General features: G+C 72.9%; 44 protein-coding genes, 1 other RNA gene and 1 pseudogene. 34 read left to right on the forward strand and 12 right to left on the reverse strand.

What is annotated here, in order from left to right:
* Positions 1 to 163: 163 nt before the first annotated feature.
* On the reverse strand, positions 164 to 835 hold the full coding sequence (locus tag MCBG_RS27765; protein ID WP_043329250.1) for a bifunctional DNA primase/polymerase: 672 nt from the start codon (positions 833 to 835) through the stop codon (positions 164 to 166).
* Positions 836 to 1,052: 217 nt separating this feature from the next.
* Between MCBG_RS27765 and MCBG_RS27770 the strand changes: the two genes are divergently transcribed.
* The 7 genes from MCBG_RS27770 to mctP all read left to right on the forward strand — a co-directional run bounded on the left by MCBG_RS27770 (position 1,053) and on the right by mctP (position 7,710).
* A complete protein-coding gene (locus MCBG_RS27770; RefSeq protein ID WP_043329251.1) occupies positions 1,053 to 2,282 on the forward strand; it encodes a helix-turn-helix domain-containing protein in 1,230 nt (409 codons plus the stop codon).
* Entirely contained in the window at positions 2,279 to 2,860 is a 582-nt protein-coding gene (locus MCBG_RS27775; RefSeq protein WP_043329252.1) for a flavoprotein, read from the forward strand. Before MCBG_RS27770 ends, MCBG_RS27775 begins: the two co-directional genes overlap by 4 nt.
* Before the next feature lie 89 nt (positions 2,861 to 2,949).
* Positions 2,950 to 3,807: a Nif3-like dinuclear metal center hexameric protein gene (locus MCBG_RS27780; protein WP_043329253.1), complete on the forward strand. Its 858-nt coding sequence runs from the start codon at positions 2,950 to 2,952 to the stop codon at positions 3,805 to 3,807.
* Positions 3,797 to 4,534 carry a zinc ribbon domain-containing protein gene (locus MCBG_RS27785; protein ID WP_043329254.1) on the forward strand — a complete coding sequence of 246 codons (738 nt, stop codon included), beginning with the start codon at positions 3,797 to 3,799 and terminating at the stop codon, positions 4,532 to 4,534. The genes MCBG_RS27780 and MCBG_RS27785 overlap by 11 nt, the downstream gene beginning before the upstream one ends.
* 5 nt (positions 4,535 to 4,539) lie before the next feature.
* Positions 4,540 to 5,685, forward strand: a complete 1,146-nt coding sequence (locus tag MCBG_RS27790) for a bifunctional RNase H/acid phosphatase (protein WP_043329255.1) — start codon at positions 4,540 to 4,542, stop codon at positions 5,683 to 5,685.
* A gap of 127 nt (positions 5,686 to 5,812) precedes the next feature.
* Positions 5,813 to 6,055, forward strand: coding sequence for a DUF3311 domain-containing protein (locus MCBG_RS27795; protein ID WP_043329258.1), 243 nt, complete (start codon positions 5,813 to 5,815; stop codon positions 6,053 to 6,055).
* Positions 6,055 to 7,710 (forward strand): monocarboxylate uptake permease MctP, encoded by a 1,656-nt coding sequence (mctP, locus tag MCBG_RS27800; protein WP_043329259.1) that lies wholly within the window; start codon positions 6,055 to 6,057, stop codon positions 7,708 to 7,710. Before MCBG_RS27795 ends, mctP begins: the two co-directional genes overlap by 1 nt.
* Before the next feature lie 41 nt (positions 7,711 to 7,751).
* On the opposite strand, the gene MCBG_RS27805 is transcribed toward mctP, so the two are convergent.
* On the reverse strand, positions 7,752 to 8,219 hold the full coding sequence (locus tag MCBG_RS27805) for a MarR family winged helix-turn-helix transcriptional regulator (RefSeq protein WP_043329261.1): 468 nt from the start codon (positions 8,217 to 8,219) through the stop codon (positions 7,752 to 7,754).
* A 56-nt stretch (positions 8,220 to 8,275) separates the two neighbouring features.
* Here MCBG_RS27805 and MCBG_RS27810 point away from each other — a divergent pair, with 56 nt between their 5' ends.
* A complete protein-coding gene (locus MCBG_RS27810; RefSeq protein ID WP_043329263.1) occupies positions 8,276 to 9,499 on the forward strand; it encodes an MFS transporter in 1,224 nt (407 codons plus the stop codon).
* A 24-nt stretch (positions 9,500 to 9,523) separates the two neighbouring features.
* Here MCBG_RS27810 and MCBG_RS27815 read toward each other — a convergent pair whose 3' ends face one another.
* A complete protein-coding gene (locus MCBG_RS27815; protein ID WP_043329264.1) occupies positions 9,524 to 10,285 on the reverse strand; it encodes a sulfite exporter TauE/SafE family protein in 762 nt (253 codons plus the stop codon).
* A 155-nt stretch (positions 10,286 to 10,440) separates the two neighbouring features.
* Between MCBG_RS27815 and rnpB the strand changes: the two genes are divergently transcribed.
* From rnpB to MCBG_RS27830, 4 genes are all read left to right on the forward strand, one after another.
* An RNA gene (gene rnpB / locus MCBG_RS31375) (RNase P RNA component class A) lies at positions 10,441 to 10,849 on the forward strand.
* A 124-nt stretch (positions 10,850 to 10,973) separates the two neighbouring features.
* The gene (locus tag MCBG_RS27820) at positions 10,974 to 11,255 is read left to right on the forward strand and encodes a hypothetical protein (RefSeq protein WP_043329266.1); all 282 of its coding nucleotides are present in this window, start codon (positions 10,974 to 10,976) and stop codon (positions 11,253 to 11,255) included.
* Positions 11,256 to 11,821: 566 nt separating this feature from the next.
* A complete protein-coding gene (locus MCBG_RS27825) occupies positions 11,822 to 12,394 on the forward strand; it encodes a hypothetical protein (RefSeq protein ID WP_043329267.1) in 573 nt (190 codons plus the stop codon).
* Between the two features lie 119 nt (positions 12,395 to 12,513).
* Complete coding sequence (locus MCBG_RS27830; protein ID WP_140946371.1) at positions 12,514 to 12,948, forward strand: hypothetical protein; 435 nt, start codon at positions 12,514 to 12,516, stop codon at positions 12,946 to 12,948.
* Positions 12,949 to 13,012: 64 nt separating this feature from the next.
* On the opposite strand, the gene MCBG_RS27835 is transcribed toward MCBG_RS27830, so the two are convergent.
* Positions 13,013 to 13,480 carry a DUF3592 domain-containing protein gene (locus MCBG_RS27835; RefSeq protein ID WP_043329270.1) on the reverse strand — a complete coding sequence of 156 codons (468 nt, stop codon included), beginning with the start codon at positions 13,478 to 13,480 and terminating at the stop codon, positions 13,013 to 13,015.
* A 111-nt stretch (positions 13,481 to 13,591) separates the two neighbouring features.
* Here MCBG_RS27835 and MCBG_RS27840 point away from each other — a divergent pair, with 111 nt between their 5' ends.
* Together MCBG_RS27840 and MCBG_RS27845 are read left to right on the forward strand one after the other, a co-directional pair.
* Complete coding sequence (locus tag MCBG_RS27840) at positions 13,592 to 13,987, forward strand: VOC family protein (protein ID WP_043329273.1); 396 nt, start codon at positions 13,592 to 13,594, stop codon at positions 13,985 to 13,987.
* A 208-nt stretch (positions 13,988 to 14,195) separates the two neighbouring features.
* Positions 14,196 to 15,152, forward strand: a complete 957-nt coding sequence (locus MCBG_RS27845) for a threonine/serine dehydratase (protein WP_043331052.1) — start codon at positions 14,196 to 14,198, stop codon at positions 15,150 to 15,152.
* A gap of 131 nt (positions 15,153 to 15,283) precedes the next feature.
* Here the strand turns inward: MCBG_RS27845 and MCBG_RS27850 are convergent, their stop codons facing one another.
* Together MCBG_RS27850 and MCBG_RS27855 are read right to left on the reverse strand one after the other, a co-directional pair.
* Entirely contained in the window at positions 15,284 to 15,769 is a 486-nt protein-coding gene (locus tag MCBG_RS27850; protein ID WP_043329275.1) for a roadblock/LC7 domain-containing protein, read from the reverse strand.
* Positions 15,766 to 16,137 (reverse strand): hypothetical protein, encoded by a 372-nt coding sequence (locus MCBG_RS27855; RefSeq protein ID WP_013287772.1) that lies wholly within the window; start codon positions 16,135 to 16,137, stop codon positions 15,766 to 15,768. The genes MCBG_RS27850 and MCBG_RS27855 overlap by 4 nt, the downstream gene beginning before the upstream one ends.
* 234 nt (positions 16,138 to 16,371) lie before the next feature.
* On the opposite strand from MCBG_RS27855, the gene MCBG_RS27860 reads away from it, so the two are divergent.
* From MCBG_RS27860 to MCBG_RS34445, 3 genes are all read left to right on the forward strand, one after another.
* The gene (locus MCBG_RS27860) at positions 16,372 to 16,683 is read left to right on the forward strand and encodes a PadR family transcriptional regulator (RefSeq protein WP_043329277.1); all 312 of its coding nucleotides are present in this window, start codon (positions 16,372 to 16,374) and stop codon (positions 16,681 to 16,683) included.
* The gene (locus tag MCBG_RS34440; RefSeq protein ID WP_043329279.1) at positions 16,677 to 17,015 is read left to right on the forward strand and encodes a hypothetical protein; all 339 of its coding nucleotides are present in this window, start codon (positions 16,677 to 16,679) and stop codon (positions 17,013 to 17,015) included. The genes MCBG_RS27860 and MCBG_RS34440 overlap by 7 nt, the downstream gene beginning before the upstream one ends.
* A gap of 569 nt (positions 17,016 to 17,584) precedes the next feature.
* Positions 17,585 to 17,827: a hypothetical protein gene (locus tag MCBG_RS34445; RefSeq protein ID WP_223201357.1), complete on the forward strand. Its 243-nt coding sequence runs from the start codon at positions 17,585 to 17,587 to the stop codon at positions 17,825 to 17,827.
* 4 nt (positions 17,828 to 17,831) lie between these two features.
* Here the strand turns inward: MCBG_RS34445 and MCBG_RS27875 are convergent, their stop codons facing one another.
* The gene (locus tag MCBG_RS27875) at positions 17,832 to 19,097 is read right to left on the reverse strand and encodes a M48 family metallopeptidase (protein WP_043331054.1); all 1,266 of its coding nucleotides are present in this window, start codon (positions 19,095 to 19,097) and stop codon (positions 17,832 to 17,834) included.
* A 178-nt stretch (positions 19,098 to 19,275) separates the two neighbouring features.
* Between MCBG_RS27875 and MCBG_RS27880 the strand changes: the two genes are divergently transcribed.
* From MCBG_RS27880 to MCBG_RS27900, 5 genes are all read left to right on the forward strand, one after another.
* Positions 19,276 to 19,479, forward strand: a complete 204-nt coding sequence (locus MCBG_RS27880; RefSeq protein ID WP_018787041.1) for a hypothetical protein — start codon at positions 19,276 to 19,278, stop codon at positions 19,477 to 19,479.
* 78 nt (positions 19,480 to 19,557) lie between these two features.
* Positions 19,558 to 20,328, forward strand: a complete 771-nt coding sequence (locus MCBG_RS32105) for a histone (protein WP_084789639.1) — start codon at positions 19,558 to 19,560, stop codon at positions 20,326 to 20,328.
* A gap of 87 nt (positions 20,329 to 20,415) precedes the next feature.
* Complete coding sequence (locus MCBG_RS27890) at positions 20,416 to 21,852, forward strand: RNB domain-containing ribonuclease (RefSeq protein WP_043329281.1); 1,437 nt, start codon at positions 20,416 to 20,418, stop codon at positions 21,850 to 21,852.
* Between the two features lie 64 nt (positions 21,853 to 21,916).
* Positions 21,917 to 22,615, forward strand: coding sequence for an NADPH-dependent F420 reductase (gene npdG, locus MCBG_RS27895; protein WP_043329283.1), 699 nt, complete (start codon positions 21,917 to 21,919; stop codon positions 22,613 to 22,615).
* A gap of 173 nt (positions 22,616 to 22,788) precedes the next feature.
* Positions 22,789 to 23,697 (forward strand): IS5 family transposase, encoded by a 909-nt coding sequence (locus tag MCBG_RS27900; RefSeq protein ID WP_198033294.1) that lies wholly within the window; start codon positions 22,789 to 22,791, stop codon positions 23,695 to 23,697.
* Between the two features lie 46 nt (positions 23,698 to 23,743).
* On the opposite strand, the gene panB is transcribed toward MCBG_RS27900, so the two are convergent.
* Both panB and MCBG_RS27910 read right to left on the reverse strand, forming a co-directional pair.
* Positions 23,744 to 24,589, reverse strand: coding sequence for a 3-methyl-2-oxobutanoate hydroxymethyltransferase (panB, locus tag MCBG_RS27905; RefSeq protein WP_043329285.1), 846 nt, complete (start codon positions 24,587 to 24,589; stop codon positions 23,744 to 23,746).
* Positions 24,590 to 24,706: 117 nt separating this feature from the next.
* Positions 24,707 to 26,467: an NAD+ synthase gene (locus tag MCBG_RS27910; protein ID WP_043329288.1), complete on the reverse strand. Its 1,761-nt coding sequence runs from the start codon at positions 26,465 to 26,467 to the stop codon at positions 24,707 to 24,709.
* Positions 26,468 to 26,673: 206 nt separating this feature from the next.
* Between MCBG_RS27910 and glnA the strand changes: the two genes are divergently transcribed.
* The 5 genes from glnA (at position 26,674) to MCBG_RS27935 (ending at position 31,327) form a co-directional block, all read left to right on the forward strand.
* Positions 26,674 to 28,023: a type I glutamate--ammonia ligase gene (gene glnA, locus MCBG_RS27915; protein WP_036344036.1), complete on the forward strand. Its 1,350-nt coding sequence runs from the start codon at positions 26,674 to 26,676 to the stop codon at positions 28,021 to 28,023.
* 80 nt (positions 28,024 to 28,103) lie between these two features.
* The gene (locus MCBG_RS27920; protein WP_043329290.1) at positions 28,104 to 28,529 is read left to right on the forward strand and encodes a DUF350 domain-containing protein; all 426 of its coding nucleotides are present in this window, start codon (positions 28,104 to 28,106) and stop codon (positions 28,527 to 28,529) included.
* 32 nt (positions 28,530 to 28,561) lie between these two features.
* On the forward strand, positions 28,562 to 29,254 hold the full coding sequence (locus tag MCBG_RS27925) for a helix-turn-helix transcriptional regulator (protein WP_043329292.1): 693 nt from the start codon (positions 28,562 to 28,564) through the stop codon (positions 29,252 to 29,254).
* A 97-nt stretch (positions 29,255 to 29,351) separates the two neighbouring features.
* Entirely contained in the window at positions 29,352 to 29,717 is a 366-nt protein-coding gene (locus MCBG_RS27930) for a VOC family protein (RefSeq protein WP_043329294.1), read from the forward strand.
* Between the two features lie 182 nt (positions 29,718 to 29,899).
* Positions 29,900 to 31,327, forward strand: coding sequence for a M28 family peptidase (locus MCBG_RS27935; protein WP_051611414.1), 1,428 nt, complete (start codon positions 29,900 to 29,902; stop codon positions 31,325 to 31,327).
* A 171-nt stretch (positions 31,328 to 31,498) separates the two neighbouring features.
* On the opposite strand, the gene MCBG_RS27940 is transcribed toward MCBG_RS27935, so the two are convergent.
* Positions 31,499 to 31,990, reverse strand: a complete 492-nt coding sequence (locus MCBG_RS27940; protein WP_043329298.1) for a hypothetical protein — start codon at positions 31,988 to 31,990, stop codon at positions 31,499 to 31,501.
* Between the two features lie 181 nt (positions 31,991 to 32,171).
* Here MCBG_RS27940 and MCBG_RS27945 point away from each other — a divergent pair, with 181 nt between their 5' ends.
* Positions 32,172 to 33,077: a Vgb family protein gene (locus MCBG_RS27945; RefSeq protein WP_043329300.1), complete on the forward strand. Its 906-nt coding sequence runs from the start codon at positions 32,172 to 32,174 to the stop codon at positions 33,075 to 33,077.
* Positions 33,078 to 33,173: 96 nt separating this feature from the next.
* Here MCBG_RS27945 and MCBG_RS27950 read toward each other — a convergent pair whose 3' ends face one another.
* Entirely contained in the window at positions 33,174 to 34,049 is an 876-nt protein-coding gene (locus MCBG_RS27950) for a S66 peptidase family protein (protein WP_282596306.1), read from the reverse strand.
* Between the two features lie 113 nt (positions 34,050 to 34,162).
* Between MCBG_RS27950 and MCBG_RS27955 the strand changes: the two genes are divergently transcribed.
* The 4 genes from MCBG_RS27955 to MCBG_RS35365 are packed head-to-tail and all read left to right on the forward strand — an operon-like array spanning position 34,163 to position 37,957.
* The gene (locus MCBG_RS27955; RefSeq protein ID WP_030504183.1) at positions 34,163 to 34,930 is read left to right on the forward strand and encodes a type 1 glutamine amidotransferase; all 768 of its coding nucleotides are present in this window, start codon (positions 34,163 to 34,165) and stop codon (positions 34,928 to 34,930) included.
* A 2-nt stretch (positions 34,931 to 34,932) separates the two neighbouring features.
* On the forward strand, positions 34,933 to 37,113 hold the full coding sequence (locus MCBG_RS27960) for a bifunctional [glutamine synthetase] adenylyltransferase/[glutamine synthetase]-adenylyl-L-tyrosine phosphorylase (protein ID WP_369799336.1): 2,181 nt from the start codon (positions 34,933 to 34,935) through the stop codon (positions 37,111 to 37,113).
* The gene (locus MCBG_RS35360) at positions 37,110 to 37,460 is read left to right on the forward strand and encodes a hypothetical protein (protein WP_369799337.1); all 351 of its coding nucleotides are present in this window, start codon (positions 37,110 to 37,112) and stop codon (positions 37,458 to 37,460) included. The genes MCBG_RS27960 and MCBG_RS35360 overlap by 4 nt, the downstream gene beginning before the upstream one ends.
* Positions 37,382 to 37,957 carry a [protein-PII] uridylyltransferase family protein gene (locus MCBG_RS35365; protein WP_369799338.1) on the forward strand — a complete coding sequence of 192 codons (576 nt, stop codon included), beginning with the start codon at positions 37,382 to 37,384 and terminating at the stop codon, positions 37,955 to 37,957. The genes MCBG_RS35360 and MCBG_RS35365 overlap by 79 nt, the downstream gene beginning before the upstream one ends.
* Positions 37,958 to 38,816: 859 nt before the next feature.
* Here the strand turns inward: MCBG_RS35365 and MCBG_RS35370 are convergent.
* Positions 38,817 to 39,755 (reverse strand): annotated as a pseudogene (locus MCBG_RS35370) (hypothetical protein); the annotation flags it as partial.
* A 45-nt stretch (positions 39,756 to 39,800) separates the two neighbouring features.
* Between MCBG_RS35370 and mptB (MCBG_RS27970) the strand changes: the two are divergent.
* Both mptB (MCBG_RS27970) and mptB (MCBG_RS27975) read left to right on the forward strand, forming a co-directional pair.
* Positions 39,801 to 41,204, forward strand: a complete 1,404-nt coding sequence (gene mptB, locus MCBG_RS27970; RefSeq protein ID WP_181373801.1) for a polyprenol phosphomannose-dependent alpha 1,6 mannosyltransferase MptB — start codon at positions 39,801 to 39,803, stop codon at positions 41,202 to 41,204.
* An 11-nt stretch (positions 41,205 to 41,215) separates the two neighbouring features.
* The coding region (gene mptB, locus MCBG_RS27975) for a polyprenol phosphomannose-dependent alpha 1,6 mannosyltransferase MptB (protein WP_043329308.1) at positions 41,216 to 42,641 on the forward strand (1,426 nt) is incomplete at its 3' end.

Below are 42,641 nucleotides of genomic sequence, written 5' to 3' on the forward strand. Positions count from 1 at the left end.
CGGCGGCGGGGCCGCGCCGGCTCGGTGCCGCCGGTGTGGCGGGCCGCGTCGTCCCTGGACATCCTCAAACCCCCGCTCCGGCGCGCACGCGCCCTCGCCAGGTTCAACGATTCCGGTGCCGGGGAGGTCGCTGTCGGCCACCCGTCCGGGGCGGACGGGTAGGTCAGCGGCCGCGCCGGGGCAACGGGAGGTGGCCGGGGAACAGGTCCGCGCCGAGCGTCACACCGGCCGCGCGTAACGCGGCGATCAGCGCGTTCTGCACCAGGTACGAGTCGGGCAGTTGCCAGCGGGCCTGCTCCGGGGCGACCACCCAGCGCACCGTCCCCTCGGGCAGGCGGGTCGGCGGGGCCGGGATCCACGAGCCGGGCCCGTGGCGCACCACGTGGAAACAGTGCTCCAGTTCCGGGCGCAGCGGGTCGCCGGGACGGACCAGGAACATCCAGCGGCCGGTCGGGGTGACCAGCGCCGGGCCGCGTACGCCGGGCCCGGCGGGATGGGTGGCGACCGCGTCCAGCACCTGCCGGCCCAGGTGGGCGGCGACCTCGAGCACGTCGAACGCGCGGCCGGTGGGCAGCAGGACGCCGTGCGGGCGGCTGCGCCACCAGGTGGCCACCCGGGCCGGGTCGCTGCTGGCGGCGTGCTCCCAGTCCTCCAGCGCGGGGTGGCAGCCGACTGTGGGGCAGCCGGCCCGCCCGCAGACGAAGCGGCTGTTCGCCAGGCAGGCGCCGGGGGTGACCGGCCAGTCGTGCAGCGCGTACCGCACCGCGACGCGGCGCAGCCGGACCCGTTCCAGCGGGGACAGATGAGCGACGCGCGGCCGGACATTCCTCCACATGTCTGACATCCCCTCTCGTTCCGCGAAACCGTCCACATGCCACACGTCGAAAGCCGTCACTGCCGTAACTCACGCTCGTTGTGGTGACTAACGGTCGGTGCAACTTGCACGAAAACTACGAGAACTGGCTGGTCGGTGGACGCACAACCTGTGCGATCGGGGCAAGCCTGGGAGACGTGGGGGGACCGGCCGGCGCCGTGAGGGGGAGGGAGCAGGGATGGACGAACTACCCATAGGCCGGCGGGTGGCGTACTGGCGGAGCCGGCGCAAGATGTCCCAGCAGGTCTTCGCCGACCGGCTCGGCAAATCCAAGAGCTGGGTGGACAAGGTGGAGCGTGGCGTCCGCCGGCTGGACAAGTTCTCCGTCCTCTACGAGATCGCCGACATCCTCCAGATCGACGTGCAGCTGCTGCACGGCAAGGACCCGGAGCGGCGTACCGACGCGCTCAACTGCATCGACCAGGTCGAGGTGGAGGAGATCCGCACCGCCCTGGAGCGGTACGACTCGATGAGCGCCTACTTCGACGCGGCGCCCTTCCCTCCGCCGCTGGCCGACATGCGCAAGGCCGTCAACCACGCCTGGCTGACCTACCAGTACGGCCGGTACGGCATGCTCACCCGCGCGCTGCCGAAGCTGCTGCGCGACGCCCAGGCGGCGGACGCCGGCTACGCCGCCGACGACCAGGTACGCGAGGCCGCCCACCTGCTCGGGCAGGTCTACCAGATCGCCTCCTCGGTGTTGCGCAAGCTCGGCGAGTGCGACCTCGCCTGGCTGGCCGCCGACCGGTCGATGGCGGTGGCCCAGCGGGCCGACGACCCGCTGCTGGCCGGGATCGCCACCACGAGGGTCTGCAACGCGCTGGTCGCGATGGGCCGCCCCCGCCCCGCGCTGGAGCTCAACGTGCGCATCGCGGGCCGGCTCGCGCCCGGCGGCGACAACGACGTCCGGCCCGAACGTCTCTCCGTCTACGGCATGCTGCTGCTGCAGGGCGCGATGGCGGCCGCCCGGATCGGCGACTCGGCGACAGTGGACGACCTGCTCGCCGGTGCGGCCGAGGCGGCGTCGATGCTCGGCGGCGACCACAACCACTACTGGACCTCCTTCGGGCCGACCAATCTGGAGCTGCACCGGGCCGCCGCCGCCGTCGAACTGGGTGACGGCGGCCGGGCGGTGGAGACGCACCTGCGGCTGTCCGAGCCCGCGTTCAACGCGCTGCTGCCGGAACGCCGCGCGCACCACCTGCTCGACCTGGCCCGGGGCTACTCGCAGATCGGCGACGTCGCCAACGCGGGGGACATGTTGCTGCGCGGCGACCGGCTCGCGCCGTCCGAGATCCGGTGCCGGCCGATAGCGCACGAATTGATGTCCGAGATTCTCCGTCGCACACGTGGTGCGCCGCCTCCGCCGATCGCGGAGTTGGCTGAGCACATGGGAGTCGGAGTATGAGCGGTCCGGAGACCGCCAGCGAGCACCGGCGGGTGCTCTACGTCATCGCCTGCGGTTCGCCGCTGGCCCGTCACGTCGGCCGGCTGGTCGACCTCGCTCAACGGGAGGAGTGGACGGTCTGCGTGGTCACCACGCCGGACGGCGCGAAGTTCGTCGACCGGGCGGCCCTGGCCCGGCAGACCGGCCACCCGGTCCGTACGCACTACAAGAACCCGGGTGACCTGGACGTGCTGCCACCGGCGGACGCCATGCTGGTGTGCCCGGCGACCGTCAACACGATCAACAAGTGGGCGGTGGGCATCACCGACACCCTCGCGCTCGGCCTGCTGGTCGAGGCGCAGGGGATGGGGGTGCCGATCGCGGCCGTCCCGTACACGAACGTGGCGATGGCCGGGCACCCGGCGTTCCGGGCCAGCCTCGACCGGCTGGCCGGGTGGGGCGTCCGGGTGGTCTTCGGCGACCACGTCGTACGCCTGCATCCGCCCGGCACGGGGGAACGGCGCGCGGACGCCTTCCCCTGGGACGCCGGCCTGGCCGCCCTGCGCGGCGCGGACCGGCCGGTCGCCCCGGTCGGCTGACAGCGCGGGCGTGGTTCCCGGCGCGCCCGGGAGCCACGCCCGACGGCGGTCGGCGTGTAGCGGCCCGGACGCCGGTAAGCTGGCCGCCCGTGAGCACAACCGTCGCCGACGTGGTGGCCGCCCTGGACCGCCGTTATCCGCCCGCCTGGGCCGAGGAGTGGGACCGGGTCGGCCTGGTGGTGGGTGAGCCCGACCACCCGGTACGCCGGATCGCCTGCGTGGTGGACGTGGTCCCGGAGACCGTGGACGAGGCCCTCGACGCCGGCGCGGACATGATCGTCGCGCACCACCCGCTGCTGCTGCGGGGCGTCTCCTCGGTGGCCGCCACCACGTACAAGGGCCGGATCGTGCACCGGTTGATCAAGGCGGACGTCGCGTTGTACGTGGCGCACACGAACGCCGACGTGGCCGATCCCGGCGTGTCCGACGCGCTCGCCGCCCGGTTCGGGCTGACCGGGCTGCGCCCGCTGCACCCGCCCCGCCCCGGCTCGCCCGCCGCCGGGCCCGGCCGGGGCATCGGCCGCATCGGCGAGCTGCCCACCCCGATGACGCTCGCCGAGCTGACCCGGCTGGCCGCCGCCGTGCTCCCGGTCACCGCCTGGGGAGTTCGCGCCGCCGGGGATCCCGGGCGTATGGTTCGTACCCTCGCCGTCAGCGGCGGCTCGGGGGACGGCTTCCTCGCCGAGGCGACCGCGGCCGGGGTGGACGCGTTCCTCACCGCGGACCTGCGTCACCACCCGGCCGGGGAACACCTCGCCGCGGGCGGCCCGGCGCTGCTGGACGCCGCCCACTGGGCGACGGAGCGACCCTGGCTGGACGACCTGGCCGCCCACCTGGCCGGCGCGCTGGGCGTCGAGACCGTGGTGTCCGACCTGGACACCGACCCGTGGACCGTGCACGCCGCCGCGCCCCGGCCGGACGACAAGGAGCCCCGACGTGAAGGCTGACCCGAAGGTGCAGCGCCGCCTGCTCGACCTCCAGGCGATCGACACCGCGCTGGCGCAGCTCGCGCACCGCCGCCGCAGCCTGCCGGAACGCGCCGAGCTGGAGGCGCTGGCGCGTGAGCTGTCCGCGCTGGAGGACGAGCGGGTCCGCGCCCAGGTGGCGGTCGACGACTTGGACCGGGACATCGCCCGGATCGAGAAGGACGTCGACCAGGTACGGGCGCGCAAGAGCAAGGACGAGGCCCGGCTGGCCTCTGGCAGCGGCCCGGCCCGTGAGCTGGAGGCGATCCAGCACGAGCTGGTCTCGCTGAACCGGCGGCAGAGCGATCTGGAGGACGCCGAGCTGGAGCTGATGGAGCAGCGGGAGACCGCGCAGGGCGTGCTCGACGGCATCGAGAGCCGGCTCGCCGAGGCCCGGGACCGCCGCGCCGCGACCGAGCAGCGCCGCGACGAGGCCCTGGCGGAGATCGCCAAGGAGGAGGAGTTCAAGCGCACCGCCCGGCAGCCGCTCGCCGGTGACCTGCCGTCGGACCTGGTCGGGCTCTACGACAAGATCCGCGAGGACACCGGGCTGGGTGCCGCGCTGCTGACCGGGGGCCGCTGCGGCGGCTGCCGGCTGGACCTGTCCGGCGCCGACCTGGCCCGCATCCGCAAGGCTGACCCGGACGACGTGGTCCGCTGCGAGGACTGCCGGCGGATCATGGTCCGGACCAACGAGTCGGGACTGTAGCCGCCGTGGCGGTGCGCGCGGTAGTGGTAGAGGCCGACGGCGGTTCCCGGGGCAACCCCGGCCCGGCCGGCTACGGCGCCGTGGTCCGGGATCCGGAGACCGGCGAGGTGCTGGCCGAGCGGTCGGAGTCGATCGGCACTGCCACGAACAACGTGGCCGAGTACCGGGGTCTGATCGCCGGGCTGGAGGCCGCCGCCGAACTGGGCGCGGCCGAGGTCGAGGCGCGGATGGACTCGAAGCTGGTGGTCGAGCAGATGTGCGGCCGCTGGCAGATCAAGCACCCGGGGCTGCGACCGCTCGCCGCCCAGGCCGCCGGGCTGGTCGGCCGGTTCACCGCCGTACGCTTCACCTGGATCCCCCGGGAGCGCAACCGGCACGCCGACGCGCTTGCCAACGCGGCGATGGACGCCGCCGCGTCCGGCGCCGCGCCGGAGGCGGCGGCCGAGGCGCGGGAGGCGGCCGTCGTCCGCGCCACCGGCACCGACCCGGCCACCACGCCCGCCTCCTGGGAGCCGCGCCCGACCGAGGAGGCCACCCGGCTGATCCTGGTCCGGCACGGCGAAACCGAGCGCACCGTGCGGAAGCACTACTCCGGCCGGGGCGACGTGCCGCTGACCGAGCGGGGCCGGGCCCAGGCCCGGGCCACCGCCGCCCGGGTGGCCGCGCTGGCCCCGTCCGTCGCGGCGGTGGTCAGTTCCCCGCTGTCGAGGTGTACGGCCACCGCCGAGGCGATCGCCGCGCAGGTCGGCAACCCGCCGGTACGCACCGACGACGACCTGATCGAGTGCGACTTCGGCGTCTGGGAGGGGCGCACGTTCGCCGAGGTACGCGAGCGCTGGGCGGCGGAACTGGACGCCTGGCTCGCCTCCACCCGGGTCGCCCCGCCGAAGGGCGAGTCGTTCGTGACCGTCGCCGAGCGGACCGGGCGGGCCGTCGACCGGCTGCGGTCGGCGTACCCGGGGGAGACGGTCGTGGTGGTCTCCCACGTCTCGCCGATCAAGCTGGTGCTGCGCGACGCGCTCGCCGCCGGCGACGCGTTCCTGCACCGGCTCTACCTGGACACGGCGGGTATCTCGGTGCTGGACCTGTACCCGGACGGCGGCGTCGCGGTCCGCTCGGTGAACGACACCTCGCACCTCACGGACGTCTGACGGCCGTTCGGCGCATGCCTGCGGCCGTTCGGCGCATCGACGTCACCCGATCGGACGTGACCCCCGTCACAGGGTCGTAGCCTCCGGCCGTCACATGGCCCGCTACGAATGCCCGGAGGGGTGTCACATGTCCGAACCGGAACCGGAGGCGCTCGACACGGCGCGATCCAGGGCGAAGGACAAGAGTCCCTGGAACTGGTTGCTCTTCATCCCGATCGTGGTGCCGCTGATCCCGGCACTGTTCAACGCCGACTCGCCCCGGCTGTTCGGCTTCCCGCGCTTCTACTGGCTGCAGCTGGCCTGGATCCTGCTGGGCGTCGGCACCACCACGCTGGTCTACCAGATGACCAAGAAGCGGGGTGACCACTGATGTGGCGGGACCACCTCACCGAGATCATCGTCTTCACGCTGTTGTTCCTGCTGGTCAGCGCCATGGGCTTCGTGGCGGCCCGGTGGCGCAGACCGACGGACATGGCCCACCTGGACGAGTGGGGGCTGGGCGGGCGCAGCTTCGGCGGCTGGATCACCTGGTTCCTGGTCGGCGGTGACCTCTACACCGCGTACACGTTCGTGGCCGTCCCCGCGCTGATCTTCGGGGCCGGCGCGGCGGGGTTCTTCGCGGTGCCGTACACGATCGTCATCTACCCGCTGGTGTTCCTGGTGCTGTGCCGGCTCTGGTCGGTCTCGCACCGGCACGGCTTCGTCACCCCCGCCGACTTCGTCCGCAACCGGTTCGGCTCGCCGATCCTGGCGCTGCTGGTCGCGATCACCGGCATCGTCGCCACCATGCCGTACATCGCGCTGCAACTGGTGGGCATCGAGGCGGTGCTCAAGACCATGGGCGTGACCGGGGACAGCGCGCTGGCCCGGCACCTGCCGATCATCATCGCGTTCGCGATCCTGGCCGCGTACACGTACCAGTCGGGGCTGCGCGCGCCGGCGCTGATCGCGTTCGTCAAGGACTCGCTGATCTACATCGTGATCCTGGTCGCGGTGATCTGGCTGCCGTACAAGCTCGGCGGCTGGGGTGCCATCTTCGACGCCGCCGACGCGAAGTTCCAGGCCTCACCCGCGCCCGGCGACGGCATCCTGCTCAACCAGAACAACCAGATCCAGTACGTGACGCTGGCGTTCGGCTCGGCGCTGGCGCTGTTCCTCTACCCGCACAGCATCACCGGTGTCCTGGCCAGCCGGAACCGCGACGTGATCAAGCGGAACATGTCCGCGCTGCCCGCGTACAGCCTGCTGCTGGGGTTGATCGCGCTGCTCGGCTACATGGCCATCGCGGCCAACGTGAAGCCGCTGCCCGGCGCGAAGGAGGGCACCACCGACGGCAACACGGTGGTGCCGCTGCTGTTCGACCAGCAGTTCCCGGACTGGTTCGCCGGGGTCGCGTACGCCGCCATCGGCATCGGCGCGCTCGTGCCCGCGGCGATCATGTCGATCGCGGCGGCGAACCTGTTCACCCGCAACATCTACAAGGAGTACCTGAAGCGGGACGCCACCCCGGCGCAGGAGGCGAACGTCTCGAAGATCACCTCGCTGGTGGTGAAGGTCGGCGCGGTGGCCTGCATCGTCTTCCTCGACCCGCAGTTCTCCATCGACCTGCAGCTCATCGGCGGCGTGATCATCCTCCAGACGCTGCCGGCGGTGGCGCTGGGTCTCTACACCCGCTGGTTCCACCGGGGTGCGCTGATCGCCGGCTGGGCGGCCGGCATGGGCCTCGGCATGTGGATGCTGTACCAGATCGGCAACCCGGCGACCGGGAAGAAGCACTTCGCCGGTTCGGCGTTCCCGCTGGAGAAGTTCGGCTTCGACACCGCCAAGACGATCTATGTCGGCATCGTCGCGGTGCTGGTGAACCTGGTGGTGGCTGCGCTGCTCACGCTGGTGCTGCGGGCCGCGAAGGTGGCCGACGGTCCCGACCACACCACGCCGGACGACTACTTCGCCGACGAGGGCGACCCGCGCGTCACGCCCGGCGCGGACCGCGACGCGGACTCCGCGCGCGAGCCGGTGGCGTAGGAGGGCGGGCCCCCGTCCGCCGGGCGGGGGCCCGCCGCGCCTCAGCGGCGGCGGGTGCGCGCGTCGAGCGCCTCGTTGAGGCGGTGCAACATGTCCGCCAGCGTCTCCCGATCCGCCTCGGGCCAGGCGGCGAGGATGTCGCCGTACAGCCGGGTGCGGGCCGCCCGGACGGCGGCCATCCGCTGGAGCCCGGCCGCCGTCGCGGAGATCACCGTGCCGCGCCCGTCGGCCGGGTCGGGGGTACGTGAGATCAGGCCGTCGCGCTGGAGCGCGGAGACCTGCCGGGTGACTGTGGAGCCGTCCAGGCTCAGCCGCGCGGCGAGCGCCGAGACGTTCTGCGGGCCGGCCGCGTCCAGGTGGCGCAGGATCACGTACGCGGCGCGGTCGAGCAGCCGGTGCTCCATCGTGCCGGTGCCCCGGCGGGTGGCCTCGCCGAGCCGCATCAGCAACGCGACTTCGGTTTCGATCCGGCCGAGGGTGGCTTCTGCGGCGTGGACGTCCTCGCTCATGGCTGTATGATACAAGAAAAATACCTGTACGATACAGCTATCTGGGAGGTTGCGGAGTGGATCGCCGATCCGAGCCCAACCGCAGTGCCATCTACGCCACCACGCTCGTCGCGTTCCTCGCCATCGCCGGCATCGCCGTCGTCGACCCGATCCTGCCCGCCATCGGCGAGGCGATCGGCGTCACCGCCTGGCAGGTGGAGCTGCTCTTCACCGCGTACATCGCGGTCATGGCCGTCGGCATGATCCCGGCGACGCTCGCCAGCGGGCGGTTCGGTTTCAAGCCGGTGCTCGTCACCGGCGTCTCCGTCGTCGGCCTCGCCGCGATCGGAGCCTCGTTCAGCAACGACATCGTGCAGCTCTCCGTGCTGCGCGGCGTCTGGGGCCTGGGCAACGCGATGTTCTTCGCCACCGCCATGGTGGTGCTGGTCAACCTCGCCAACGACAGGGAATGGGTGGTCGGCCTGTTCGAGACCGCCCTCGGGCTCGGCTTCGCCGTCGGCCCGCTCATCGGCGGCCTGCTCGGCGAGGTGAGCTGGCGGCTGCCGTTCTTCGTCTGCGGCGTGTTCATGGTGCTCGCGCTCGGCGTCGCCGCCCGCAAGCTGCGCGAACCGGCACACAAGCAACCACCGGTACGCGTCGGCCAGATCTTCGCCACCTACCGCAGACCCGCGTTCGTGACGCTCTGCGTGGTCACCGCCGCGTACAACTTCGTCTTCTTCGTCGTACTCGGCTACACGCCGCTGTTCCTGCGCCTCGACGTCATCCCGCTGGGCCTGGCGTTCACCGGCTGGGGCCTCGGCCTGGCCGCCGGCATCCTGCTGATCGGGCACCGGCTCGCCCACCGCATCGGCGCGGTGCAGACCGTCGGCGTCGCCCTGCTCGGCCTGCTGGCCTGCATGGTCCTGTTCGCCACCTCCACCGGCACCGCCATGTCGCTCGTCGTCCTCGTCGTCGCCGGCCTGTTCATGGGCCTCGCCAACGCCAACCTGACCGACCTGGCGCTCGGGCTCGGCTCCGCCGACCGGCGCGTGGCCACCGGCGCGTTCAACCTGGTCCGCTGGGGCGCCGCCGCGCCCGCGCCGATCATCTCCGGCAAGCTGGCCGAACACGGCCTGGCGCTGCCGTTCTGGGTCGGCTTCGCGGTGCTCGCCGCGGGTGTGCTCGCCTACCTGGCGTTCGGTCACCTGATGGCGGCCGGCTACGGCGAACGGGTCATCTGGAACCGGGCCGCCCGCCGCGCCGAGCACGCCCCGGAGGAGCCGGTGGGGGAGGCGTACTGACGGGTCCGGTTTCGCCAGCCGACGTCAGGTCAGCGCCCGCCACAGCAGGTAGCACCCGATGACCGTGCCGAACACCACGATCACCGTCTTCAGCACCACCTGCGGAAGCCGGCGAGCCAGCCGCGCGCCCACGTACCCACCGAACAGGGTGGCCGGCGCGACCACCGCGACCGCCGCCCAGTTCACCGGGCCGAACAGGGCGAACACGATGAGCGTGGTCAGCCCCACCACCGCGGAGAGCAGGTTCTTCACCGCCGACACCCGGGCCAGTGTCGCGTCCAGCACCAGCGCCAGCCCCGCCACCAGCATCACCCCGAGGGCCGCGCCGAAGTAGCCTCCGTACACAGTGCCGAGCGCGACCATGGTCTGCACCGTGACGGTACGGCGGCGCGCGCCCAGCAGTTCCGGATGGCCGACGAGCCGGCGCAGCGGACCCTGGAACGCGAGTACGGCGGTTGCACCGAGCACGAGGAACGGCACCACCAGCTCGAACGCGCGCGCCGGGGTCGCCAGCAGCAGCGCGCACCCGGCGATCGTGCCGAGCACGGCGGTCGGCAGCAGCGACCACAGCTGCCGCCCGCGCGGCAGGTCCATCCGGCTGCCCGCCACGCTTGCCACGTACCCGGGAAAGACCGACACCGAGTTGGAGACGTTCGCCGCCACCGGCGGCAGACCGGTGGCGATCATCGCCGGGAACGTGATCAGCGAGCCACCTCCGGCCACCGCGTTGACTGTGCCCGCGGCGAGACCGGCGGCGAGCAGGAGCGCGGCGTCGGAGAGATCCATGGTCCCCCGAGGCTAGTCGGTCGGGCGGGCGAACGCGCATCGCGCCGGTTCGGGGAGGTGGCTGTATCGAGAGCCGGTTGATGCCGGCACCTCCCCGAGGTGGTGGGCGGGAAATGGGCGCGGCGGGTGCGTCGTTAGGATGAGAGCGCGACGGACGAGTCGACCGGGCGGTCGCGTCGACGGGCTCCGGCCCGTCGCCGAGGAACGTCCGGACTCCACAGGGCAGGGTGGTTGCTAACGGCAACCCGGGGTGACCCGCGGGACAGTGCCACAGAAAACAGACCGCCGGCCCGTAACGGGACGGTAAGGGTGAAACGGTGGGGTAAGAGCCCACCAGCACCCCGGGTGACCGGGGTGGCTCGGTAAACCCCACCCGGAGCAAGGCCAAGAAAGGGCCGTCACCGCAAGATGACGACCCGCGCAGACGCTTGAGGGCTGCCCGCCCGATGTCTGCGGGTAGGCCGCTGGAGCCTGCCGGCAACGGCAGGCCGAGATGGATGGCCGCCGCCGGTGCGCCTACGGGCGTACCGGGCACAGAATCCGGCGTACAGGTCGACTCGTCCGTCGCCCACCAGGTGAGCCGCCCGCTCTTGGTCGGCGTTCGACGCCCCTGTGACGGCCCCGACGGCCCAACGACGGCCCAACCACGGCCCAGGAGGGTGGCGGCACTGCCCGCTATCGTCCTCGCATGTTCGTCGAGATCATCGGAGATCAGCCACTACCTGACGCAGTCGACCGGGACGACGTGGAAGACCTCCTGGAGCAGGCCATCGGCGACGAGGGCAGCGTCACGGGTGCCGGCACAGGCGACGGGCGTTGGCACCTGGACGTCGAAGTGGACACCGCCGGACGGCAGGCACAGCTACTCGTGCGGCGGCTCGCACAAGCACTCGTCGACGCTGAGCTCGGCTGGGTGCGCGTCCGACCTGAGGCAGAAGACACGGGATTGCCTGCCTCGGCACTCGTCTGAGCCGTACCGTCGCCGAAGCGCGACGCACGACCTCTTCCTCCCGAAAGACTTTGTCATCCCACCAGCTGGTTGAGTCGCGCACGAGCTATTCGGGTAGCGAGCCCTGGCCCGGCAAGGAGTATGACGAGCATGCCGGCCCCGATCAGCGGGAACGGGGCGAGTGTTTGCACACTGCTGGTCACGTAGCCATCCCTGGTCGCGACGAACTGTGGGTCAGTCTCCGACACATAGATGGTGACGCTTTCGCCTCGCGAGTAGCCGGGCCCATTACCCCAGGCGCTCTCCAAGGGAACGCTCCAGGTTCGGCCACGAGCCACGTACGTGGCATGATCGCCGAACTTGAACCCCTCCATCACTGCTTGGACCGGTTCGCCGGTCGCCACGAGTTGGCGGATGCGAACTTCAGTACGGCGCGGCTGAAGGATTCCCCCGGCGACAGACAGGCACCGACCAGATAGCACAGAACGATGCGCAGCCAGGACCGAGCTATCCAATCGAACAGCGGCACAGGACTGTGAGGCTGGTGTGAAGAGACCTAGGCTGACGTCCATGCCGCGGAGCATGCAGTGATCGACCTGGACGACCACGATCACCAGTCGGCGGGGTCGGGTACCACCGTCCATGACCGTCTCCTGGCCAGACAGAAGATGATCCTGCGGCTCGTCGCCGCTTTCGTGGTCGGCGTTGTGCTTGGCGGCTTCGGTGTCAGCCAACTGCGGGACTCGCGTGATCAGCGGGAGCGGAACGCCGTGGTCGCATTCGTGGCCTTCCCTCAATCGGCCGACTCTGGAAGCGCGGCCTCCGCGGGACCCGTCCGACTGTCCGGGTATTTGGCGTTGGCCAACGCCGGCCCCGGGCCGATCACCGTTCGTCGGGTTCACGCAAAGAGGCCGGGCGTCGTGATACACAGCATCGGATCGCCCCGGTTGTTACCGCCTGGCAGCACCGGTCAGCTCGCGGTCGAGCTGTGGTTCGATTGCTCGGTCGCACGCCTCCAGCGAGAGCCGCTGCCGCTAGGGTTATCGGTCGAGACCGATGACAAGCAAGGCAGAAGGGTCAGCCACCCCGTCGCTCTCGTAGGAAGCGACTGGGAGCGCGAGGCTCTGAGCAAGTGTTCACGCATAGGCACGATGGGCTGACGCGTAACGAACCAAGGCCAAGCGCTGAAGCGGATCTCTGCGCGGCTGCCCCTCGTGCCCGCTGCGCACTCCGCTACTGCCCCTCACCGCCCCTGAAGTTCTCGCCTACAGTGCCGGCTGTGGATCTCGCTGACTGCGTGGGGCGTGTGCTCGAACTGCGGACGCTCGACCTCGCAACGCAACCTCCACCCAGTCCCGGGCCCGCTGCTCTACCCGTGGTGGGATACGACTTCCTGGCTCTGTATCTGAGTGTCACCGAAGAGTTCGACGACAACGTGCAGGTTCTTGAGGTCCTGGAGCGCTTCGAACAGGACTGCGCCTCTCTCGAAGAGGCGTTGAGCCGGCTGTGGGGACCAGCCGAGAGCGTGGACCTACGGCCGTACATGGATCTCATGGTGCGGGGAGAGACCGTTCCGGAACTTCCCGGGTTCCTTCTCGGCGTCATGTCGGATGTGGCTGTGTGGCGCTTTGCCGATCGGAGCATCTGTGTCGGCGTCGGGGTGTCGGACACCCACGGCCCGATGGTCCTGGTAGCCGCAGCGGGCGAGCTGTAGCGGGAGCGTGCTTCGGGGCGTTTGTGCTGGTAGTAGTTCCGGTTCCGCCCATCGGGATCCGTGCTCAGCGAGGATATTCGTGGGGTGGGGGATCTCTTCTGAGCAGCGCGAGCGAGATCGCGATCACGGCGAGGCCCAGGCCTGCCAGCACGGTCGGCGCCTGCAGGAGAAGATCCTCCGTCGCGTACCCGTCAGGCGTGGCAGCCCTGGTCGGATCCGTCCGGTCGACGCGTACATCGAGTACGTCCCCGACGTGGAACTCACTCTCGTCGAGTTCGCTGGAGAACCGCTTCCGGTGCCGTATGCCGTCGAACGTGTAGTCCACAGTCAGCCTCGTGGCGGCGAACGATCGGCTGATCTTGAACCGTTCGACGTGAACCACCTGGCCGGTCGTCTCGGCGCCGGCGAGTACCCGCTCGTCGATCGCCGTGCTCAGCCGATCGTGGAGCAGCATCCCGCCGCCGACCAGAAGGGTGCCCAGGACAACCGCCAGGACCAACTTGAGTTCCCGTCGGCCGAACGGGCTCGCCATTGCCGGTCCTCCCAGCATCCTCGGGATGAGTGCGTTGTAGCACGTCCTCGCTCGTCGCCAACCGCCATGGCCGCCGGCGCTGCAACCCGTGCCACTCTGCGATGATCAGGTGTGACCTCCTACGTGTCCCACACCACCGTGGACTGTGCCGACGCCTATGCCCTGTCCCGCTGGTGGGCATCGGTTCTGGACTACCGCGAGGACCCGGACGACCCGAACGAGCCGGGCCACGAGGAGTGCATGATCTACTCGCGGGGCGGGCGGCACCGCCTGCTGTTCATCGAGGTGCCGGACGCGAAGCAGGTCAAGAACCGCATCCACCTCGACCTGCGCCCGGTCGATGGGACGCGCGACGAGGAACTGGCCCGGCTGACCGGGCTGGGTGCGGCGGTGGTGGCCGACCGGCGGGAGACCGACGGCACCGGCTGGGTGGTGCTCGCCGACCCGGAGGGCAACGAGTTCTGCATCCTGCGCAGCGACGCCGAGGTGGCCGCCACCCGCCCGTGACAGTGATCGAGCCCAGGTGCTCGACCTGGCTCCCACCGATCTTGGAGTTGTGGCGCCCACAACGCCCCGTTTCGCGAAGTTCGGCAGGCACCACAACTCCAAGATCGACGGGGAGAGCGAGAGGTGGGGGGACGGGGAGGGCGGGGAGAGCGGGCGGGGAGAGCGGGCGGGGGGAAAGCCGGCGGGTTGCTTGTGGCACGCTGCGGTGGTGATCGAGCTTGCGGACATCCAGGCGGCCGCCGACCGGATCGCCGACGTCGTGGTGCACACGCCGACCCTGCCCAGCCCGGGACTGACCGAGCTGCTCGGCGTACCTGTGACCGCCAAGCTGGAGCTGCTGCAACGTACCGGATCGTTCAAGGCCCGGGGCGCGGCGGCCAAGCTGCTCGCGCTCGACGACGCCGAACGGGCGGCCGGAGTGGTGGCGGTCAGCGGCGGCAACCACGGCATCGCGGTCGCGGTGATGGCCGGCGCCCTCGGGGTGGCGGCGACAGTGGTGATGCCGCGCAGCGCGCCCGCCCGCGCGGTCGAGGTTGCCCGCGCGGCCGGGGCGGACGTGCGGCTGACCGAGGACATGGCCGGCGCGTTCGCGCTGATGAACCGGCTGCGGGACGAGGGTGTGACGCTGCTGCACCCGTTCGACGACCCGATCGTGCTGGCCGGGCAGGGCACTGTCGGGCTGGAGCTGGCCGAGGATGCCAGTGAGCTGACCGACGTGCTGGTCAGCATCGGCGGGGGCGCGCTGATCTCGGGCGTGGCGGCGGCGCTGCGGGCGCGCCGGCCGGGGGTACGCGTCTGGGGCGTGGAGACCGAGGGCGCGCAGGCGATGTCGCAGGCGATCGCGAAGGGTGGCCCGGTCGAGGTGCCGTTGTCGTCGATCGTCACCACCCTCAGCGCGCCCAGCGTCTCGCAGCTCACCTACGATCACGTGACCGCGCTGGTCAGCGACGTCCTCGTGGTCTCCGACGCCGAGGCGGTGCGGGGCACGCTGGAGTTGGCCGAGCACGCCAAGGTATGGGCCGAGCCGGCCGCCGGTTGTCTGCTTCCTGCCGCCCGCCGGGTGGTCGAGCGGGTGGGCGGTGACGCCCGGCTGGGCCTGGTGGTCTGCGGCGGCAACGCCACGGTGGCCGACGTGACCACGTGGGCCGGCCGCTTCGGCGTCTGACCCGCCGAGCACGGGACGGCCGCGCACGGGACGGCCGCGCCGGAGCGGGCGACCGCCGCGCACAAGCTACCGAACCTGGGGTACGCCGGCCGGCTCGGTTCGGACGGGTGGGACCGAGCGGCCGGCGTACGTCAGGACGTGGTCGGACTGACCCCGTCGAGCAGCTCGGCGAGCTTGGCCGCGGTGGTCGGGGCGTGCAGGTGCAGGCGCGCCACGTTGATGCTGTCCGTGCCGACCACGGCGAGCAGGGCCTGGCCGTTGATCGCGTACACGCTGAGGTAGCCGCCCGCGTTGCGGACCGTGGACTGCTGGAAGTCGCCCTGTCCGAGCCGGAGCCCGACCTGGCGGCCGAGCCCGTACGTGGTGGCGGCGAGCGCGGCCAGGTCGTCCGGGTCGGCGCCGTTCTGCAGGTTGTGCGTGACGAGCAGGCCGTCGACGCCGCCGAGGACGCACCCGTGCACGCCGGGGATCTGCAACCGCAGCGCGGACAGTTCCTGGGCGATGGCCGGGTACGGCAGGGTCGGGTTGCCGGCCAGCGAGGGCGGAAGCGCGCGTGGTGGCGGCAGGGTGCCGGTCTGGGGGCGCGTACGGCGGGGGAGGTCGTCCACCCGGCTCACAGTTCCAGGCTCTCCTCGATCGTGCGCAGTTGGTGCCGCGCCATCGCGAGGTTGGCCCGGCTCTTGCTGACCATCAGGTAGAGGAACAGGCCCTTGCCGGTGCGGTTGCTCAGCGGCCGGATCAGGTGGTACTGGCTGCCGAGCGTGATCAGGATGTCCTCGATCTCGTCGTCGAGCTTGAGCATCTCGATGGTGCGCAGCTTGGCGCGTACGACGTCGGTGTTGCCGGCGGCGGCGACGGTCAGGTCGATCTCGCCGGTGCCACCGGCGACGCCGAGGGTCATGCCACTGGTGTAGTCGACGAGCGCGGCGCCGATCGCGCCGTCGATGTTCATCGCGTTCTTCAGCGCGATGTCAAGGTTGCCCACGATTTCTCTCCCCAACTCGGGCCGCTGTCCGCTGGAAGCGCGACAGCGGATTCGTCCGTCGAGGCTCGCATATGGAGGCGCGAGGTGCACACGGACCACCGGTGATCCACCTGAGCGGGCCCTCCGGACGGGCCACCGGTCCCGCGGGAGGGACCACGCCGTCCATCGCCGATCGCCGTCCGTCCCGGCAAGACGGTGCATCCATGCTATGTAGAGTTCCGATAGAGTGCCGCTGTGCGACTGACCATCCCGGTGGCGAAGGTGCTCTCGGCGCTGCTCGCCGAACCCGAGGCGCCGCGCTACGGCCTCGACCTGATGCGGCTCACCGGCCTGCCCAGCGGGACGCTCTACCCGGTGCTGCACCGCCTCCAGGCGGCCGGCTGGCTCACCGCCGACTGGGAGGCCGTCGACCCGGTCGCCGCCGGCCGCCCGGCCCGCCGCTACTACCGCCTCACCGGGGAGGGCATCCGCTCGGCCCGGCTGGCGCTGGCCGAGCTGCGTGCCCTCGTACCCGCCGAACGTGCCGGCGCGGACCCGGCGTGGTGACCCGGCGGGTGGCGCGTACCGCCGGGGTGTTGCTGTTCGCGCCGCCGGCCTGCCTCGCGGTCCTCGTGGCCGCGGCCGCGGCGATGGCCCTGGCGCACGGGTGGCTGGAGATGCGCGCCGCCGCGCAAACTGCCGGCCTGTCGGCGCTCACCGCGCTGCTCGGCGTGCCGCTCGCGCTCGTCGTCGCCCCGGGGCCGGCGTCCGCGCTTTCTTCACTGATAGTTTGTAACGAGTGTCTGCGAACCATAGTTGCTGCCCCGGAGCTAACTTGCTGGAGCACCTTGGCTATCGCCAGAATCTGTACCGCAACCCAATTGTTCACGCCCCCATAGGATAGAAGCCTCCTATGTAGATTCAAGATGGGGCGCCGTGTTTAGAAATAGATCCTCATCGCTCGCGTTCCGACGGCGGATAAGCGGTGCAATTCCATCTCGCCTTAAGGCCTCTATCTCTTGGGTTGTACATGCGGCTAAACTCATCGTGCGATCAGTTTCTGTAACGTCGTGCCTAGCTAGGCCTCTGAGTTATTCACAGTAAACTCTAATGGATCCTACCTAGGATTCTCCTCCACGTCTTACTTTCGTGAGTGCTCAAACCAGTATCACATCGGACTTAGTGCCTAGTAGAGGTCTGGTTTGACACGAAGGTATAATGTTAACTTGGCCCCATCCTGTTGCCCCACCTTCTACATATCCAGGCGGGTGGGGGGAGAAGGCGCCCGGGGTGCTGCTCTGGCTGGCGCTGCTGGTCGCGGCGCTGTGGGTCGCCGGGGCCGCTGGCACCGCCGGGGCCGGGGTCCGGGGCCGCGTTGGCCTGGCCCGGGCTGCTTCGGCGCGCTGGTGGCGGGCCGACGCGGCGGTGGTGCTCGCGGTGGTCACCTCGATCCCCGGCCGGCGCGCCCGTGGCGGACGGCCTGCCGCCGGACTCGGTGGACCGGATCTCCGCGCCGCTGTGGCTGTTCACCTGCTGGACCGACTCGTCGTTCGGGCTGCCCCGGCCGACCGGCTGGGAACGGTTCCTCATCACCGACCGGGTGCTCGTCGAGCCGATGTTCTACCTGGCGTGCACGCCCTACGTCCTGGCGTACGCGATCGCGGCGGCCCGGCCGGCGGCGGCCGCCGCGCCCGTCCCGGCTCTCGCCTGAAGGGTCAGGAGTTCCAGCTCAACGCCCGGCCCGCCCGCTCGTAGTGCCGTGCCAGCTCGGCGTCGATCCGCGCGGCCCGTTCCTCGGTGAGCGTCACGGCCGGATCCTGCCAGGGCCGCGCGCCGAGCATCCGGTGCCGCAGGCCGTTCGGCGGGTGGGTGGCGAACAGCGAGGTGTCCTCCCGGACGGTGAGCTGGCGTTCCAGCGACAGCCGTTCGGTAGCGGCGTCCAGCGCGCGCCCCGTCTCCACCCGCCAGGTGTCCGGCCCGTGTCCGCCGCGTACCGCGTTGCGCACCACGGTGGCCACCGTGTCGGTACGCAGCAGCGTGTCCAGCAGGCGGGTCGCGCCAGCGGTGCCACCGGCGCGGGCGGCCATCTCGTCGGCCAGGTACTCGGCCCGCTGGCTCTCCCGCAGCGCGGTGGCGGCCAGCACGACGTGCCCGGCGAACAGCAGCCGGGACAGCGTCCAGGACGCCAGGCGCCCGAGCCATTCGCCGACCATCACCAGCAGCCCGCCGCCGTCGGAGCCGCCCCGGGGCCGGAACAGGTCGGCGGCGTTGCCCAGCATGGTCAGCGCCGGCTGGGTGACCGGCCCGCGCCGTACGTCGCCGTTGACGAAATGGCCCAGCTCGTGCCCCAACAGCGCCACCCGCGCGGGCCCGTCCAGGGCGCCCCACAACGGCAGCCCGAGGCCGAGCACGCGCCGCCGGCGCAGCCCGACCGCTGTCGCGTACGCGTTGATGCCGCCGTCGACGCCGATCACGTGCGGCATCGGCGCGCCCACCGCGGACGCCACCTCGCGGACCAGGGCGTGCAGCTCCGGCGCCTCCTGCGTGGTGAGCACGTCCAGGTCGCCGTCGACCCGGCCGAAGCGCGGGCGCAGCGCCACCGCCAGCGCGATCAGCGCCACGCCGCCGACCACGGCGAGGTTCGGGAAGGGGTACGCGAACAGCAGCCACACGCCGGCCGCCGCGAGCCCGGCCACACCGAGCAGGAGCAGCACCGAGATGCCGGTGACGAGGAGGCCGGCGAACCCCGGCCCGGTCGACTTCAGCGACCGGGCGACCAGGGCGGCGTACTGCTGACGGGTGAGCCGTGCGGCGAGCCGGTGGGTCCGCCGGTCGACAGGCGACCAGCCGAACTCGGGCGCCTGGCGGCGCGCGTCGTAGGTGTCGAGGTTCCAGTCGCATCCGGGGCACCACGGCAACGCCCCGTCCAGCGACACCGGCGTCGTGCCGCAGCGCGGACAGGCCCCCGTGCCCGTCGTCATGGTGATCACGAGCGCCGATCCTGTCCGGTTCGCACCACTGGCGGTACCCGCCGTTCGGACGAGGACGGGCTTGCGCGGTTCCCCACCGCAACCGTCCCGACCAGGTCTAATGTGGAGAAGCGTGACTATTTGGGCCGTTCCGGTGGCGGACGGGCGGTTACCAGTGCACAGTGATCGCATGAGCGACGACGGAAGTGGTGGGCACTACTACTGGTGCACGCGACACCACCGGGTCGAGACCGATGCCGACGTGTGTCCCGCACGGCACGTTCTCGGACCGTACGCCTCAGCCGCCGACGCGGACAACGCCCTGCAGACGGTGCGGGAGCGGAACGACGCGTGGGACGCCGAGGACGCCCGTTGGGCCGGGGAGGGCCGCTAGACGGCGCGGGAGGGCCCGCGTCGAGGTGATCCGTGCTCCCGCGAGGGCGGGAGCACGTCCCCAGGAAAGGGAACCGAGATGGCCGAAGCACAGCAGGCCACCCGCCCGGCCGCGAAACGGACGACCGCGAAGAGGACCGCCGCGGGCAGGTCGACGACGGTCACCAAGGCGTCGCCGAACGCCTCGGGCGCCGGCGCCGGACGGACGCCGGCGAAGAAGGCGGTGGCGAAGAAGGCGGCCGCCAAGAAGGTCGTGTCGGCGGTCCGCGGGGCGCCGGCCACGAAGGCCACCACCAGGACGACCGCCAAGAAGACGGCCGCGAAGAAGGCTGGTACCCGGACGGCGCCGGCTGGCCGGGCCACCGCCAAGAGCGCGCCCGCCAAGAAGGCCACCGCGAAGAAGACGACGGCGAAGAAGACCACCGCGGCGAAGAAGACGACGGCCGCGAAGAAGACCACCGCCGCCCGGAAGACCACGGCGGCGAAGTCGACTGTCACCGCGCGCAAGAGCACCACCGCGAAGAAGGCGCCGGCCCGCAGGACGACCGCGAAGAAGACGGCGGCGGCGACGAAGGCGACCGGAGCGCGGAAGGTCACCGCGGCGGCGAAGAAGACCACCGCCGCCAAGAAGACCACAGCGGCGAAGAAGGCTCCGGCGAAGAAGGCCACCGCCTCGACCCGCCCCACGGCGCGCAAGGCGGCGGCGAAGAAGGCGCCCGCGCGCAAGACCACCACCGCGCGCAAGACCACCACCACGGCGAAGAAGACCACGGCGGCCAAGAAGGCGCCCGCCCGCAAGACCACCACCGCCAAGAGCACCGCCCGGAAGGCGCCGGCCCGCCGCGCCTGACCCCCGCCGCCCTCCCGCGGGGCGCCGCACGGACACGGCGCTCGCCCCGAAGGGCGGAACGAGCGGGGCGCTGTCAGGATTGACCACGTGGTGATCCGACGCGTACTGGCGCCCCGTATCGACTTCGGCGCGCTGCGCCGCGAGCTGGGACTGCCCGAGAGCTTCCCGGTCGCGGCGCAGCGCGAGGCCGACGCGGCCGCAGCCGCGCCGCCACCGGCCGTCGCCGACCGGACCGACGTCCCGTTCGTCACCGTCGACCCGGCGACCTCGCGCGACCTCGACCAGGCCATGCACCTCGCCCGCCGTCCCGGCGGCGGCTACCGCGTCCGGTACGCGATCGCGGACGTGCTGACCCACGTACGCCTCGGCGGTGACCTGGAGGCCGAGACGTGGCGCCGGGGGCAGACGGTCTACCTGCCCGACGGCAACGTGCCGCTGCACCCGCACACGCTCAGCGAAGGGGCGGCCAGCCTGCTGCCCGACGCCGACCGGGCCGCGGTGCTCTGGACCGTCGACCTGGACGCCGACGGCGCCACCGTCGCGGTCACGCTGGAGCGGGCGCTGGTGCGCAGCCGGGCCAAGCTCGACTACGGCGGCGTGCAGCGCGACGCCGACGCCGGCCGGCTGCCCGAGCCGATCGCCCTGCTGCCCGAGATCGGGGCGCTGCTCACCGCCCGTGGCCTGAGCCGGGGCGCGATCAACCTGCCGCTGCCGGAGCAGGACGTCGAGCCCGACGGCGACGGGTGGCGGCTGGTGCTGCGCGGCCCCGGCCCGATGGAGGAGCACAACGCCCAGATCTCGCTGCTGACCGGGATGGCGGCGGCCGACATCATGCTGGCCGGCCGGATCGGGCTGCTGCGCACCATGCCGCGTCCCCGCGCGGAGGCGGTCGAGCGGCTGCGGCTGGCCGCCGGACCGCTCGGCGTGCCCTGGCCGGACGGCACCCCCGTCGGTCAGGTGCTCGACGGGCTGGACACCTCCCAGCCCCGGGTGGCCGCCTTCGTCGACCAGGCCGCCGAGCTGATGCGCGGCGCCGCGTACACCGCGTTCGACGGTGAGCTGCCCGAGCAGCCCGAGCACGGCGGGGTGGCGGCCGCGTACGCGCACGTCACGGCGCCGCTGCGGCGGCTGGCCGACCGCTACGCCACCGAGGTCTGCCTGGCGCTGCACGAGGGCCGGGAGGTGCCCGAGCAGGTGCGGGCCGCGCTGCCGAAGCTGCCCGAGGTGATGGCCACGACCGACCGGACCGCCGGCGCGGCCAGCCGCGGCGCCGTGGAACTGGCCGAGGCGGTGCTGCTCGCGCACCGGGTGGGGGAGACGTTCGAGGCGGCCGTGCTCGACGTCGACGAGCCGCGCCCGGCGGGCAACGGCCGGCCCGGCCGACCGCCCGGCGGCACGATCGCGCTGGACGAGCCGCCGGTCCGCGCCCGCTGCACCGGCGAGCTGCCGCTGGGCGAGCGCGTCCGGGTACGCCTCACCGTCGCCGACCCGGCCCAGCGCCGGGTCGCCTTCGAACGGGCCTGACCAGCGGCCATTGTCACAGCATCGGGATGCACCGCACGCCGCCTCGCTTTGCGAGGATGAGCGCATGGCTTACGACGCGACCACGCTGCCCGACGTCTCCGGGATGACCGTCGGCATCATCGGTGGCACCGGCGACCAGGGACGAGGTCTCGCCTACCGGTTCGCCCGCGCCGGGCAGAGCGTGCTGATCGGCTCCCGCACCGCGGAGCGGGCCTCCCAGGCCGCCGCCGAGATCGCCGCCCTGCCCGGGGTGCCCGACGGCGCCATCGTCTCCGGCGGCGACAACGAGGACGTGGCCCGGCGCAGCGACGTGGTGATCGTGGCGGTGCCGTGGGACGGGCACGCGGCCACCGTCGCCGCGCTCGCCGAGCCGCTGGCCGGCAAGATCGTGGTGGACTGCGTCAACCCGCTCGGCTTCGACAAGCAGGGCCCGTACGCACTCGACGTACCCGAGGGCAGCGCGGTGCAGCAGGCCGCCGGGCTGCTGCCCGAGTCCCGGGTGTGCGCCGCGTTCAACCACGTCAGCGCGCCGCTGCTGGCCGACCCGCAGATCGACCGGATCGACCTCGACGTGCTGATCTGCACCGAGGACCGGGAGGTGGCCGGCGTGGTCGCCGCGCTGGCCGCGCGGATCCCCGGCATGCGGGGCATCTACGCTGGCCGGCTGCGCAACGCCCACCAGATCGAGGCGTTCACCGCCAACCTGATCGCGATCAACAAGCGCTACAAGGCGCACGCCGGCATCCGCGTCACCGACCTCTGAACCGCCGCGCGCCGCGCGCCGCGCGCGTGTTAAGAAGGGGCCCCTCCTCTACGCCAGGCGTTAAGTGAGTGTTTGAGATTTGGGGTGCGGCGGCGTGTCGGGTTGAGGTGAGGGAAGGCCCTCGGTAGGTCCGGTGGTGTCGAGCCAACCGTTTCCATACCGAGGGCCTTCTGATGACGTTGTACCCGATCACTGTCACGCCGTCCGCGTCGCCCCGCCGTTATCCGTCGCAGCGGGTGCGGCGGGAACGGGAACGGGCGGTGCGGCGGCGGTATCCCAGTGATCTGACCGATGCGCAGTGGGCGTTGATCGCGCCGCTGGTCACGCCGGTGTCGGTCGGTCGGCGGGGGCGGCCGCCGTCGCATCCGATGCGGGCAATCGTCACGGCGATCCTGTATGTGGCCTGCACCGGTTGTCCGTGGCGGGCCCTGCCGCGGGAGTTCCCGCCCCCGGGGACGGTGTACTGGTGGTTCGCTCGATGGCGCGATGACCACACGTTGATGCGTCTGCACGACCGGTTGCGGGAGCAGTGCCGTACCGCCGCCGGACGGCACGCGCATCCCAGCGCCGGAGCGATCGATTCTCAGTCGGTGCGCGCCGCGGACACCGTGCCCCGACACAGCCGCGGTTTCGACGTCGCGAAGAAGGTCAACGGCCGTAAACGCCACATCGTCGTGGACACCATGGGCCTACTCCTGGCCGTCATGATCACCGGCGCGCACGTCAACGACCGCACCATCGCCCGTGACCTGCTCTGGCGCACCCGGCTGTTCCACCCCCGCCTACGCCTGCTCTGGGCAGACGGCGGCTACATCGGCACCCTGAGCACCTGGGCCCGCCACGCCCTCGACCTCACCGTGCACCTGGTCCACAAACTCCCCGGACAACACACCTTCGTCGTGCTGCCCCGACGCTGGGTCGTCGAACGCACCTTCGCCTGGATCAGCAAGAAACGCCGCTGCGTCCGCGACTACGAACACCTACCCACAAGCCACGCCGCCTTCGTCACCTGGGCCATGATCCACGTCATGGTCACCCGCCTGGCCCGACACACGAAACCGGCCCAGGCAACCCACACCTGAGCCGGAATCTCAAACACTCACTAAGAAGGGGCCCTTCCTTACACCCTCAGAAGGTGTGCTCGGCCGCGGGGAAATCGCCGCCGCGTACCTCGTCGGCGAACCGGCGGGTGGCGTCGGTGAGCGCGCCCGCCAGGTCGGCGTAGCGCTTCACGAAGCGGGGCGCCCGGCCGGTCCGCAGCCCGGCCATGTCCTGCCAGACCAGCACCTGCCCGTCGGTGTCCGGGCCGGCCCCGATGCCGACGGTGGGGATGGCCAGCTCGGCGGTGACCCGCTTGGCGACCTCGCCCGGCACCATCTCCAGCACCACCGCGAACGCGCCCGCCTCGGCCACCGCCCGCGCGTCGGCGAGCACCTCCTCGGCCGCCTCGCCCCGGCCCTGCACCCGGTAGCCGCCGAGCGTGTGCTCGCTCTGCGGGGTGAAGCCGATGTGCGCCATCACCGGGATGCCGGCGCCGGTGATGGCCTCGATCTGGGCCGCGCAGCGCCGTCCGCCCTCCAGCTTCACCGCGTGGCAGCCGCCCTCCTTCATGAACCGCACCGCGGTGCGCAGCGCCTGCGCCGGGCCCTCCTCGTACGAGCCGAACGGCAGGTCGCCGACGATCAGCGACTGCTTCGTGGCCCGTACCACGGCGCGGACCAGCGGCAGCAGCTCCTCGGCGGTCACCGGCAGCGTGGTCTCGTAGCCGAACACGTTGTTCGCCGCCGAGTCGCCGACCAGCAGCACCGGGATGCCCGCCTGGTCGAAGATCGAGGCGGTGTACTGGTCGTACGAGGTGAGCATCGCCCAGCGCTCGCCGCGCTCCTTGGCGGCGATCAGGTCGCGGGTGCGTACCCGCCGGGTGGCCGGGCCGCCGTAGAGCGCCGTCACCTCGGCCGGGGTGGACTCCACCATGACAATCTCCTTCCTCGAGGCCGCGCACGCGGTCCCCGGGTTCCCCGCGATCGTCGCACCGGGCGACGGCCCGCGGGCAGATCGGAGTGGAGGATGTCACTCCCCGGCCGGGAGCGGTCAGCCGTCCTCGCGCCACCGGTTGGTGATCGGCAGCCGCCGGTCCCGCCCGAACGCCTTCATGGAGATCTTGGTGCCCGGCGCGGACTGCCGCCGCTTGTACTCGGCGGTATCCACCATCCGCAGCACCTTGTCCACCACGGCCGGGTCGTGGCCGGACTCGACCAGGCCGTCGCGGCCCAGGTCGCCGTCGACGTAGCCGATGAGGATCGGGTCGAGCACGTCGTAGTCGGGCAGCGTGTCGCTGTCGAGCTGGCCGGGGCTCAGCTCGGCCGACGGCGGCTTGCCGATCGAGTTCTCCGGGATCGGCGGCGTCTGCCCGCGCCGTGCCGCGTCGGCGTTGCGCCACTTCGCCAGCCGCCACACCAGCGTCTTCCAGACGTCCTTGACCGGGTTGTAGCCGCCCACCGAGTCGCCGTACAACGTCGAGTAGCCCACCGCCAGCTCGCTCTTGTTGCCGGTGGTGAGCACCAGGTGGCCCTCCTGGTTCGACAGCGCCATGAGGATCACGCCGCGTACCCGGGCCTGGAGGTTCTCCACCGCCACCCCGGACAGCGACATGTTCGCCAGGAACGTGTCCACCATCGGCTGGATCGGCTCGACCCGGTAGTCCAGGCCGGTGCGCTTGGCCAGGTCCTCGGCGTCGGTGCGGGAGTGCTCGGAGGAGTGCTGGCTGGGCATCGAGACGCCGACGACCCGCTCCGGGCCGACCGCGTCCACGGCGATGGCCGCCGCCACCGCCGAGTCGATGCCGCCGGACAGGCCGAGCACCACCGACGGGAAGCGGTTCTTGTCGACGTAGTCGCGCAGGCCCAGCACCAGCGCGTGCCACACCTCGGCCTCGTCGGCGACCGGCTCGATGATGCCGCCGTCCGCAGCCGGTCCGGGCGGCGTGGCCGGGATCGTCGCCACCTCGCCGCGGACCACCCGCATGCCGTCACTGAGCCCACCGGCCTCGCCGGGCGTCCCGGCCGCCGCCGGCAGCTCCAGGTCGTGCACCAGCAGGTGCTCGACGAACTGCGGCGCCCGGGCCAGCAGCGTGCCGTCCGCGGCGACGATCATCGAGTCGCCGTCGTAGACCAGTTCGTCCTGGCCGCCGACCATGTTCACGTACGCGATGGCGGCCCCGGCCTCGGCGGCGCGCCGGCGCACCAGCGGCAGCCGCACGTCGTCCTTGTTCAGCTCGTACGGCGAGCCGTTGATGCTCAGCACCAGCCCGACGCCGGCCTGCCGCGCCGCCGCGAAGGGCCCACCGGCCTGCCACAGGTCCTCGCAGATGGTCAGCGCCACGTCCACCCCGCCGACGCGCACCACGGTGAGCGTGTCACCGGGGACGAAGTAGCGGTCCTCGTCGAACACGCCGTAGTTGGGCAGGTGGTGCTTGAAGTAGGTGGCGACGACCTCGCCCCGGTGCAGCAGCGCCGCCGCGTTGCGGGCGCCCCTGCCCGGCTCCGCGTCGGAGCTGACCTGCGGCGGGCCGTCGGCGTCCAGGTAGCCGACCAGGACCGGCAGGTCACCGTGGCCGTCGGCGGCGAGGTCGGCGGCGAGCCGGTGCAGCGCGGCCCGGGACGCGGCCACGAACGAGCGGCGGAAGACCAGGTCCTCGACCGGGTAGCCGGTCAGCATCAGCTCGGGGAACAGGACGAGCTGGGCGCCGGAGCCGGCCGCCTGGCGGGTCCACTCGCGGACCAGGCCGGCGTTGCCGGTGAGGTCGCCTACCGTCGGGTTGACCTGGCACAGGGCGAGACGCAGGGTGGGCATGTCCTCATCTTCCCCCAGCCCTCCCGGCCGAATCCGACCGGTTGGGGCAGACAGGCGTGCCGGCCCGTGCGTCCCAGCGCGGCGGACACGGCGGGACGGCCGGCCGGGGAGGGCGTAACGTCGGCGTAACGAGCCCGGTGGAGACTGGGCGGTCAGGCCGAGCCGGCCCGGCGCCGGTGCGGACGTACGTGTAACGAGGGGTGGAAGTGGACCGTCAGCAGGAGTTCGTCCTCCGTACGCTGGAAGAGCGGGACATCCGTTTCGTCCGGCTGTGGTTCACCGATGTGCTCGGCACGCTCAAGAGCGTCTCGGTGGCCCCGGCGGAGCTGGAGGCGGCCTTCGACGAGGGCATCGGTTTCGACGGCTCCGCGATCGAGGGCTTCGCCCGGGTCTTCGAGTCGGACATGGTCGCCATGCCGGACCCGACGACGTTCCAGGTCTTCCCGTTCGAGGGCGGCGTCAGCGGCGAGAGCGCCCGGATGTTCTGCGACATCTCGCTGCCCGACGGCAGCCCGTCCTGGGCCGACCCGAGGCACGTGCTGCGCCGCATGCTCTCCCGCGCCGCGGACAAGGGCTTCACGTTCTACACCCACCCGGAGATCGAGTTCTTCCTGCTGGAGAACGGCCCGCAGGACGGCTCGGTGCCGATCCCGGTGGACACCGGCGGCTACTTCGAGCACACCACGCACGCCGTCGCGCGGGACTTCCGCCGCCAGGCGGTGCTGGCGCTGGAGCGGATCGGCATCTCGGTGGAGTACAGCCACCACGAGGTCGCCCCCGGCCAGCAGGAGATCGACCTGCGCTACGCCGACGCGCTCACCACCGCCGACAACATCATGACCTTCCGGCACGTGGTGAAGGAGGTCGCGCTCTCCACCGGTGTGCAGGCCAGCTTCATGCCGAAGCCGTTCACCGACCAGCCCGGCAACGGCATGCACACCCACCTGTCGCTGTTCGAGGGGGAGCGCAACGCGTTCCACGACGCCGGTGACCCGATGAAGCTGTCGAAGGTCGCCAAGTCGTTCATCGCCGGGCTGCTCACCCACGCGCGGGAGTACACCGCGGTGACGAACCAGTGGGTCAACTCGTACAAGCGGCTGTTCCCGCAGGCGCTGCCGGACCGGATCACCGAGAGCCCCGCGTACGTCTGCTGGGGTCACCTGAACCGGTCCGCGCTGGTGCGGGTGCCCGCGTACGGCAAGCCGAACTCGGCCCGGGTCGAGGTCCGCTCGCTGGACTCCGCGACCAACCCCTACCTGGCGTTCGCGGTGATGCTCGGCGCCGGCCTCAAGGGCATCGAGGAGGGCTACGAGCTGCCGCCGGGCGCCGAGGACGACGTCTGGTCGCTGAGCAGCGCGGAGCGCCGCGCCATGGGCTACGAGGCGCTGCCGGAGAACCTGGCCGAGGCGATCGACGTGATGGCCGGCTCCGAGCTGGTCGCCGAGGTGCTCGGCGAGCACGTCTTCGACTTCTTCCTGCGCAACAAGCGGGCCGAGTGGGAGCAGTACCGCCGCGAGGTCACCCCGTACGAGCGGCAGCGCTACCTGTCTCTCTAGATCATCCTGGCACGGTGCCGCTATCGTCTGCGGCACCGTCCCGGCACCTTCGCCGGGCGGGTGAGCCGGGGAGGCGTTGGGTGCTGGGAGACCTGCTCGACGGGGCGTGGCAGAGCATCGTGTTCGGGATCGTCGGGGTGGCGCTGATGGCCGCCGGATTCCTGCTCGTGGATGTGCTCACCCCGGGCAAGCTGCGGGAGCTGATCTGGGTACGCCGCAACGGCAACGCCGCGCTGCTGCTCGCCGCGAACCAGCTCGGCATCGCCGGCATCGTCTTCACCGCCGTGCTGACCAGCTACAGCTCGTTCACCAAGGGGCTCGCCTCCACTGTGGTCTTCGGGCTGGTCGGCCTGCTGGTGATGGCGCTGGCGTTCCTGGTGCTGGACCTGCTCACCCCGGGCCGGCTGGGCGACGTCATCGCCGCCGAGGAGCCGCACCCGGCCGCCAAGGTCAGCGCCGCCACCCACTTCGGCGCCGCGCTGATCGTCTGCGCCTGCATCGCCTGAGCGGTGTCGTACCCCCGGGTTAGCGTCCGGGGGTGAACCGCACCGATCGCCTCTACGCCCTGGTCGAGGAGCTGCGGGCGGTGTCGCCGCGCCCGCGCAGCGCGAGCTGGCTGGCCCGCCGCTTCGAGGTCAGCACCCGCACCGTCGAGCGGGACATCTCCGCGTTGCAGGGCGCGGGCGTGCCGATCTGGGCCGAGCCGGGCCGCACCGGCGGCTACGTCGTCGACCGGGCGCGCACGCTCCCGCCGGTCAACCTGACGGCGGCCGAGGCCGTGGCGATGGCCGTCGCGCTGCACCGGCTCGGCGGCTCCCCGTTCGCCGCGGCGGCCGGCGCCGCGCTGCGCAAGCTGGTCGCGGTGATGCCGCCGGCCGCGGTGGCCGAGGCGCACCGGCTCGCCGGCCGGGTGCACCTGGTGGGCGACGGGCCGGGCACGCCCGTCCCGGCCGTCGTCGCCGACGCGGTCGCCGCCGGGCGGGTGCTGCGCCTGCGGTACGCCGACCGCGACGGCGCCGACTCGGCACGCGACGTGGAGCCGCTGGCCTACCTGGGCAACTCGGTGCACTGGTATCTGGTCGCCTGGTGCCGGCTGCGCGACGGTGTGCGCTGCTTCCGCACCGACCGGATCCGCTCGGTGCGCCCGCTCGCCGAGCCGGTGACCCGGGAGTGGCGTGCTGACGACCTCGACGTGCCGGTCGACCGGGTGCGCCCGCTCACGCTGGTCTGATCCCTGTCGAAACACCGACAGGACGCTGTCGTGTCCCGGTACCACGCTGATTCCTGACGACGCCGGCCGACCGCCGGCGCGAACCTCAGGAGGAAGCATGTCCAGCACGCCCGTGACCTGGTTCGAGATCAGCTCCGACCGCCCGGACGAGGCGCAGCGGTTCTACGCCGACCTGTTCGGCTGGAGTTTCGAGGAGCAGGGCGGCCCGGCCGGGTCGTACCGGCAGACGACCGCCGGCGGTGAGCGGGGGATCGGCGGCGCGATCCGGGGCACCGACGCCGGCAACTACGCGATCTTCTACGCCGAGGTGGCGGACGTCGCGGAGATCTGCCGCCGGGCCGAGGCGACCGGCGGCGTCGTGGTGACGGGGCCGGTGACCACGCCGGCCGGTCTGGTGCGGGCCCTGTTGCACGACCCGTCGGGCAACCTGCTCGGCGTCTTCACCCCGCCGGCCGGCGGCTGACCCCGGTCCGTCCACCCGTGGCGGCCGGCCACGGTGGAGCGACGGCGGGCGAGAGACCGGTCGATGTCGGGTCCGGTGATCGCCGGAGAGGATCTTGGATGCGCCCCCTACCTCGGGTTATGTTCAAGATCCTCCGAGTCGGACGGCCAACGCCGGTCGGCTCGCACAGTCAGGAGAAGCGTATGACCAACGACGGCCACCCCTCTTCCCCCGCCACGGACATCACCGGATCCACTGTGAACCGACGCCGCATGCTGACCATCGCTCTCGGTGGCGCCGCCACCGTGGCCCTGCCCGCGCCGGCCTGGGCGGCCGACGACAAGCGCCCCGGATCCAGCCGGAAGCCGGCGCTCACGTCGGACGATCGCAAGATCATCGCCCAGGTCTCGGCCGAGCGGGCGCTGGCGCACCTGCGCGTCCTCAGCGAGGAGATCGGGCCGCGTATCGGCGGGACCGCCTCGGAGCGGCGTGCCGCCGACTACATCGCCAAGCAGCTCGACCGCCTCGGCTACCAGGTTCGGCTGGAGCCGTTCGCGGTGGCGGACAAGTTCCTCGCCCAGCTCGCCTCGCCGGCCGGGCTGCCCACCGACCTGAACTGGCAGGCCGGCGCCTCCCCGCAGGCCGCGCTGGACACCACAGTCCAGGGTGACGTGGTGGACGTGGGCGCGGGTGCTGAAGAGAACTACCCGGCGAGCGTCACCGGCCAGATCGTGCTCGTCGACTACGTGGCCGCCCGGCGCGAGCAGTTGGTCGCCACCGCTGTGGCGCGCGGCGCGGCCGCCGTGGTGTTCCTCGCCGCCGACGGGGTGCCGCCACGGCGCAGCAGCGCGTTCTCGCCGACCCTGCCGGGCTCGGCGGGCACGCCGGTGCCGATCCCGGTGGTCGGCGTCGCGCAGGCGCAGAAGGAGCGGCTGCGTGCCCTGCTCGCGGCCGGGCGGCTCACGCTCACGATCTCCACCGTCGCGCACCGCAACCTGACGTCCCACAACGTCATCGCGGAGCGGGTCGGGCGGTCCGGCGCGAACGGGCCGGTCGTCATGGTCAGCGCCCACTACGACACTGTCATCGGCGCCCCCGGCGCCAACGACGACGGTTCCGGCACGGTGCTCTGCCTCGAACTGGCCCGGGTGATGAAGGCGATCCCGGTCGACGCCACCCTGCGGTTCGCGCTGTGGGGCTCGGAGGAGCAGGGCCTGCTCGGCTCGCGTCACCACGTCCGGCAGCTCCCGCAGGCCGAGCGGGACCGCTTCCTGGCGGTGTACCAGAACGACATGGTCGCCACGAGCTGGGACCCGGCCACCCTCTACTGGCTGCTGTCCTTCACCGGCCAGTCCAACCGGGCCACCGACGAGGTGGCCGCCGCCGGTGTACGCCTCGGCTACGACCCGCGGATGTCGCCGGTGACGCAGCGCGGCTCCAGCGACCACCAGTCCTTCCAGGAGGTCGGCATCGCCAGCGCCAACTTCTCCTGGCGGGGTGAGACGAGCCCGGCGCTGCTGGAGCCGCCGTACCACACCCCGGAGGACACCATCGCCAAGAACATCAGCCTCGAGCGACTCCAGGTCTCCCTCGAACTGATCGGCTGCGCCGCGTACGCGACCGCTCGCTGATTTACTGCCGTCCCCGTGCCGCCGGCTGCGGTGTCACGGGGACGGCGACCGGCGCCGCACCGGGGAGTCCCGGTGCGGCGCCTCTGTCCCGCCCGCCTGGTGTCAGGCGGTGGCCTCGCCGGCGCCGGTCACGAGGAGGGCCGGCCGGCGGGAAACGGCGTGGCCGTGCGGTCACTTGCCGTCCGGGCCGCCCTTGCCGCGCTCGCCGTGCGGGCCGCCCTTGCCGTCGTGGCCGGGGCCACCCGGGAACACGCCCGCCTCGGCGGCCTTGAGCACCGCGTCGGCCTGCTCCTGGGTGAGCTTGCCGTCGGTGACGGCCTGGTCCAGGCGCTCCTTCAGCGCGGCCTGCCGGTCCTCGGTCGACGGCCGCTCCGGCCGCTCCGGGCGGTCGCCCTGCCGCTGCTCGTGCAGCTTCTCCAGCGCCGCGGTGACCTTGTCGGTCGACACGCCCAGCTCCTTGGCGAGCGCCTCGGCGAACTCGGCCTGCCGGTCGGCGTGCTTCTGGCGGCGTTCGTCACCCTGGTCGGTGCTGCTGGCGCTCGAGGACGGCTTCGGGTTCTTGTCGTCGGCGAGCGCCACCGTCGGGGCGGCGATCCCGACGCCGAGCACGCCGGCAGCGGCCAGGCCGGCCAGCAGGTGCTTCTTCGACATCGTGCGGATCATGCGATTCTCCTGTTCGGTGGTGGTGCGATGACGTCACCGACAGTGAGCCCCGGAACTGAGGGCAACCCGTGGCGAACCTGTCAGCAGGCTGGCAATCCCGTCCGGAAGGCCCGTTTTATTCGTGTTGCCGGTGTGCCGGAGCGCCCGCGAGGCTGGGCGAAACCCGACGAAAGGCCACGCCATGACACAGCCTGCCATCCGCGAGATCCCGCTCACCGGGCCGGGCTCCGGCCCGTACTCGATCACGGTCGGGTCCGACGGCGCGCTCTGGCTGGCGCTGGCCGGCTCCGGCGGCGTCGCCCGGCTCGGCCCCGACGGTGAGGTGCGGACCTACCGCGACGACCCACCCGGCAGCCGCCCGCTGATCATCGTCGGCGGCCCCGACGGCGCGCTCTGGTACACCCGCTCGGGCGACGACCGGCTCGGCCGGATCGCCGTCGACGGCGAGACCGGCTCGGTGGCGCTGCCGCCCGGCTGCGGCCCGTGCGGGCTGGCGGTGGGCCCGGACGGCGCGTTCTGGTACGCCGGCATGAACGACGACACGGTCGGCCGGGTGAGCGTCGACGGGGAGGTGACGTCCTTCCCGCTGCCGGTCGAGAAGGGCTTCCCGTCGATGCTCGCGGCCGGGCCGGACGACGCGCTCTGGCTCACGCTCAACCAGGCGAACGCGATCGCCCGGATCGACCTGGACGGATCGGTGACGCTGCATCCGCTGCCCACCGAGGCGGCCGGGCCGGTCGGCATCACCCGGGGTGTCGACGGCGCGCTCTGGTTCGTCGAGATCGCCGCCGGGCAGGTCGGCCGGATCACGCCGGACGGGCGGATCGACGAGTTCCCCTTGCCGGACCGCGCGGCACGCCCGCACGCGATCGTCGCCGACCCGGCCGGCGGCTGCTGGTTCACCGAGTGGGGCGCCAACCGCATCGCCCACCTCGACCCCGACGGCCACATCACCGCCCACACCCTGCCCACCCCCGCGTCGGAGCCCCACGGCCTCACGGTCACCCCCGACGGCGCGGTCTGGGCAGCCCTGGAGATCGGCGCGGTCGCCCACCTCACCCCGCCCGCGCCGCGTGCGCCGCGTTGATCATGAGGTTGGCGGCAGTTGTGGATCTCTGAACTGCCGCTAACTTCATGATCGCCGGGGCCGGGGCCGGGGCCGGGCCGGCGCCGGGGCTCGGCTTCAGCGGACGGCGGAGGTCACCGTCAGGGTGCCTGTGGTGGCGTCCAGGACCGCGGGGGTGTTCACCGGGACGGTGAGCTGGTCGGGGCCGTGGCCGACGGGCAGGCCGCCGAGCACCGGAACGCCCAGGTCGCCCAGGCGGTCGGTGAGCACGTCCACGACAGTGGTGTCCCAGCCGTCCGCGCACTCGGTGAACTGGCCCACCGCCACCCCGGCGATCCCGTCCAGCGCGCCGCAGCGGCGCAGGTGGGTGAGCATCCGGTCGATCTTGTACGGCGGCTCCTGCACCTCCTCGACCAGCAGGATCGCACCGGTCAGGTCCGGCATGTCCGGCGTGCCGATCGACGCGGTGATCAGGCACAGGTTGCCGCCGATCAGCCGGCCCTCGGCCCGGCCGGGCACCCGCACCGGGTAAGTCTCCTCCGCCTCGACCGCCGCCACCGTCACCGGCTCGGCGCTGGTCAGCGCGGCGTGCAGCGACTCCGCCGAGCGGAGCGGGGTGCGCTCGTCCCGCCACGCCGCCCCCGGGCCGTGCACCCCGGCCAGGCGGGCACCCCGCCAGAGCGCGAACTGCAACGCGGTGATGTCGGAGAACCCGGCCACCACCTTCGGGTCCCGGCGTACCGCCGCCATGTCGATCAGGTCCACCACCCGCTGCGCGCCGTAGCCGCCCCGCGTGCAGATCACCCCACGGATCTCCGGGTCGGCGAACGCCGCGTTCAGGTCCGCGGCCCGCAGCGCGTCGTCGCCGGCCAGGTAACCGCGCCGGGCGTACGCGTTCGGCGCGGGCACCGGACGCAGCCCCCAGCCGGTGAGCAGTTCGATGCCACGGGCCACCCGCTCGGGACGGGTCGGTCCGGACGGGGACACCAGCATCACCGCGTCGCCGGGACGCAGGGCCGGTGGGCGCAGGCAGTCGTCGGGCACGATCGCGAGCCTAGGGCCTGCCGGACCGTGCCCTGTCGGCCGCACCGGTTAGCCTCGACGTCGTGGCGACCGCGCTGGTGATCGAGAACGACCCGACCGACGACCTCCGCCGCCTGGGGGAGTGGCTCACCGAAGGGGGCCTGGAACTGCGCGTGCTGCGTCCGCACGCCGGTGACGCGCTCCCCGCCGACCTGGAGGGATACGCCGCGCTGGTGGTGCTCGGCGGCGACCAGCAGGCGTACCCGGGGTCCGACGGCGCCCCCGGCGCGCCCTGGTTCCCGGCGCTGGAGGGGCTGCTGCGCAAGGCGGTCCGCCAGCGGGTGCCCACGCTCGCGATCTGTCTCGGCGCGCAACTGCTCGCCACCGCGCACGCCGGCCTGGTCGAGCGCAGCCCGTCCGGGCCGGAGATCGGCCCGGCCCTGGTGGGCCGGCGCGACGCCGCCGAGGACGATCCGCTGTTCCGGTACGTGCCGCTGATGCCCGACGTGCTCCAGTGGCACGCCGACGAGATCACCGAGCTGCCGCACGGCGCGACGCTGCTGGCCGCGTCCACCCGCTACCCGCACCAGGCGTTCCGCCTCGGCGACCGGGCCTGGGGCCTGCAGTTCCACATCGAGTGCGACACCGCGATGATCGCCGAGTGGTCCCGCGACTCGGCGGTGCTGGCCGAGCTGGACTACGACCCGGAACTGGTGGTGGCCGCCTGCGACCGGGTGATGGCCGACGTCGAGGAGGCGTGGCAGCCGTTCGCGATCCGGTTCGCCGCGCTCGCGCTCGGCGAACTCGGCGACGACAACCCGCGCCGCAGCCTGCCGCTGCTCGGGGCCTGACGGTGACCCGGCCGGCCCGCGGGCGCCTGGCCCGCTACGGATTCGCCGAGGGGGACGGCGCTACGCGCGCCGCCGACCTGCTCGGCCCGGGCGGGCTCGACCTGTGGCGGCCCGAGACGCAGGAGCCGGCCGACGAACGCGCCGCCGAACTGCTCGCCGCGCTGTCCCGCGCCGCCGACCCCGATCTGGCGCTGCGTCAGCTGCACCGGCTGGTCGAGTCCGAGCGGCGCTCCGGCGACGAGGTGGCCGTACGCGACGCGCTGGCCGCCGACCCCGGGCTGCGCCGCCGCCTGATCGCGGTGCTCGGCGCCTCCTCCGCGCTCGGCGACCACCTGGTCGCCAACCCGGGGCAGTGGGCGGTGCTGGCCACCGAGCCGGACGGGCTCGCCCCCACCGCGGACGGACGGCTCGACCTGAGCGTGGCCGCCCGGCTCACCACCATGACCGGCGCGGTCCCGCTGCTGCGGCAGGCGTACCGGCTCGCGCTGCTGCGGATCGCGGCGGCCGACCTGACCGGCGGGCGCGGCCTGGAGCAGACCATGGCGGCGCTGTCCGGGCTGGCCGACGCCACGCTGGCCGCCGCCTACGACATCGCCGCCGACGAGCTGCCGGAGGGCACGCCGCGTCCCCGCCTCGCAGTGGTGGCGATGGGCAAGTGCGGCGGCGACGAGCTGAACTACGTCTCCGACGTCGACGTCATCTTCGTCTCCGCCACCGACGACGACCTGCCCGCCGCCACCCAGATCGCCACCCGGCTGATCCAGATCTGCGGGCTGGTGGCCTGGCCGGTCGACGCGGCGCTGCGCCCCGAGGGCAACCGGGGCCCGCTGGTCCGCACGCTCGCCAGCCACCTCGCGTACTACAAGCGCTGGGCCCGCACCTGGGAGTTCCAGGCGCTGCTCAAGGCCCGCCCGGCCGCCGGTGACCTGGAGCTGGCCCGGGAGTGGATCGAGGCGCTCGCCCCGCTCGTCTGGACCGCCGCCGAACGGCCCGAGGCGGTCGAGGACGTCCGGTCCATGCGCCGCAAGATCCTCGACAACGTGCCGCCGAAGGAGCTGGAACGCGAGATCAAGCGCGGTCCGGGCGGGCTGCGCGACATCGAGTTCGCCGTCCAGCTGCTCCAGCTCGTGCACGGCCGGGGCGACGAGTCGCTGCGGGTGCCGGGCACCGTGCCGGCGCTGCGCGCGCTCGTGGCCGGCGGCTACGTGGGCCGCGCCGACGGGGAGGCGCTGCTGCGCGGCTACCGCTTCCTGCGCGCCGTCGAGCACCGGCTCCAGCTCCAGGCCCTGCGCCGCACCCACACCGTGCCGACCGAACCGGCCGCGCTGCGCTGGCTCGCCGCCGCGCTCGGCTACGCGGCCACGCCGGGCCGCAGCGCCGTCGAGGAGTTCCGCGCCGAGTGGGTCACCCACGCCGCCGAGGTACGCCGGCTGCACGCCAAACTGCTCTACCGGCCGCTGCTGGAATCCGTGGCCCGGGTCCCGGCCGAAGGGCTGCGGCTCACGCCCGAGGCGGCCCGGCACCGGCTGGAGGTGCTCGGCTTCGCCGACCCGGCCGGCGCGCTGCGGCACCTGCAGGCGCTCACCGGCGGCGTCAGCCGTACCGCCGCGATCCAGCGCACGCTGCTGCCGGTGCTGCTCGACGAGTTCGCCGACGCCCCCGAGCCGGACCGCGGCCTGCTCAACTACCGGCAGGTGTCCGACAAGCTCGGCAGCACCCCGTGGTACCTGCGCCTGCTGCGCGACTCCGGCCCGGTGGCGCGCCGCCTGGCCCGGGTGCTCTCCTCGTCCCGGTACGCGGCCGACATGCTGTCCCGCGAGCCGGAGGCGCTGCGGCTGCTCGCCGAGGACAGCGAACTGACCCCGCGTCCGCGCGAGACGCTCGTCGACGGGTTCGCCGCGGCCGCTGCCCGGCACGACGACCCGGTCGAGGCGATCCGGGCGGTCCGTGCGCTGCGCCGCCGGGAACTGGTCCGCATCGCCGCCGCCGACGTGCTCAGCCGCGCCGGCTCACTCGCGCCGCTCACCCCGCGCCCGGTCGGCGGCGGCGAGCGGCGGCCCACAGTGGTCGACGTGACGGCGGTGGGTACCGCGCTGTCCCACGTCACCGACGCCACGCTGGCCGCCGCGCTGCGCGCCCCCGTACCGTCCACCCCGGGCCGCCCGGCCTGCGCTTCGCGGTGATCGGCATGGGCCGGCTCGGGGGGTACGAGTCCAACTACCTCTCCGACGCCGACGTGCTGTTCGTCTACGACCCGCCGCCCGGCGTGCACGAGAGCACCGCGAGCGCCGCGGCGCAGGCCATCGCCGAGGGAGTTGCGCCGGCTGCTGTCCGCGCCCGCCCCCGACCCGCCGCTCGGTGTGGACGCCGACCTGCGCCCCGAGGGCCGGCAGGGCCCGCTGGTACGCAGCCTCGCCGGTACGCCCAGTACTACGCGCGCTGGTCGCGGGTGTGGGAGGCGCAGGCGCTGCTGCGGGTCCCGGTTTCGTCTGCGGCGACGCCGACCTGGGCGCCGAGTTCGAGGCGATGATCGAGCCGGTGCGCTACCCGGCCGACGGGCTGACCCGCGAGCAGGTCATCGAGATCCGCCGGATCAAGGCGCGGGTGGAAACCGAGCGGCTGCCCCGGGGCGCCGACCCGGCCACCCACACCAAGCTGGGCCGGGGCGGGCTCGCCGACGTCGAGTGGGCCGTGCAGCTGCTTCAGCTCCGGTACGCCGGCCGGATCCCCGAGCTGCGCGGCACCCGTACGCTCGACGCCCTGACCGCAGCCCGCGACGCCGGCCTGCTCGACGCCACCGACGCCGCCGAGCTGGCTGCCGGCTGGACGCTCGCCGCCGAGGTGCGCGACGCGCTGATGCTGGTACGCGGCCGGGCGGGGGACCAGTTGCCCCGGCACGGGGTGGAGCTGGCCGGGGTGGTGCGGCTGCTGGGGCGCGAGGACCAGGGCGAGTTCCTCGACGAGTACCTGCGAACCGGCCGCCACTCCCGCACGGTCGTCCAGCGAATCCTGGAGTCCCCCCTCTAGCCCTCCCGTCCCACCTCCCCTCGGCGTTGATCTTGCACTTGCGGCCCCGGCGAAAGGGGCATATCCGGCTCTTGAGGGGCCGTAACCGCAAGATCGACGGTGATCAAGGGCGGGGGGAGGGGGTGGATCAGCTGGTGAGGGTGTAGGTGCCGGCTCGGGGGACCGTCACCGTGGTCCACTTGCCGTCTCGGATGACTGTGGCGTTGTGGGAGGCGGTGAGCCAGGGGGTGTGGCGGACCCGGATCGGGATCGGGCCGGGGGCGGGGGCGCGGAACGTGATCGAGGCGCCGTCCTGGCTGATCAGCTCACCCGGCGCGCCGACGATCGGGGTGGGCTCGGCGACCGCGTACAGCTTCCAGTGCCGGTCCGACCAGACCTCGGTCAGGTACGGCAGGCCCGTCTCCACCAGCTCCGCCTCGGATCGCCCCACCCAGGAGAACTCGGCGTCGGGCACTGCCACGTACTGCACCGCGTTGTCGGCCAGCCAGTCCCGGTAGGTGACGGGGGTCAGCGGAATGCCGGTGCCGTCCGCGCCGGGCACCGTGGTGAAGAACAGCGGATTGCGGTCGATGTCGGCCTGGCGTAGCCAGCCCCGGGCCAGCGGCACCTCGCCCATCCGGGCCGCTTCCCAGTAGTTGCGGGTCGGCGGCACCTCCACCCGTCCGGTGAGCCCGCGCCGGGCCAGTTCCGCGCGCAGCGGCGCGAAGTACGCCGGGTCGGCCGTCGGATCGTCGGCGCTGCGCAGGTCGGCGGTGACCACCGGCGGCTGCCACCAGCAGACGACAGCGAGCAGGGCGGCCAGCCCGGCCGCGCCGGCGGTCCGGGGCAACCGGGGGATGCCCAGCCTCGCCGGTGGCGTCGCCGCGGCGGCCAGCAGCGGCAGCGCGAACATCACCACCAGGCGGGTGGCGTTGAGCCCGACCGGGGTGGGCAGCAACGCCGACGCCAGCACCCCGGCCGCGGACAGCAGCGCGCCCACCCGCACCGGCCGGTACGTCACGAGCGCCGCGACCAGCAGGCTCGTCACCACGGCGTGCACGGTGTCGGTGCGGCTGATGTTCATCCAGCCGCCCTCGCCGAACAGCAGCCCGGTCACGGCGAGCGGTCCGGCCGCGGGTACGGCGAGCAGCAGGCCGTCGGCGTACCGGCGGCTCAGCAGCAGCGCGACGCCGGCGAGCCCGACGAACAGCCCGGCCACCGGGCTGGCCGCGGAGGCGAGCAGCGCGGCGACAACGGCGGCGACGGCCGCCCAGACGCTCCGGCCCGCCCAGATGCCGACGGGGGAGGCCGGCGGGCCGGGGCCGGCCGGACCAGCAGCGGCACCGGCCGCACCGGCACCGGTGCCGGAGGCGTCGACGGCGGCAGCACGTCGGGCGGGCACGGTGAGCGCGAGCAGCGCGGCCAGGCCGAACGCGACGCCGAGGGCGTAGGTGACCCGGCCGGAGACCAGGTTGCCGGCGATCGTGACCACGCCGACCAGGCTGCCGAGCAGCGGTCGGGGCACCCGGGTCCGCACCAGCAGGGCGGCGAACGCGGTGGCGGAGGCGAGCAGGGCCAGCGCGCCGGTGACGCGTACGCCGAGCAGCGCCATCAGCGGCGGCGAGACGAGGCTGTAGCCCCACGGGTGCACGCCGCCGTACCAGCGCAGGTCGACCAGGGCGGACGGGTGCGCGGCGAAGAAGTCGGCGCGGGCGACCTGGGCGGACAGGTCCGAGCCGGTGACCGGCAGCGTGAGGTGGAGCACGGCGAGGACGAGCGCGAACGCGGCGGACACCGCCACCACCCGACCACCCCGCATGCCCACCTCCTGATCGCGAACCACCGTACTGGCAGCATGTCGGGCGTGCCTCACCACCTCTCGCGTTGGATCGGCCTGGCGGGTTCGGTGCTGCTCGCCGTGGCCGCGTTCCTCGGCGGCGCCCTGCCCGACGGCGAGTTGCGTCCCACCCCGGTCAGCATCTGGCAGGGCCCGAACGGGCCGCTGATCATCGGGTTGTGGCTGGTCGGCACCGGGCTGCTGGCGTGGGCGTGGTGGTCGTTGCGGGACCGGGTGCCGTCTTCGCGCTGGGTGCTGGTCACAGTCGCGCTGTGGCTGCTGCCGATGCTCGTCGCGCCGCCGCTGGGCAGCCGGGACGTGTACGCGTACGCCTGCCAGGGCGCCAGTTTCTCGGCCGGGATCAACCCCTACGAGCAGGGCGTGTCGGCGCTGCCCTGCCCCTGGCTGGACACCATCTCCTACATCTGGCGGGACACCCCGGCGCCGTACGGGCCGCTGTTCGTGCTGCTCGCCGGTGCGGTGGTGGAGGCGACCGGGTCGCTGCTCGGCGCGGTCGCGCTGTTCCGGCTGCTCGCCGTGGCCGGGGTGGCGCTCACCGCGTGGGCGCTGCCGGTGCTGGCCCGCCGCTGCGGGGTGCCGCCGCGGCGGGCGCTGTGGCTGGCGCTGGCCAGCCCGCTGGTGCCCGTGCACCTGATATCCGGCGCGCACAACGACGCGCTGATGATCGGCCTGCTCGTGGCCGGGCTGGCAGTGGTGGCGGCCCGGCCGGGGCGGCCCTGGCCGCTGCTCGCCGGTGGGGCGCTGCTCGGACTGGCAGCCGCCGTCAAGGTCACCGCGCTGGTCGTGATGCCGTTCGCCGCGCTCGCCGCCATCGTCGGGGCGTACCGGATCAGGTCGCTGGTCCGCGACGGCGGGTGGGTGGTCGGCGGATCGCTCGTGGCGCTGGCCGGGGTGACGCTCGTCTCCGGCCTGGGGCTGGGGTTCATCAGCGGGCTGGAGCAGGGCAGCCTGGTGGTGGCCTGGACGTCGCCGCCGACAGCGGTGGGGCAGACCGTCGGCTATCTGCTGGCGCCGTTCGGGGTGCACGTCGACGCGCTGCCGGTGACCCGGGCGATCGGCATGGTCGTGCTGGTCGGGGTGCTGATCTGGCTGTGGTTCCGCTCGTTGCGTCGCGGTGAGCCGTTCTGGCACGCCGCGCTGGCGCTCACCGCCACCGTCGCGCTGTCCCCGCTGTTCCACCCCTGGTACTGGCTGTGGCCGCTGGCGGTGCTGGCCGCCACCGCGCACCGCACGCTCTGGTTCTCGATCGTCACCGTGGTGTCGTCGTTCCTGGTGCTCGCCGACGGAACCGGGCTGGCCCGGTACAGCAAGATGCCCGGTGCGCCGCTGATGACGCTGTTCGTGATCGGCGTGGTCGTCTGGTTGGTACGGTCGGCTCGCAAGGGCCGGCAGCCGGTTCCCGCGGACTGAGGAGTGTGCCGGTGAGCGAGGTCGACGGACCGGTCCGGCCGATCGCCGCCGCCGTCGCCCGCTACGCCGGTCTCGCCGGGGCGGTGCTGCTCACCGTCGCCGGGTGGCTCGGCGGCGCGCTGCCCGGCCCGCCCCCGCGCAGCACGCTCGCCGCGATCTGGGCGGCCCCGAACGGGCCGCTGACGCTCGGCGGCTGGCTGGCCGGGACGCTGCTGCTGGTCGGCGCCTGGTGGTCGCTGCGGTGGGGCGCGCCGTCCGGCCGGTGGGCGTACGTGACCGCCGGGCTCTGGTCGCTGCCGCTGCTCGCCGCGCCGCCGATCGGCAGCCGCGACGTCTACTCGTACGCCTGCCAGGGCTGGACGTGGACGCAGGGCCTCAGCCCGTACCGGGTGGGGGTCGCGGCGGCCGGCTGCCCGTGGACCGACTCGGTGTCGCCGATCTGGCGGGACACCCCGGCGCCGTACGGGCCGTTCTTCGTGCTGCTGGCCGGGATCGCCGTCCTCGCGGGCGGCGGCCTGATCGGGACCGTCGTGGCGCTGCGGCTGGTAGCGGTGGCCGGGGTGCTGCTGGCCGCGCTCTGCCTGCCCGGCCTGGCCCGGGCCGCCGGCGTGCCCACCCGCCGGGCCGCCTGGCTGGTGCTCGCCTGCCCGCTGGTCGGGATCCACCTGGTGGCCGGCGCGCACAACGACGCGCTCGCGCTCGGCCTGCTCCTGCTCGGCCTGCTGGTGCTGGTCCGCCTGCCGGGCAAACCGCGCGCGCTGCTGGTCGCCGGAGTGCTGCTCGGCCTGGCCGTGGCGGTGAAGGCGGTGGCGGTCGTGGCGCTGCCGTTCGCGGCGCTCGCCGCCGTGCTCGGCCGCTACACCTGGCGGGCGCTGCTGCGCGACGGCGGGCAACTGGCCGCGTCGGTGCTCGGCACGCTGCTCGTCGTCTCACTCGCCACCGGCCTCGGGCTGGGCTGGATCGGCGGACTCGGCCACAGCGGCGACTCGCAGCAGTGGACCTCACCGCCCACAGCGATCGGGTTCGTCATCGACTACGCCGGTGAACTGGCCGGGCGGCGGCCCTCGGCCGTGCCGGTGGCCCGGACGGTCGCGCTGGCGCTGCTGGCCGGGCTGCTGGCGGCGCTCTGGTGGCGGGCGTGGACGACGCTGCGGCGGCTCAACGACAGCCGGCAGCGGGTGGCCCGGCTGACAGTGGCCCGGCCCCGGGTGGCGCAGCACGGCGCGGGACTGGCGCTCGCCGCCACCGTGCTGCTCGCGCCGGTCTTCCACCCCTGGTACGCGATCTGGCCGCTGACGCTGCTCGCGGTCGCGGCGGTGCCGCTGGCCCGGGAGGTGTGGTTCGTGGCCCCCTGCGCGGCGGTCTCCCTGCTCACGCTGCCCGACGGCACCAACCTGGCCCGGTTCACGAAGGCGCCCGGCGCGGTGCTGATGACGG

It is taken from the genome of Micromonospora sp. M42 (genome assembly GCF_000568915.1).
Lineage (GTDB): Bacteria > Actinomycetota > Actinomycetes > Mycobacteriales > Micromonosporaceae > Micromonospora > Micromonospora chalcea.

Bases quoted from the DNA above. Each gene is read 5' to 3' on its own strand.
- MCBG_RS27765 (WP_043329250.1), bottom strand. From the start codon at position 835: ATGTGGAGGAATGTCCGGCCGCGCGTCGCTCATCTGTCCCCGCTGGAA.
- MCBG_RS27770 (WP_043329251.1), top strand. From the start codon at position 1,053: ATGGACGAACTACCCATAGGCCGGCGGGTGGCGTACTGGCGGAGCCGG.
- MCBG_RS27775 (WP_043329252.1), top strand. From the start codon at position 2,279: ATGAGCGGTCCGGAGACCGCCAGCGAGCACCGGCGGGTGCTCTACGTC.
- MCBG_RS27795 (WP_043329258.1), top strand. From the start codon at position 5,813: ATGTCCGAACCGGAACCGGAGGCGCTCGACACGGCGCGATCCAGGGCG.
- mctP (WP_043329259.1), top strand. From the start codon at position 6,055: ATGTGGCGGGACCACCTCACCGAGATCATCGTCTTCACGCTGTTGTTC.
- MCBG_RS27805 (WP_043329261.1), bottom strand. From the start codon at position 8,219: ATGAGCGAGGACGTCCACGCCGCAGAAGCCACCCTCGGCCGGATCGAA.
- MCBG_RS27815 (WP_043329264.1), bottom strand. From the start codon at position 10,285: ATGGATCTCTCCGACGCCGCGCTCCTGCTCGCCGCCGGTCTCGCCGCG.
- MCBG_RS27820 (WP_043329266.1), top strand. From the start codon at position 10,974: ATGTTCGTCGAGATCATCGGAGATCAGCCACTACCTGACGCAGTCGAC.
- MCBG_RS27835 (WP_043329270.1), bottom strand. From the start codon at position 13,480: ATGGCGAGCCCGTTCGGCCGACGGGAACTCAAGTTGGTCCTGGCGGTT.
- MCBG_RS27875 (WP_043331054.1), bottom strand. From the start codon at position 19,097: ATGACGACGGGCACGGGGGCCTGTCCGCGCTGCGGCACGACGCCGGTG.
- MCBG_RS27880 (WP_018787041.1), top strand. From the start codon at position 19,276: ATGAGCGACGACGGAAGTGGTGGGCACTACTACTGGTGCACGCGACAC.
- MCBG_RS32105 (WP_084789639.1), top strand. From the start codon at position 19,558: ATGGCCGAAGCACAGCAGGCCACCCGCCCGGCCGCGAAACGGACGACC.
- npdG (WP_043329283.1), top strand. From the start codon at position 21,917: ATGGCTTACGACGCGACCACGCTGCCCGACGTCTCCGGGATGACCGTC.
- MCBG_RS27900 (WP_198033294.1), top strand. From the start codon at position 22,789: ATGACGTTGTACCCGATCACTGTCACGCCGTCCGCGTCGCCCCGCCGT.
- panB (WP_043329285.1), bottom strand. From the start codon at position 24,589: ATGGTGGAGTCCACCCCGGCCGAGGTGACGGCGCTCTACGGCGGCCCG.
- MCBG_RS27910 (WP_043329288.1), bottom strand. From the start codon at position 26,467: ATGCCCACCCTGCGTCTCGCCCTGTGCCAGGTCAACCCGACGGTAGGC.
- MCBG_RS27930 (WP_043329294.1), top strand. From the start codon at position 29,352: ATGTCCAGCACGCCCGTGACCTGGTTCGAGATCAGCTCCGACCGCCCG.
- MCBG_RS27935 (WP_051611414.1), top strand. From the start codon at position 29,900: ATGACCAACGACGGCCACCCCTCTTCCCCCGCCACGGACATCACCGGA.
- MCBG_RS27940 (WP_043329298.1), bottom strand. From the start codon at position 31,990: ATGATCCGCACGATGTCGAAGAAGCACCTGCTGGCCGGCCTGGCCGCT.
- MCBG_RS27945 (WP_043329300.1), top strand. From the start codon at position 32,172: ATGACACAGCCTGCCATCCGCGAGATCCCGCTCACCGGGCCGGGCTCC.
- MCBG_RS27950 (WP_282596306.1), bottom strand. From the start codon at position 34,049: ATGCTGGTGTCCCCGTCCGGACCGACCCGTCCCGAGCGGGTGGCCCGT.